53 protein-coding genes (1 of these 53 cut by a window edge) are annotated in these 56,376 nt (G+C 60.4%); 26 read left to right on the top strand and 27 right to left on the bottom strand.

Going from position 1 to position 56,376, the window contains the following annotated elements; genetic code table 11:
* A protein-coding gene (locus BBG20_RS25380) for a cysteine hydrolase (RefSeq protein ID WP_065908327.1) crosses the window boundary here: on the top strand, positions 1-554 show its 3' portion. Its footprint begins 52 nt before the window's first position; the window shows 554 of its 606 coding nt (coding positions 53-606); its start codon lies beyond the left edge, outside the window; the stop codon is at positions 552-554.
* A 39-nt stretch (positions 555-593) separates the two neighbouring features.
* Here BBG20_RS25380 and BBG20_RS25375 read toward each other — a convergent pair whose 3' ends face one another.
* The gene (locus BBG20_RS25375; protein ID WP_065908326.1) at positions 594-986 is read right to left on the bottom strand and encodes a tautomerase family protein; all 393 of its coding nucleotides are present in this window, start codon (positions 984-986) and stop codon (positions 594-596) included.
* A gap of 216 nt (positions 987-1,202) precedes the next feature.
* On the opposite strand from BBG20_RS25375, the gene BBG20_RS25370 reads away from it, so the two are divergent.
* A complete protein-coding gene (locus BBG20_RS25370) occupies positions 1,203-1,481 on the top strand; it encodes a hypothetical protein (protein ID WP_065908324.1) in 279 nt (92 codons plus the stop codon).
* A gap of 9 nt (positions 1,482-1,490) precedes the next feature.
* On the opposite strand, the gene BBG20_RS25365 is transcribed toward BBG20_RS25370, so the two are convergent.
* From BBG20_RS25365 to BBG20_RS25335, 7 genes are all read right to left on the bottom strand, one after another.
* Complete coding sequence (locus tag BBG20_RS25365) at positions 1,491-1,892, bottom strand: hypothetical protein (RefSeq protein ID WP_065908323.1); 402 nt, start codon at positions 1,890-1,892, stop codon at positions 1,491-1,493.
* Positions 1,893-1,954: 62 nt separating this feature from the next.
* The gene (locus BBG20_RS25360) at positions 1,955-2,890 is read right to left on the bottom strand and encodes a FecR family protein (protein WP_065908322.1); all 936 of its coding nucleotides are present in this window, start codon (positions 2,888-2,890) and stop codon (positions 1,955-1,957) included.
* Complete coding sequence (locus BBG20_RS25355) at positions 2,887-3,396, bottom strand: sigma-70 family RNA polymerase sigma factor (protein ID WP_065908321.1); 510 nt, start codon at positions 3,394-3,396, stop codon at positions 2,887-2,889. The genes BBG20_RS25360 and BBG20_RS25355 overlap by 4 nt, the downstream gene beginning before the upstream one ends.
* Before the next feature lie 228 nt (positions 3,397-3,624).
* Positions 3,625-5,172, bottom strand: coding sequence for an MFS transporter (locus BBG20_RS25350; protein ID WP_065908320.1), 1,548 nt, complete (start codon positions 5,170-5,172; stop codon positions 3,625-3,627).
* Between the two features lie 13 nt (positions 5,173-5,185).
* The gene (locus BBG20_RS25345; protein ID WP_107338963.1) at positions 5,186-6,403 is read right to left on the bottom strand and encodes a cytochrome P450; all 1,218 of its coding nucleotides are present in this window, start codon (positions 6,401-6,403) and stop codon (positions 5,186-5,188) included.
* Positions 6,403-7,080 (bottom strand): HAD family hydrolase, encoded by a 678-nt coding sequence (locus BBG20_RS25340; protein ID WP_065908319.1) that lies wholly within the window; start codon positions 7,078-7,080, stop codon positions 6,403-6,405. The genes BBG20_RS25345 and BBG20_RS25340 overlap by 1 nt, the downstream gene beginning before the upstream one ends.
* A complete protein-coding gene (locus BBG20_RS25335) occupies positions 7,077-8,114 on the bottom strand; it encodes a ScbA/BarX family gamma-butyrolactone biosynthesis protein (RefSeq protein WP_158267384.1) in 1,038 nt (345 codons plus the stop codon). Before BBG20_RS25335 ends, BBG20_RS25340 begins: the two co-directional genes overlap by 4 nt.
* A gap of 285 nt (positions 8,115-8,399) precedes the next feature.
* Between BBG20_RS25335 and BBG20_RS25330 the strand changes: the two genes are divergently transcribed.
* Genes BBG20_RS25330 through BBG20_RS25290 form a run of 9 tightly spaced genes read left to right on the top strand, consistent with a single transcriptional unit; the run spans position 8,400 to position 19,752 of the window.
* Positions 8,400-11,093 carry a TonB-dependent receptor gene (locus BBG20_RS25330; protein ID WP_083221483.1) on the top strand — a complete coding sequence of 898 codons (2,694 nt, stop codon included), beginning with the start codon at positions 8,400-8,402 and terminating at the stop codon, positions 11,091-11,093.
* A gap of 19 nt (positions 11,094-11,112) precedes the next feature.
* A complete protein-coding gene (locus BBG20_RS25325) occupies positions 11,113-11,772 on the top strand; it encodes a class II aldolase/adducin family protein (protein ID WP_065908315.1) in 660 nt (219 codons plus the stop codon).
* Positions 11,769-12,587 carry a transporter substrate-binding domain-containing protein gene (locus BBG20_RS25320; RefSeq protein ID WP_065908313.1) on the top strand — a complete coding sequence of 273 codons (819 nt, stop codon included), beginning with the start codon at positions 11,769-11,771 and terminating at the stop codon, positions 12,585-12,587. Before BBG20_RS25325 ends, BBG20_RS25320 begins: the two co-directional genes overlap by 4 nt.
* Positions 12,580-13,323, top strand: coding sequence for an amino acid ABC transporter permease (locus BBG20_RS25315; protein WP_065908311.1), 744 nt, complete (start codon positions 12,580-12,582; stop codon positions 13,321-13,323). The genes BBG20_RS25320 and BBG20_RS25315 overlap by 8 nt, the downstream gene beginning before the upstream one ends.
* The gene (locus BBG20_RS25310) at positions 13,313-13,990 is read left to right on the top strand and encodes an amino acid ABC transporter permease (RefSeq protein ID WP_065908310.1); all 678 of its coding nucleotides are present in this window, start codon (positions 13,313-13,315) and stop codon (positions 13,988-13,990) included. The genes BBG20_RS25315 and BBG20_RS25310 overlap by 11 nt, the downstream gene beginning before the upstream one ends.
* A complete protein-coding gene (gene metC, locus BBG20_RS25305; protein ID WP_177343963.1) occupies positions 13,987-15,201 on the top strand; it encodes a cystathionine beta-lyase in 1,215 nt (404 codons plus the stop codon). Before BBG20_RS25310 ends, metC begins: the two co-directional genes overlap by 4 nt.
* Positions 15,198-16,232 carry an ABC transporter substrate-binding protein gene (locus BBG20_RS25300; RefSeq protein ID WP_065908308.1) on the top strand — a complete coding sequence of 345 codons (1,035 nt, stop codon included), beginning with the start codon at positions 15,198-15,200 and terminating at the stop codon, positions 16,230-16,232. Before metC ends, BBG20_RS25300 begins: the two co-directional genes overlap by 4 nt.
* A 26-nt stretch (positions 16,233-16,258) precedes the next feature.
* A complete protein-coding gene (locus tag BBG20_RS25295; protein ID WP_065908307.1) occupies positions 16,259-18,547 on the top strand; it encodes a TonB-dependent receptor in 2,289 nt (762 codons plus the stop codon).
* 2 nt (positions 18,548-18,549) lie between these two features.
* Entirely contained in the window at positions 18,550-19,752 is a 1,203-nt protein-coding gene (locus BBG20_RS25290) for a dipeptidase (RefSeq protein ID WP_065908302.1), read from the top strand.
* 55 nt (positions 19,753-19,807) lie between these two features.
* Here the strand turns inward: BBG20_RS25290 and BBG20_RS25285 are convergent, their stop codons facing one another.
* Positions 19,808-20,485 (bottom strand): nitroreductase, encoded by a 678-nt coding sequence (locus BBG20_RS25285; protein ID WP_065908300.1) that lies wholly within the window; start codon positions 20,483-20,485, stop codon positions 19,808-19,810.
* Positions 20,486-20,580: 95 nt separating this feature from the next.
* Here BBG20_RS25285 and BBG20_RS25280 point away from each other — a divergent pair, with 95 nt between their 5' ends.
* Complete coding sequence (locus BBG20_RS25280; RefSeq protein ID WP_065908380.1) at positions 20,581-21,480, top strand: LysR family transcriptional regulator; 900 nt, start codon at positions 20,581-20,583, stop codon at positions 21,478-21,480.
* Here the strand turns inward: BBG20_RS25280 and treS are convergent.
* Both treS and BBG20_RS25270 read right to left on the bottom strand, forming a co-directional pair.
* A complete protein-coding gene (gene treS / locus BBG20_RS25275) occupies positions 21,477-23,543 on the bottom strand; it encodes a maltose alpha-D-glucosyltransferase (RefSeq protein WP_065908298.1) in 2,067 nt (688 codons plus the stop codon). The two genes, BBG20_RS25280 and treS, sit on opposite strands and share 4 nt — an antisense overlap.
* Before the next feature lie 85 nt (positions 23,544-23,628).
* Positions 23,629-24,408: an AraC family transcriptional regulator gene (locus tag BBG20_RS25270; RefSeq protein ID WP_065908295.1), complete on the bottom strand. Its 780-nt coding sequence runs from the start codon at positions 24,406-24,408 to the stop codon at positions 23,629-23,631.
* A 187-nt stretch (positions 24,409-24,595) separates the two neighbouring features.
* Between BBG20_RS25270 and BBG20_RS25265 the strand changes: the two genes are divergently transcribed.
* The 5 genes from BBG20_RS25265 (at position 24,596) to BBG20_RS25245 (ending at position 31,029) form a co-directional block, all read left to right on the top strand.
* Positions 24,596-26,221 (top strand): APC family permease, encoded by a 1,626-nt coding sequence (locus tag BBG20_RS25265; protein ID WP_065908293.1) that lies wholly within the window; start codon positions 24,596-24,598, stop codon positions 26,219-26,221.
* A 12-nt stretch (positions 26,222-26,233) separates the two neighbouring features.
* The gene (locus BBG20_RS25260) at positions 26,234-27,160 is read left to right on the top strand and encodes a 4-hydroxyproline epimerase (RefSeq protein ID WP_065908290.1); all 927 of its coding nucleotides are present in this window, start codon (positions 26,234-26,236) and stop codon (positions 27,158-27,160) included.
* A gap of 40 nt (positions 27,161-27,200) precedes the next feature.
* Entirely contained in the window at positions 27,201-28,148 is a 948-nt protein-coding gene (locus tag BBG20_RS25255; protein WP_065908289.1) for a dihydrodipicolinate synthase family protein, read from the top strand.
* A gap of 61 nt (positions 28,149-28,209) precedes the next feature.
* On the top strand, positions 28,210-29,781 hold the full coding sequence (locus BBG20_RS25250) for an aldehyde dehydrogenase (NADP(+)) (protein WP_065908288.1): 1,572 nt from the start codon (positions 28,210-28,212) through the stop codon (positions 29,779-29,781).
* A 3-nt stretch (positions 29,782-29,784) separates the two neighbouring features.
* Positions 29,785-31,029, top strand: coding sequence for an NAD(P)/FAD-dependent oxidoreductase (locus BBG20_RS25245; RefSeq protein WP_065908286.1), 1,245 nt, complete (start codon positions 29,785-29,787; stop codon positions 31,027-31,029).
* On the opposite strand, the gene BBG20_RS25240 is transcribed toward BBG20_RS25245, so the two are convergent.
* From BBG20_RS25240 to BBG20_RS25220, 6 genes are all read right to left on the bottom strand, one after another.
* Complete coding sequence (locus BBG20_RS25240) at positions 31,026-31,946, bottom strand: ADP-ribosylglycohydrolase family protein (RefSeq protein ID WP_065908284.1); 921 nt, start codon at positions 31,944-31,946, stop codon at positions 31,026-31,028. The two genes, BBG20_RS25245 and BBG20_RS25240, sit on opposite strands and share 4 nt — an antisense overlap.
* A 51-nt stretch (positions 31,947-31,997) precedes the next feature.
* On the bottom strand, positions 31,998-32,981 hold the full coding sequence (locus BBG20_RS25235; RefSeq protein WP_065908278.1) for a GlxA family transcriptional regulator: 984 nt from the start codon (positions 32,979-32,981) through the stop codon (positions 31,998-32,000).
* A gap of 366 nt (positions 32,982-33,347) precedes the next feature.
* Positions 33,348-33,956: a LysE family translocator gene (locus BBG20_RS25230; protein WP_065908275.1), complete on the bottom strand. Its 609-nt coding sequence runs from the start codon at positions 33,954-33,956 to the stop codon at positions 33,348-33,350.
* A 70-nt stretch (positions 33,957-34,026) separates the two neighbouring features.
* Entirely contained in the window at positions 34,027-34,971 is a 945-nt protein-coding gene (locus BBG20_RS25225) for an alpha/beta fold hydrolase (protein WP_065908273.1), read from the bottom strand.
* Positions 34,972-35,240: 269 nt separating this feature from the next.
* Complete coding sequence (locus tag BBG20_RS32985; RefSeq protein WP_168167073.1) at positions 35,241-35,405, bottom strand: hypothetical protein; 165 nt, start codon at positions 35,403-35,405, stop codon at positions 35,241-35,243.
* Between the two features lie 278 nt (positions 35,406-35,683).
* Positions 35,684-36,394 carry a CerR family C-terminal domain-containing protein gene (locus BBG20_RS25220; protein ID WP_065908270.1) on the bottom strand — a complete coding sequence of 237 codons (711 nt, stop codon included), beginning with the start codon at positions 36,392-36,394 and terminating at the stop codon, positions 35,684-35,686.
* Positions 36,395-36,494: 100 nt separating this feature from the next.
* Between BBG20_RS25220 and BBG20_RS25215 the strand changes: the two genes are divergently transcribed.
* The 5 genes from BBG20_RS25215 (at position 36,495) to BBG20_RS25195 (ending at position 41,458) form a co-directional block, all read left to right on the top strand.
* Positions 36,495-37,604, top strand: a complete 1,110-nt coding sequence (locus BBG20_RS25215) for an HlyD family secretion protein (RefSeq protein WP_065908268.1) — start codon at positions 36,495-36,497, stop codon at positions 37,602-37,604.
* Entirely contained in the window at positions 37,597-39,165 is a 1,569-nt protein-coding gene (locus BBG20_RS25210; RefSeq protein ID WP_083221481.1) for a DHA2 family efflux MFS transporter permease subunit, read from the top strand. The genes BBG20_RS25215 and BBG20_RS25210 overlap by 8 nt, the downstream gene beginning before the upstream one ends.
* Positions 39,162-40,580 (top strand): efflux transporter outer membrane subunit, encoded by a 1,419-nt coding sequence (locus BBG20_RS25205; protein WP_065908266.1) that lies wholly within the window; start codon positions 39,162-39,164, stop codon positions 40,578-40,580. The genes BBG20_RS25210 and BBG20_RS25205 overlap by 4 nt, the downstream gene beginning before the upstream one ends.
* 89 nt (positions 40,581-40,669) lie before the next feature.
* Positions 40,670-41,200, top strand: a complete 531-nt coding sequence (locus tag BBG20_RS25200; protein ID WP_065908263.1) for a GNAT family N-acetyltransferase — start codon at positions 40,670-40,672, stop codon at positions 41,198-41,200.
* The gene (locus BBG20_RS25195) at positions 41,201-41,458 is read left to right on the top strand and encodes a hypothetical protein (RefSeq protein ID WP_065908261.1); all 258 of its coding nucleotides are present in this window, start codon (positions 41,201-41,203) and stop codon (positions 41,456-41,458) included.
* 80 nt (positions 41,459-41,538) lie between these two features.
* Here BBG20_RS25195 and BBG20_RS25190 read toward each other — a convergent pair whose 3' ends face one another.
* From BBG20_RS25190 to BBG20_RS33575, 3 genes are all read right to left on the bottom strand, one after another.
* A complete protein-coding gene (locus tag BBG20_RS25190) occupies positions 41,539-42,321 on the bottom strand; it encodes a DUF4253 domain-containing protein (RefSeq protein ID WP_065908260.1) in 783 nt (260 codons plus the stop codon).
* Between the two features lie 137 nt (positions 42,322-42,458).
* Positions 42,459-42,758: a hypothetical protein gene (locus BBG20_RS25185; protein ID WP_065908259.1), complete on the bottom strand. Its 300-nt coding sequence runs from the start codon at positions 42,756-42,758 to the stop codon at positions 42,459-42,461.
* 312 nt (positions 42,759-43,070) lie between these two features.
* Positions 43,071-43,472 carry a hypothetical protein gene (locus BBG20_RS33575; RefSeq protein WP_404940352.1) on the bottom strand — a complete coding sequence of 134 codons (402 nt, stop codon included), beginning with the start codon at positions 43,470-43,472 and terminating at the stop codon, positions 43,071-43,073.
* 223 nt (positions 43,473-43,695) lie between these two features.
* Between BBG20_RS33575 and BBG20_RS25175 the strand changes: the two genes are divergently transcribed.
* Positions 43,696-44,985 carry a DUF6119 family protein gene (locus tag BBG20_RS25175; protein WP_226939959.1) on the top strand — a complete coding sequence of 430 codons (1,290 nt, stop codon included), beginning with the start codon at positions 43,696-43,698 and terminating at the stop codon, positions 44,983-44,985.
* An 868-nt stretch (positions 44,986-45,853) separates the two neighbouring features.
* Here the strand turns inward: BBG20_RS25175 and BBG20_RS25170 are convergent.
* Positions 45,854-47,170 (bottom strand): hypothetical protein, encoded by a 1,317-nt coding sequence (locus tag BBG20_RS25170; RefSeq protein WP_065908254.1) that lies wholly within the window; start codon positions 47,168-47,170, stop codon positions 45,854-45,856.
* Between the two features lie 475 nt (positions 47,171-47,645).
* Positions 47,646-48,332, bottom strand: a complete 687-nt coding sequence (locus tag BBG20_RS25165; RefSeq protein WP_065908252.1) for a hypothetical protein — start codon at positions 48,330-48,332, stop codon at positions 47,646-47,648.
* A 904-nt stretch (positions 48,333-49,236) separates the two neighbouring features.
* Here BBG20_RS25165 and BBG20_RS32075 point away from each other — a divergent pair.
* Positions 49,237-50,613: an AlbA family DNA-binding domain-containing protein gene (locus BBG20_RS32075; RefSeq protein ID WP_083221480.1), complete on the top strand. Its 1,377-nt coding sequence runs from the start codon at positions 49,237-49,239 to the stop codon at positions 50,611-50,613.
* Between the two features lie 168 nt (positions 50,614-50,781).
* Positions 50,782-51,534 (top strand): hypothetical protein, encoded by a 753-nt coding sequence (locus tag BBG20_RS25160; RefSeq protein ID WP_065908250.1) that lies wholly within the window; start codon positions 50,782-50,784, stop codon positions 51,532-51,534.
* A 56-nt stretch (positions 51,535-51,590) separates the two neighbouring features.
* On the opposite strand, the gene umuC is transcribed toward BBG20_RS25160, so the two are convergent.
* A complete protein-coding gene (gene umuC / locus BBG20_RS25155; protein WP_065908248.1) occupies positions 51,591-52,868 on the bottom strand; it encodes a translesion error-prone DNA polymerase V subunit UmuC in 1,278 nt (425 codons plus the stop codon).
* Positions 52,861-53,286: a LexA family protein gene (locus tag BBG20_RS25150; RefSeq protein ID WP_065908246.1), complete on the bottom strand. Its 426-nt coding sequence runs from the start codon at positions 53,284-53,286 to the stop codon at positions 52,861-52,863. The genes umuC and BBG20_RS25150 overlap by 8 nt, the downstream gene beginning before the upstream one ends.
* Positions 53,287-53,387: 101 nt before the next feature.
* Between BBG20_RS25150 and BBG20_RS25145 the strand changes: the two genes are divergently transcribed.
* A complete protein-coding gene (locus BBG20_RS25145) occupies positions 53,388-54,137 on the top strand; it encodes an SOS response-associated peptidase family protein (protein WP_065908244.1) in 750 nt (249 codons plus the stop codon).
* A gap of 123 nt (positions 54,138-54,260) precedes the next feature.
* Here the strand turns inward: BBG20_RS25145 and BBG20_RS25140 are convergent, their stop codons facing one another.
* The 3 genes from BBG20_RS25140 to BBG20_RS25130 form a co-directional block, all read right to left on the bottom strand.
* Positions 54,261-55,055: a DNA adenine methylase gene (locus BBG20_RS25140; protein ID WP_065908242.1), complete on the bottom strand. Its 795-nt coding sequence runs from the start codon at positions 55,053-55,055 to the stop codon at positions 54,261-54,263.
* A 148-nt stretch (positions 55,056-55,203) separates the two neighbouring features.
* Positions 55,204-55,728: a lysis system i-spanin subunit Rz gene (locus BBG20_RS25135; RefSeq protein WP_065908240.1), complete on the bottom strand. Its 525-nt coding sequence runs from the start codon at positions 55,726-55,728 to the stop codon at positions 55,204-55,206.
* Positions 55,725-56,372, bottom strand: a complete 648-nt coding sequence (locus tag BBG20_RS25130) for a glycoside hydrolase family 19 protein (RefSeq protein ID WP_065908237.1) — start codon at positions 56,370-56,372, stop codon at positions 55,725-55,727. Before BBG20_RS25130 ends, BBG20_RS25135 begins: the two co-directional genes overlap by 4 nt.
* Positions 56,373-56,376: the final 4 nt, after the last annotated feature.

Here is a 56,376-nt window from a genome sequence, read left to right as displayed (position 1 = left end):
CTACCCAGGGTGGCGTGTTCCATGACGCTGTCAAAGACGTCATGCACGCCACCGACATGCTCGCCAATACCGCCACCACGGTGCAGCAAGCCCGCAAGCTCGGGGTGAAGATCGTGCATTTGCCGATCAGCTTCGCCGCGGGGTACCCCGAACTGACCACGCGCGACTATGGGATTCTCAAGGGCGTGGCCGACGGCAACGCCTTCAGTGCGGGCACCTGGGGCGCCGAGATCACTGCGACGCTGTCCCAGGGCAGCAGCGATATCGTCGTCGAAGGCAAGCGCGGGCTGGATGGCTTTGCCACCACGGGCCTGGACCTGGTGTTGCGCAACAATGGCATCCAGACGCTGGTGGTGGCGGGTTTCCTCACCAACTGCTGCGTCGAGGGCACGGTGCGCTCGGGGTATGAGAAAGGCTACAACGTTGTCACCCTGACCGACTGCACGGCGACGTTTACCGAGGAACAACAGCAGGCGGCGGAAAACTTCACACTGCCGATGTTTTCGCAGACGCTGAAACACACGCAGTTTCTGCAGGCGCTGACGGCCCCATGAAAAAAACCGGCGACTCTTGGATGAGTCGCCGGTTTTTGCTTATTCGGTCGGCGCGTACTGCATTTCACCGTTGCCGAACGACCAGTCCTCGCGCTTCACGTCCACCAGGCTGATCCACACATCCTCCTTGCGCAGCCCGGTCTTGGCGTGAATGCCTTCTGCGATGAATTGATAGAAGGCCTTTTTCACCGCCACGCTGCGCCCGGCATTCCAGGTGACCTGGATAAACACGATGCTGGGGGTGTAAGTCACGCCCAAGTAGCCAGCGGCGGGATACACCAGTTCATCGCGGGCATGCCGATTGATGATCTGGAATTTGTCGTGCTCGGGCACATTCGCAACGCTGGTCATCGCCGCGTACACCACGTCGCCAATGGCGGCAGCGGTTGCTTCGGTAGTGTCGGCGGCGAGGTCGATTCGAACTAAAGGCATGGCAGAATCCTTGGCAGGTCGGTGGCCATTCCACAGCGGCGGCCCGTGATCACTACCCTAGGCCTGTGCGAACAATTCATCAATCGCATATTCAGCAATAATAAATATGATTATTATGCATATTGAAGCCGCATGACCTGTGACGCTTGCATGAACCGAACGCGAAAAAGCCGTAACATGCGGCCTTCGTTCAACACCTCATGGAAGACATCACGCATGAACAACCTGTCTGGCGCGCTGCGCCTGGTAGTCTCCCTGCCGATTTACGCCGCGTCCATCCTCGCATCCCTGCTCACTCTCAAGCCGCTGTTCGATGCGGGGATGATCTTGCTGGCGGGCTTCCTGACCCCTTATCAAATTGGCCGCGTGCTCGGCTATTTACTTGCCAGTGCGATATTGACCACGATTGCCGCCGGTCTGTGGATGCTGGCTCGGTACGTGCGCACGTCGCGTTTTCGCAAACAGCCGGCGCCGGTGGCCAACCCGTTGCCGTGAAGCAGGTGCTTAGTTCGATGGGGCTTTGACTGTCGCGCTCTGCCCCGTCTCGACATCACGAATGTCATAGCTCCAGCGGCCCTTCGACGCCTCGCCATACAGCCCATAGGTTCGGCCACCGACCAGGCTCACCGTGGTTGCGAGGGGCGCGGTTCGGCCCTCCCCAATCGACCAGGTAGCTTGCAGGGTGTGGGTGCCGGCGCCGAGGCGGTATTCGTTCTGACGACCCAGCCAGAACAGCGTCCCGTTGTTATCAATACGGGTGATCGTCAGGTGTTTGTCGAACTGCTGGATGACCGCAACCTGGTCCGCAGGTTTTCCTTCTGCGCTCTGGTGCTCGTAATGAATACAGCCGGCCAGCGCCAGGCTGAAGCCCAGCATCGAGAACGCGCGAATGTGTTTGGCAAGCATGCTTTCAATCCCTTGAAAAGGGCGTGATCGTAAAGACATTCAGCACGAGCATCAACCGCCAATCAGGCCCGCGCGCCAATCAACACAACCACCCCACCCCATTGCCGCACCTTGATCGGCAAGCTCTGCTCGAGGGCCTCGAGGGTCTGCCGCGCATCGTCCAGGGGAAAGCGTCCGGTCACGCGCAGACCGGCTACAGCGGCGTCCAGGCGCACGATGCCGTTGCGATACGGGCGAATTGCGTCGACCACGCTGGCCAGGGTCTGGTTGCGCACCACCAGCCAGCCGTCAAGCCAGGCGGTATCGGTGGCGGCCATGGGCACCTGGGTGAGGATGCGCTGGTGATCGAACAGCGTGCTCTGGTGCATCGCCACGCGCTGCTGCGTGCCGCCTTCGAAGTGCAACACCGCGTCGGCATCCAGGGTCACCAGGCGTATCGCAGCGCCCTGCTCGCTCAGCATCAGGCGGCCAGTGCTGGCGCTGATGCGGCCGGCGCGGGTGTCGACCTGCAGCGGGCGCAGCACATTCACCAGCATTTCCCCGGCGCGCAGCTCGAGGCTGCGCGGCTCCCCCTTCAGCGTGGCGAGCACCTGGCTGCGCGCATTCAACTTGAGTGTGCTGCCATCCGCCAGTTGCCAGGTGCGACGCTCGGCGGTACCCGTGGCATAGGACTGCCCCGCGTCGTCGAAACGCGAGACCCAGCCCGCGCCCGCCGCCAGGCCCACCGCACACAGGCTGGTACGCAGGAACGAACGCCGGCTGCTCGGCTGCTCCAGGCTGCGCAACAGCTGCGCGCTGGAGCGTCCACGCCACGGCGAGGCCTTGAGTTGGTCGAGGCCGGCGATCAGTTGCGCGTACACCTGGCGATGGTGGGCCGAGGTACTGCGCCATTCATCCAGCGCTTGTTGCTGCGCAGGGCTGAAGTCGCCGGACTGGATTTGCACCAGCCAGCCGATGGCCTCTTCGGCCACCGGGTCGTTCAACGGGTGTTTGCTCACTCACTCAACCCCAGATAACAGGCTCGCAGGGCCTGGGTCATCAATTGGTGGATGCGGCCCAGGGACAGGCCCAGCCGTTCACTGATCTGTGTGTAGGTCATGCCGTCCAGCTGGCTGTGTACGAACACCGCCTTGGCCTGCCCCGAGAGGCCATCGAGCAGCCGGTCGATGGCCAGCAGGCTCTCGATCAGGATCAACTGCTCCTGCGGCGACGGGTGCACGTGTTCGGGCACCTCGGCGAGGATCTGCAGGTACGCCCTCTCCAGGTCGCGACGGCGCCAGCTCTCGTACATCAGGCGCTGGGCGATGGTGGTCAGCAGCGCGCGCGGTTCGCGGATCGCAGTGGGATCGGGCAGCATCCACACCTTGAGAAACGTCTCGGCGGCGATATCCTCAGCGCTATGGTTGCAGCCGGTGCGGTAGGACAACCGCGCGCACAACCAGCTGTAGTGCTGCTGGAAAATCTGGCCGATGAGGCGGGTCTTGAGCAAAGCATTCGGGTCCATAGGTCCATAATCTTCATGGACTGCACACGCCAGCGGACAAGTGGTGGTGGGCCTGTCGGTTTGAGGTAGACCTGCATCCGGGCAGGTGAATCCAGTTTGCCCCAGTGGGCATCACCAGATAAAAGAATAAAAAAAGCCATCAAACTGCATTTTTTGCATAACCCTGGATAACCTTCCAGGCACGCAAAGTCACCGCCCGCGACCATCGCGGGCAGTGTGAAACCGCACTTACTGGGCGGCCAGTTGCGCCTCGCTGCGTTCCTGTTCACGCAGTGGCCGTACCAGCCAGGTCACCACCACCGTCAACACCAGCAGGATCAGCGCCAACACCCACAGCACGCCGTGGAAGGCACTGTCATAGCCGCCGATAAACAGACTGTGCACGGTGCCGGCCTGCTCGGTGCCCAGCGCCTGCAGCGAACCGGTCAGGTTGCCGGCGGCAACCTCGTCGATCCAGCGTTGCAGGGTGCCGGGGTCCGGTGCCAGGCGGCTCAAGGTGGCGCGCAATTGGCTGTCGAGCAAGGTCGCCAGGAGCGAGCCGTACAACGCCACGGCAATCGCCTCACTGCCCAGGCGGAACGTGTTGAGCAACCCGGCGGCCATCCCGGCCTTTTGCTCCGGGACGGTCTTCAGTGCCAGCCCATCCACCAGCCCCGCCGACAGGCCCATGCCGATGCCTACCAGCAGCAAGGGCAGCGCCAATTGCCACAGCGCCACACCCACCTGGCTTACCAACGCCAGCGCGACCACGCCGACCAGCAAGGCAATCAGGCTGGCCTTGAGGATGCCAATCGCCGACACCCCGCGCGCCGCCCACTTGCCGGCCAGGATCGGGCAAAACAGCATCGGTACCGTGAGCAGCAACATCGCCAGGCCCGCGTGGGTCGCGCTCAGTTGCAGTACGCCGAACAGGTAGCTCGGCAGGTAGGTCAGCAACGTCACGAAGCCGAATGACGCGGCGACCGTCACCAGCGCCAGGCCGACAAAGGGCCCGCGCGCCAGCAGCGACAGATCGAGCATCGGCTGGCGATGACGCCTCTCCTGCCAGGTGAATACCGCCAGCAACACCGCCGCCACGGCCACCAGGCCGAGTACGCCCTGGCTGCTCCAGCCCCATTGCGAGCCCTGCACGATGGCAACCATCAGCGCCAGCAACGCCAGCACGAACAGCGTCGCCCCCGGCACATCGAAGCGCGCGGTGCGCTCCGCCAATGCCCCGTCGCGGGTAATCAGCGGGCTCCCCAACAGCACAATCACCAAGGTCACCGCATGCGCCCAGAAAATCGCGCGCCAGCCGACACTGTCCAGCAACAGGCCGGACAAGGTCGGCCCCAGGCTGACGCCCAGCCCCGCCACCGTGCCGAACAAGGCAAATGCGCGCAGCCGCGCCGGGCCGCTGAAGTGGGTGGACAAAATAGCGATGCCGCAGGAAAAAATCGCCGCCGCGCCGATGCCCGCCAGCCCCCGTGCCGCGTCCAGCAGCCAGGCACTCTCGGCCACCGCAGACAGCACCGAAGCGACCACGTACAGGGAAGCACCGGCGACGAAGCAGCGCTTGCGCCCGAGCCGATCCGCCAGCGCGCCCCAGGCCAGGGTAAAGCAGGCGAACGCCAGGTTGAAGGCATTGACCACCCATTGCAGGCTGGTCAGCGGCGCCTGGATATCCGCGCCGATGGCCGGCAGCGCGAGGGCCGTGCCGGAAATGGAACTGGGCACGACAAATATCGCCAGCAGGATGATGCTCAGTAGCGCCGTATCGGCAAAGGTCGTTTTCATGGGTCCTTCCAGGTCAGGTTGAAGTAAAGCCGAGCACCGGTAAACGGGCCGGACGGCGCAGAATGATGCCGTCGATCCAGGGCACCTGGTCCGCCGGCACCGCCAGGCGCAGGTTGGGAAAGCGTTGCACGAGGATCTGCAACACCGTGGTGATTTCCAGCCGGGCGAGCGCTGCGCCCATGCAGTTGTGCATGCCATAGCCGAACTGCAAATGCCGCGCGCCCTTGCGGTCCAGGCGAATCGCCAGCGGCTCGGGGAATGCCGCCGGATCGCGGTTGGCGGCAAACGCATCGGCGTAGATGATGCTGCCCTCGGGGATCAGCCCCCACGGCCCTTCCAGGTCGACACTGGCCAGGCGCGGAAAGGTCGAGATGGTGCCCAGCGGGATCAGCCGCAGCAGTTCTTCGACGGCCTCCGGAATCAGCCTCGGGTCCTCCACCAATTGCTGCCACAGCTGGGGCGCCGCCAGCAAGGTGTACACCGACTTGGTCAGCACGGTGAGGATGTTCTGGTCGCCGCCGATCAACACGCCGAGAAGGATGCCCACCAGTTCCTTGTCGTTGAGCGGCGGTTCGCTGTCGGCACGGCTGGCGACGAAACGCTGGATCAACCCATCGGGATAGGTTGGCCGCGCGCCGGTGACCAGGTCCGTCAGGTAGTTGTAGACGCCCCAGAACTGGTTCAACAGCTCCGGCACATCCGCGTCCGACGCCACCTGCACGGTATGGCTGAGGGGTCGGTAGTACTCGCGATCGCTCAAGGGAATACCGAGCAACTGGCAATCCACCGTCGCGGGAATGTGGTCGAGCACCTGGGCAAACAGGTCGGCACCGGGCGCCTGGCGCTGCAGCACATCCAGGCGTTCGTGGGTGGTTTGCTCGACCTTCTCACGCAGCACCGCCACGCCGCTCGGGCTGAAGTCGCGCGCGACCACTTTGCGCAGGCGGCCATGGTCGGGAATATCATTGTTGAGCAGCAGTTCGGGCGGCGTGATGGTCGGCAAAAAGCTCGCGCCGTCTTCTTCGTTGCACGGTGCACGAATCGCGCGGTTATCCAGCAGCAGCGCCTGCACGTGTTCATATCGAGTCAAGTGAAAGGCCAGGTGGCCGCTGGGCAGCAGGATCCTCGCCAAACCATTGGCCGGGCTGGCAGGTTGATAAGCCGGCGGCGCATCCAGGTGCGGGATGCGCGCCACGGTCACTTCAGGTGTGGTGGTCACGGCGATATTCATCAGGCAGGCTCCACGGCAGGTTGCAACAGGCTCACACCGGTGACGCGCTGCAGTTGCGCGAGGGCCTGGTGGTTGTCGGTGAAGTGCAGCACTTGCCAGCCCAACGCTGCAGCGGCGTGAATATTTTCCGCCACGTCATCGATCAACAGGCTGTGCTGCGGCGCCACGCCCGAACGTGCGGTGGCCACCTCAAAAAACGCCGTGTCCGGCTTGCGGGTGCGCTCCTGGCTGGAGTCGACGATCAGGTCCACGACCTCATCCAGGCCGACCATCGCGCGCCAATGCAGCGACCACTCGACCACGTTGTTGGTGAGAATACCGACGCGAAAACCGTTACGTTTCAACGCGCGCACGGCGGCCACCAGTGGCGCATTCGCGGGCACCCCGGCGAACCATTGCTCGCCGAAGCCTTGCAGGCGTGCACGCGACAGGTCGATCTGTGGATCGCGGCGACGCAGCGCCTGCTCCAGCCGTGCGCCCCACTCGCGCTCGGTCAGCAAGGCGTTCTCGACCGGTGCGAGCATTGGCACGCCCAACTCGTCCGCCACGTCGCTCATGGCCTGCTGCAACACGCGCGGGGCCAGGCCGGTCTTGAGCTGGTACTGCTCGAACAATGCCGGGATCGGCGGCGACAGCACGCCGCCGAAATCGAACCAGATAAACTCCGGCGCGCTCATCGCACACCCCCTGCCACCAGGGCCAAGGGCTGGCTGGCCGCCACCGGCAGCAACTCCAGTTCGGCGGTGGCAATCACCACGCCGTCCTGCTCGACATCCAGCGCGAGGGTGATCTGGCCGTGTTCATCACGGGACAAGGAGGCGAGATCTGCACGCACCCGCGTCGGCAGACCGAACTCGCCGAACCGCGTGAACACCACATGGCAGCGCGACAGCAACAGTTGCTCGGGGGCGACCTGCAGTTGCCGGTCAGCCGCCACCAGCGCGACCTGGCGAAAGCCTTCGAGCAACAGCATGCCGGGGATATGGTCCAGCGGATGGTCGAAGATCGCCGGATTGTTGAGGTCGACAATCAGCGGCGCGACCAGGCTCTCGGCGCCCTGCTCCAGGTCCCGGCCGAGCACCACGTTATTCAGCCAGTGACGCCCCACCGCCGAAGGGCTCAAGGGCGGCGGCAGTTGTGCCAATGGGTCGGCGTCCAACGGAATGGCCGCCAGTCCACGGGCACGCATCTTGTTCCAGGCCGCGCCGCTCATCCAGCGAATGCTCATGCGTTCGTGGCGCGCGGCGACTTCGCCATTGATGCTCAGCGACATGTTGAGGGTGACGCCGCTGCGCTCGCCATGGCGCAGGTATTCATCCACGACATACACATCGATCGACGCTGACGCCGGGCGATCGCCAACCACCAGCAAATGCCGCTCGGTCACCCGAGTGACACTGTCCAGGTAAATAAACTTGTCCTGGGCATTCACTTGCAGAAACGCGTGGGAGATATAAATCGACGCCTGCCGGAACACTTCAAGCAATAACAACATGTCGTAGTGCGCGGCACGGTGCGTATGTTCACTGAAGTAACTGTGGGTGCGCGGTAATTGCGCACTGCAGCGAAAGTGTCCGTCCTTGATGCGTTCGGCGCCGGTCAGGAATACTTCGCTGACGGCGGCACGGTGCACCATGCTGCGCGGAACGGTGTTTTCGCAATGCAGGCTCGGCAACGAGCCAAGCGGGTTCAAAACTGATACGTCAGACATGGGCATCTGTCTCCTGATGAGCTTTTCCGTAAGCGTGCAGACCGCCGTACATGTTCACATCGGTGAACTTTGTATGCTGTGCGCGGACAACCCGATCTGGCTGTCAGTACCCTTGTGCGAATACTCCCTTATATTTTCAGTGCGCACTTAGATCAGTTTGATCGAAGCTTATGCGCACAACAAAATCATCTAGACACCCAACTAATCGTTCTAACTTAGTGGTGAAAATCCGCCCGCGAAGTTGCTCAAGGTCGTAAAGAACATCACGACCCGGAGCAGATTTGCATGTTGAAAACAGGATTCACCCTGGCGCCGCTGGCCTGCGCATTGGCCCTCGGCGGGCTGACGCTGCCGACCCTGGCGTTGGCTCAAAACGAGGCGACGTCGGTACAGACGGTGATTGATTTCAATATCCCCGCAGGGCCACTGGATGAGGTGCTGCTGAGCATCTCCCAGCAAAGCGGCCATCCGATTGCGTTTGACCCGCCGCTGGTAGAAGGCCGCGCAAGCCGCTCGATCCAGGGCCGCTTGAGCCAGGAACAGGCGCTGGGCATTGCCTTGAGCGGCTCCCGGTTGGGCTTCAGCCAGACCGCCAGCGGTGCGGTGTTGATCCACCGACTGGCCAGCACCGCCGCCCCCGCTGCCGCCATCAACAGCGAGCCGCAGGCACCGCGATTGAAATCGGTCGAAGTGATCGGCACCCGCCGCAGCGACGTCACCGCCCTGCAAAGCGCGGCGCCGGTGGATGTGATCAACAGCGAACAGCTGGAACGCGCCGGCACCGATAACCTCGCCAAGGCCCTGGAAACCCTGGTGCCGTCGGTGAACTACCCGCAAGTCAACGGCACCGACGGCGTGTCGTCACAGCGGCCGGTGTCGTTGCGCGGGCTGGCGGCCGACCAGGTGCTGGTGCTGGTCAATGGCAAGCGTCGGCATGCCTCGGCCTTCGTCAACACCAAGGCCACCCTGGGCCGTGGCTCCCAGGCGGTGGATCTGTCGACGATTCCGGTCAGCGCGGTCGACCATATCGAAGTGCTGCGCGACGGCGCCTCGGCGCAGTACGGCTCGGACGCGATTGCCGGGGTGATCAACATCGTGCTCAAGGAGCAGGACCACGGCGGCGCGGTGCAGAGCACTTTTGGCCAGTACACCAAGGGCGATGGCTTTCGCCGCTCGGTAGGCGGCTGGACCGGCTTCACCTTGCCCGGCGACGGTTTCCTGACCCTCAGCGGCGAAGGCCTGCGCAGCGAGCGCACCTCCACCGGCGGCACCGATGGTCGGCAGTTCTACCCGACCGGCGATGCCCGCGAAGCGGATGCCGACCGTCACTGGCGCTACGGTTCCCCGGGCCTTGAGGACTGGAACCTGGCGCTGAACAGCGGCCTGTCACTCAACGACGCGGTCGACCTGTACGGCTTTGCCACCTACCAGGACCGCACCGGTGAATCCCAGGCGACTTTTCGCCGCCCCATCGACCCCAACAACCTGGTGGCCGTGTACCCGAATGGTTTCCTGCCACTGCTGGATGTGCGCTCGCGGGATGCCTCGGTCACCGGCGGCGTGAAGATCCGCGATGAACAGCTCGGCAGCTTCGACCTCAGCGCCAACTACGGGCGCAACCGCATCGACTATCACCTCAGCGATTCGCTGAATGCCAGCCTCGGCCCCGCCAGCCCGACGAGCTTCAACGCCGGGGCGCTGGTGAATGAGCAGACCAACGTCGGCCTTGATCACGTCAAGGAATTCAAGGTCGGCTGGGGCGCCGGCCCCCTGGTGTTTTCCAGTGGCCTGGCCTGGCGCAACGAGTCCTATGAAGTGATCGCCGGCGACCTCGCCTCCTGGACCCACGGCACGGCCCTGCCCGCCCGCGCGGGTGGCGCCCAAGGCTTCCCTGGCACCCAGGACAGCGACGAAGGCCGCTATGCCCGCCACGTGTTCGGCGGCTACCTGGGCCTGGAGCAGCAGGTCACCGAAAAGCTGCAACTGGGCCTGGCCGGACGCAGCGAGCACTACGACGATTTCGGCACCACCACGACCGGCAAGTTTTCCGCGCGTTATGACTTCACCCCGCAGTGGGGCCTGCGCTCGACCCTGAGCAGCGGCTACCGTGCGCCGACCCTCGGGCAGATCGGCACCTCGGCGACCCAGACCGAATTCAAGGCCGGCGACCCGACCGCCTACCAGGTCGGCACCGTCAGCGTGAACACGCCCGTGGCGCGGGCCTTGGGCGCAACTGACCTGAAGCCGGAAAAATCCACCAGCCTGTCCCTCGGCGTGGTCTGGCAACCGATTGAGCGCGCCAGCGTCAGCGTCGATGCGTACCACATCCGCATCAAGGACCGCATCGCCCTGTCGGAAACCCTCAGCGGCACCCAGGTCAGCCAGATTCTCGCCAACCAAGGCTATGGCAATTACTCCGGGGTGAGCTTTTTCACCAATGCGCTGGACACCAAGACCAGCGGCGTCGACGTCGCCGCCCACTATCGCCTGGACCTGGCCGATGCCAGCCAGTTGACCCTCAACGGCGCCTTCAACTACAGCAAGACCCAGGTCACCGACATCAAGGACAACCCCGGCCCCCTGGCCGGCACCGGCATCACCCTGATCAATCGTGAAGCGTTGAGCTACGTGGAAAGCGCCTCGCCCAACAGCAAGCTGATCCTCGGTGCCGACTGGCGCAAGGGAGCCTGGCAGGCAAGCTGGAACACCATTCGCTACGGCACCTACACCCTCGATTCCAACCTCGGCGAAGCCCGCGACCAGACTTTTTCGGCGCAATGGGTGAGCAACGCCAGCGTGTCCTACGACATCAGCCAGGCACTCACCCTGACCCTGGGCGGCAACAATATTTTCGACAGCTACCCGGACAAGATCGACGTCGCCAACCGCTTTGTCGGCGGGCGCGTGGCCTACCAGAGCATCTCGCCGGCTGGTGCCGAAGGCGCCTTCTACTACGTGAAAGCCGACTACCGCTTCTGACCCTCACAAGGAGTTCCCGATGAGCTTTGATCCTGTGCGTTTTACCCAAGTGTTCGAACACGAATTTGCCCTGGCCAAGCAGTTGCTGATCAAGCACCAGGCGCTGTCGAGCAACGAGGCGGGCAACATCAGCCTGCGCATTCCTGGCGAGGAGCGGCTGGTGATCGCCTCGCTCAGCGGCGCCGACAGTGGCGTGGCGGCCATCGTCGATTTCGACCTGCGCCACAGCCAGGGCAGCCTCACCGACAACCTCCAGGAAGTTGCCGCGCTGCATGTGGCGATCTACCGCGAGCGCCCGCAAGTCAATGCGGTGATCCACACCCACTCGCCGTACCTCACCGCCTTCGCCATCGCCGGGCGCCCGCTGCGTGCCCACGCCGCACAGCTGCTGGGGATCCTGGCGGAAGATGAGGAAATCCCGCTGACCGCCTGGGGCCCGCGTTACGCGCCGGAGCCGGTGGTCGCGGCGCTGCGTGAGCATCCCCACGCGCCGGCGGCGTTGCTGGCCAATCATGGGCCGTTTGCCTGGTCGGAGCGTGATGTGCTCGCGGCGACGCGCTTGCTGGTGAACCTTGAAGAAGCCGCCTACCTGACCTTCCTGGCCCAGCAACTCGGCACGCCACAGCCCTTCCCCAGCGGCGCGGCGCAGCGTTCGCGGCTGGGCTGGAGTGCGACATGAGCCGGACGGTCGCCGCCCTCGCGCTCCTGGCAGCGTTCGCCGTGCCCACCCACGCCGAGCCTCTGCTGGAACGTGCGCAATCGCGCGGCACGCTGAACGTCTGCACCAGTGACGAATTCCCGCCGTTCAAGACCCTGGACGCCCAAGGCAAACCCGCCGGCTTGATCATGGACCTGATCGTAGACCTGCAACAGCAGCTGTCCGCCGAGGTCGGCCAGCCGCTGAAGCTGCAACTGGTGCAGGTCAACCCGTTGAACCGTTTGCTGTTCCTCGACCAGGGGCGTTGCGAAGTGCTGGTCACTTCGTTGCTCGACACCCCGGCGCGGCGACGTGAAGTGGACTTTGCCAGCCCGGGCTTCTACAGCTCGGCCGCCACGGTATTCGCGCCGAAAAGCACCGCCGTGCCGGACTGGCAAAGCCTGCGCGGCAAAACCCTGTGCGCACCCGCCACCAGTGTGTGGGTGCGCCCTTTTGAAAGTCGCTATGGCGTGCAATTCGCCTCGTTCAACGGCACCGCCGAAGTGCGCAAGGCCGTTGCCGACAGCCGTTGCCTCGGGGCGATGGGTGACGATGCGTTGTACAACGCCCTGGCGCGCCAGCCGGAATGGGCCGATTACGAAGTCAAGTTGCCAGGCCAGGACCCGGCGCCCTGGGGCATCGCCCTGCGCAAGGGCCAGCCGGCGCTGCTGGCCGCCGTGTCGGGCATCGTCGAAGGCTGGCATGCCCACGGCGTGATCATCGACCTGGAACAGCGTTACGGCCTAACCCCCAATGCCTGGGTAGCGCAGCAGCATGCACGGGCCAGCCATGAGTGAAATCAATCTGCGCCTGTGGCTGGAACAGCATGGGCTGTCGCTGAGCATCCTGTGGGACCCGATGGACCGCCAGCGCTTCCTGCTCGGCCTGGGGCTGACCCTGTTGTTGTCGGTGGCAAGTATCGCGCTGTCGCTGGTCATGGGAATCCTCGGCGCCGCCGGCCTGGGTTCGCGCCGCCCGTTGTGGCGTCACCTGAGTGCGGCGTACATCGCGTTGTTTCGCAATACGCCGCTGTTGGTGCAGCTGTTCTTTTTCTACTTTGGCGTCGGCGCATTGTTGCCGCTGGTGGACGGCGCCAGTGTGCGCCTGCTCAATGGCACGCAGTGGGCAATCATCGTGATTGCCCTGCACAGCGGCGCATTCCAGGCCGAAAACCTGCGCGCCGGCATCGACGCGGTGCCGCGCGCCACCCTCGACGCGGCCGCCGCCCTGGGCCTGCACGGGCGCACGGTGTTGCGCCATATCGTGCTGCCGCTGGCCCTGCGCAACAGCCTGCCGGCGATGGGCAATACGGTGGTGCAAACCATCAAGTCGACCTCGATCGCCTACGCGATTGCGGTGCCGGAGCTGCTCTATGCGAGCAACCGGATCTGGTCGGACAACTTCAACGTCGCGGAAATGATGCAGGTATTGCTGCTGGTCTGGCTGCTGTTGATCGGCCTCAGCAGTTGGCTGCTGCGTCGCCTCGAAGACCATCTGCGCCTGCCTGGCCAGGAGCTGCCCGATGCCGCCTGAGTCGAGCCTTTTCCAACTGCTGTGGCAGTGGGCACCGGCCCTGCTGCAAGGCTTCGGCCTGAACATCCTGATGGGCATCACCGCGATGCTGGTGGCTACTCTCGGCGGTGTGGCGCTCGGCAGCCTGCAGGTCAGCGCCCACCCCGGCCTGCGGCGTGGCGCCGGGCATCTGAGCCGCTTGCTGCGCAACCTGCCGTGGCTGGTGGTGATGTTCTATGTGGCCTACCTGCTGCCCTATGAAGTGCAGTGGGCCGGGCGTTGGTGGCAACTGCCGGACTGGCTCAAGGTCGCGTTGGGCCTGGCCATGCCTGCCATCGGCTACGTCTCGGAGATCGTGCGCGGCGCCGTGCGTGCAGTGCCGACCGGCCAATGGGAAGCCGCCCAGGCCCTGGGCATGCGCCACGGCCAGGCGCTGCGTCACGTGATCATCCCGCAGACACTGCCGAGCCTGGTGGCGCCGTGGATGAACCTGTATTGCGCGGTGACCATGTCCACCTCCCTCGCCAACCTGCTGGGGGTGGAAGAGTTGATGACCACCGTGCAGTCGCACCTCTCGACCCAGCTGCGCAACGACCTGCTGCTGCCCGCCTACGGCTTGGTGTTCATCGCGTTCTTTATCTACATCTACCCCCTTTCACGCTGGGCCAAGCGGCTGGAACGCGCATGAGCCCCTCCTGGAGTACGCCCCCCTTGCGCGACGATACCCGCCTGACTCACCTGGGCCGCGATCCTGCCAACCACGCCGGCACCGTCAACACCCCGGTGTACCGCAGCTCGACCTTTATCTGGCCCGACACCGGCACTCTCGAAAACCACCTGCAACAGGCCGACGACCCGCACTATCGCGGGCACATCTACGGCCGTAACGGCAACCCCACCACCGCCGCCTTCGAAGACGCCGTGGCACAGCTGGAAGGCGGCTTTCGCGGGCTGATCATGCCCAGCGGGCTGGCGGCGATTGTCGGCGCGGTGCTGGCTGTGGCGCGGGCCGGCGACCATATCCTGGTGACCGACAACTGCTACTGGCATGCCCGCCAGGTGTTTGACCAGGTACTGCCGCGCTACGGCATCCAGGCCACCTATTTCGCGCCGATGCTCGGTGCCGACATCGCCGGTTTGCTGCGCCCCAACACCCGCCTGGTCTACGCCGAAGCACCCGGTTCGAGCACCTTTGAAGTACAGGACATTCCCGCCCTCGCAGAGGCCGCGCATGCCCACGGCGCGCTGCTGATGCTCGACAATACCTGGGCCACGCCGCTGTTCTTCAAGGCGTTCGAGCACGGCGTGGACATCTCGATCCATGCCGCCACCAAGTACCTGGTAGGTCACAGCGACGCCATGCTCGGCGTGATCGTCACCACCGAAGCGCTGTACGCGTCAGTGCGCGAAACCGTGCGCCAGCTCGGCTATATCGCCAGCGCCGACGATGCCTACCTCGGCCTGCGCGGCCTGCGCACCCTGGGTGTACGCCTGCGTCAGCACCAGCGTTCGGCACTGGCAGTCGCGCAGTGGTTGCAGCAGCGCCCCGAAGTCGCCCAGGTGCTGCACCCGGCCTTGCCCGAGGCCACCGGGCACGCGTTATTCAAGCGCGACTTTCTCGGCTCCACCGGACTCTTCGGCGTGGTGCTCAAGCCCGTCTACGCGCCCCAGGCCAAGGCCTTTCTGGAAAGCCTGCAGCTGTTTGCCATGGGTGCCAGCTGGGGCGGTTTCGAAAGCCTGATCCGCCCGCAACAACGCCACCCTTCCGCGCACATCGAACCCGGCGTGTTGCTGCGCCTGCATGTGGGCCTTGAAGCGGTCGAGGACTTGATCGCCGACCTGCAACAAGGCCTGGAACGCCTGAGTGTCACCCCACTTGCCTTGAGGAATCTGTCATGAGCCAAACATTGCCCACCCACTACAGCATTTGCCCGTTGTTGGTCGCGTCGAACATCGCCGTGGAATTCGGCTGGCTGGATGAGGAATACCAACGCGTCGGCGCCGAAGCCATCTATCTGCGTTCACTGCCGGAAAACCTTGGCTGGTTGCCGCACTTCACCCATGGCGAATCGCGGTTGATTCGCGACGGCGGTGCCGTGCCGGCCTTGTGGGCGCGCGCCGACCAGGCCGACACGCTCCTGGTCGCCACCACTGCCACGCAGCGCGCCGGGCAGATCCTGGTGCGCGCCGAGGGCCGCATCCGCCAGGTCGCCGACCTGTTCGGCAAGCGCATCGGGGTGCCGGTCAGCCGCAATAAAGCGCGGGTCGATGTGCTCAAGGCCCTGGCCGAACATGGCTTGTTCAATGCCCTGCAACTGGCGGGGCTGGAACCGTCGCAGGTGCGGCTGATCGAGCTTGAGGACGAAGGTGATCCCCAGACGTTGCAGCCGGCGATCCGGCCTTCGGCGTTCTGGTCGCAACTGCATGGGTTGCATGGCAAGCCTGGGCATGAAGTCCAGGCGTTGGCCGAAGGGCGTGTGGATGCGGTGCACGTGGCTGCCGGGCACGTGCCGGCGCTGTTGGCCAGCGGCGAATTCACGGTGATCGAGGACCTGGAACGCTACCCGGACTGGACCTTGAAAAACCACAACGGCCCCTACGCCACCACCGTCAACCGCGCGTTTGCCGAAGAACACCCCGAGGTGGTCGTGGCATTCCTGCGCGCTGCAATCCGCGCCGGCCACTGGATCAACCAGCACCGCGATGCCGCCGCCGAGCTGTTCACGCGGGTGACCTTCCTGCCGGATGCCGGGTTTATCCGCCGCGCCATCGCCGAGCTGGATTTCGTGCCGCAACTGGCCGCGCAGAACCTCGCCGCCCTGGAGTTGAAAAAGGACTTCCTGGTGCAACGCGGCTTCCTGCAGAACGACTTCAGCGTGCACGAGTGGGCCCAGCCCGAGTTTCTCGCCAAGGCCCACGCCGATTTTTGACGCCACCTCTTTGCCAAGGACAGACAATGATTGCTCAGTACCGTAAAACCCTGCTCGCCAGCCTGTTGCTGGCCGATTCCAGTTGGGCGGCGCAGGCCGCCAGTTCCACCGAACCGCAACTGAGCAAAGTCGAGGTGGTCGGCGCGCGCGTGACCGAGGCCAGCGCCGCCATCGGCGAAGACAAGATCAGCAATACCCTGACCATTTCACACCAGGCGTTGCTGTCGGCACCGGCCGGTACCTCGGGCCTGAAAATGCTCGAGGCGCTGCCCGGTTTCAATGTGCAGGTCAACGATGCGCTGGGCTTGTATGAGTTCGGCAACTCGGTGTTCGTGCGCGCGTTCAACCTGCAGCAGATCGGTTTTTCCATCGACGGTGTGCCGTTGGGGCGCACCGACCAGTTTGGCGGCAGCCCGATCTATCGCTATGTCGACAACGAAAACACCGAGCGGGTCACCGCCTCCACCGGCGCCGGCGATGTCTCGCAATCGGGCTACGCGTCCCTGGGCCCGTATGTGGATTACCAGACCAGCAACCCCACGGTCGAGCCCGGCGCGAGCCTCTCCTACACCCTAGGCAGCGACAGCCTGCGGCGCAGTTTCGTCAAGCTGCAAAGCGGTGAGTACCAGGGCCTGTCGGCGTATTTCAGCCGTTCGAAAATCGACGGCGACCTGTGGCGCGGTCCCGGCACCATTGACCGCGAGCACCTGGAAGCCAAGGTGCGCTACCGCTTCGGTGATCGTGATGAGGTATGGCTGCGCGCGGTGCACAACGCGTTCTACGACTATGACTCGCCGTACGTGAGCATCGCCCAGTACGACGGCAGCGCCAACGACCCGTTCGGCCGCTCGGGCCGTTACTTCGCCTATCTCGGCAGCCTGCCCGACTTGCCCGAGACCGTGCCCGGCGTGCGCTACAGCAACACCAACTACAACCAGTTCTACAAGCAGGCGGTCAACCAGCGGCGCGACACCTTGTACAGCCTCGGCGGCCAGTTCGAGATTCGCCCCGACCTGCTCAACTACACCACGCTGTACTACGAGGCCAAGAAAGGCTTTGGCGTATCCCCCGAGGCCTACGCCACTTCCCTGGCGCTGCACAACGCCGAAGGTAACGTCGATGGCCTGTTCGCACCTCGCGGCGTGCAATACGGGTTGTCGTCCCTCAGCGGCCATCGATTTGGCGGCCGCACCGGCCTGCAATGGGAGGTCGGCCAGCACCAGATCGACACCGGCCTGTGGGCCGAGACCGATGTGTTCAACCGTCAGCAGGCGCGCTACAACCTCACCGACGGCAGCCCGGCCGGTGAGCCGTTGTTCAATGAGCCGGTGCACCTGCAAGGCGATTTCAGCTCCACTCGCGACTCGCTGCAGTACCACCTCAAGGACACCTGGACACTGCTCGATGATCGCCTGCGCCTGCAGTACGGGTTCAAGAGCCTGCACCTGAAATACCGCATCGAGGGCTACCGCAATGCCGGCGACTACATCAACAACCGCCAGCCGCGTATCGCGACCCAGTGGAACGACGCGTTCCTGCCCCAGGCCGGGTTGGTCTACAACCTGACCGACGACACCCAGGTGTTCGCCTCCTACTCGGAAAACATGGCGCTGCCGCGTGGTGCCGACGATATCTTCCGCGCCGCCAGCCCCAGCGCACCACCGCCGGAAGCCGAGCGCGCGAAGAACTATGAAGTCGGCTACCGCATCAATCGCCCAAGCTTCAACGCTGCGTGGGCGCTGTACCGCACCGACTTCGACAACCGCCTGCAAGCCTTCGCCTCGCCGGTCCCCGGCAGCAGCCAGGTCGAAACCTACTACCAGAACGTCGGCAAGGTGCAGGCCTACGGCAGTGAACTGAGCGGACAATGGAAGCTGCCGTACCTGGCTGACAAAGTCGTGCTCAACGGCAACCTGACCTACAACACCTCGACGTTCCAGAACGATGCCGGCGGCCTTTCGATCAAGCACAACGAGGTACCCGACAGCCCGCGCTGGCTGGCCCAGGCCGGCGTGACCTATGAGTTGGCGCCATGGGCAGTGCTGAATTTCTCGGCGCGTTATATCGGCGAGCGCTACAGCAACTTCACCAACAGCGAATCGGTGCCCGGCTACACCCTCTACAACGCCTACCTGGACCTGGGTGGCGAGCGCCTGCATTACGGGCCGCTGAAAAATGTGAAGGTGCGCTTCAACGTCGACAACCTGTTCGACAAGGACTACCTGGGCTACATCCTCACCAGCACCAGCGGCCCCGCGGTCTTCCGCCCCGGCTCGCCGCGCACCTTCCAAAGCACCCTGAGCATGGAGTTCTGAACATGAACAAGCGCCTGCTGCTGCTCGCCTTGCTGCCGTTGTTGGCCAATGCCGACACCGTGGTCAGCCCCGCGACCCTGGCCCTGCACCAACGCCTGCTGGTACTCGACAGCCACCTGGATACCCCCCTGACCCTGACCCGCCCCGGCTGGAACATTCTCGAACGCCATGACTACCGCCAGGATGGCAGCCAGGTCGACTTGCCGCGCATGCGCGAAGGTGGCCTGGACGGTGGTTTCTTCGCGGTGTACACGCCCCAGGGCCCGCGCACCGAGGAAGGCCGTGCGTATGCCAGCGCCTATGGGCTGGCGACCCTGACCCGCATCCGCGATGTGATCGACCGCAATCCCGACAGCTTCGCCCTGGCCCTCACCGCCGACGACGCCCGCCGTATCGCCGCCGAGGGCAAGCGCGTGGTCTTCATCAGCATGGAGAACGCCGACCCGCTCAGCTCCGACCCCGCGTTGCTCAACACCTACTATCGCCAGGGGTTGCGCATGCTCGGCCTGGTGCATTTCATGAACAACGACCTGGCCGACTCCGCTACCGCACTGCCCGAATGGAAAGGCCTGAGCCCCAAGGGCCGCGACCTGGTGCAACGGGCCAACCGCCTGGGCATCCTGCTGGATGTGTCGCATGCCAGTGATGCGGTGTTCGACCAGATGCTCGCGTTGTCCAGCGCGCCGATCATCGCCTCGCACTCCAGCAGCCGCGCGGTCAACCCGCACCCGCGCAACCTCGACGACGCCCGCGTGCGCCAACTGGCGGCAAAAGGTGGCGTGATTCAGGTCAACGCCTACAGCGACTACCTGATCCCGCTGACGCCCAAACCGGAGCGCAACAAAGCCATGGCCGCGCTCGGCGCACGCTTTCACAACCTCGCCGCCCTCAGTCCGGAGCAAATCAAGGACCTTTACCAGGAACGCGACACGATCAACCAGCGCTTTGCCCAGCCCAAGGCCGACCTCGATGTCTTCATGCAGCACCTGCTGCACCTGCTGGAAGTGGCCGGCCCGGATCATGTCGGTATCGGTGCGGACTGGGATGGCGGCGGTGGCGTGAGCGGATTGGAAGACGTCAGCCAATTGCCGGTGGTAACCCAGCGCTTGCTGGATGCCGGTTACAACGAGCAGCAGGTGGCGAATATCTGGAGCGGGAATCTGCTGCGGGTGTTGCAGGAGGCGCAGGCGCGCGCGCAACCCTGAAGGCGCGACGTGCTGGAGCGCTGGCGAGCGCGCTCCAGCCGTTCACGGGCGGGGCTCAGTAATGCCTCACCACGCTGTCCTCCAACGCGGCGCGCCCCACCTCGACAAAATTGGAGGCAGAATGCGCATCGGCATAGCCGAATGAAATGCCGAACATCAGCTTCAAGTCCTCACTCACCCCCAACACCTCCCTCACCGTATCGGCATACATCCCTAACAAGGTCTGCGGAATTCCGCCTAGCCCGCGCGCCTGCAACGACAGCAGGAAGGTCTGCGCATACATGCCGATATCGCCGGCCGAACGCACGTGATCGCCGATGTGCGGCATGAACAAGAAGGCCACGTGGGGAGCATCAAAGAACGTCAAGTTGTGGCGCAGGCAGGCCAGGCGCGCGGCGTGGTCATCACGGCCGATATCAATCGCCTCATAGCGGGCGCGACCACTGTCTTGCGCACGTTGGGCGAACACGCCGGTATAGGCGTCGATGTCGAACTCGAAATCGGCGGTGAAGTGCTGGCGGTTGTCGGCGTCGAGCAATGCGGCCGAGAGACGGTCACGGGTATGGCCACTGACGATGTGCACGTGCCACGGCTGCGTGTTGCAGTTGGACGGGCTGTGCTGGGCGTCGAGCAGCACGCGATTGATCTGTTGCTCGGTCAACGGCGTCGATAAAAACTGCCGCGTTACACGACGACTGCGGGCAATGTGCTGGAAGATTTCTGGCGGGTTCATCGGAGGTCTCCTGGAAAAGGTGCTAGCCTATTCGCCACCCTGATCAAGATAAACAGACCACTAATTGACACATTAACAACTGAAAGTGATGAATGATGGATAAATTTCGCGCCATGCACGTCTTCGTCACGGCTACCGATGCCGGCTCCTTCGCGGGCGCCGCCAGCACGCTGGGGTTGTCACCCCAGATGATCGCGCGCTACATCGATCACTTGGAACAGCACCTGCAAGTGCGCTTGTTGAACCGCACGACTCGGCGCCAGCAACTCACCGAGTTCGGTCGCGCCTACTACACGCGCTGCGTGCGCGTGCTGGCGGATGTCGAAGCCGCGGATGCGCTGGCGCTGGAGTCGCATGCCCAACCGATGGGCGCGCTGAAGATCAGCGCGCCGCAGAACTTTGGCGCGCAGAGCCTGATGCCGGTGATCAACCACTTCCTGGCGCAGCATCCGCGCGTCGAGATCGACCTCGACCTGACCGACCGCTACGTCGACCTGATTGCCGAGGGCATAGAGGCGGCATTTCGCATCGGCGATCCCGGCGTAGCCGACAGCACCAGCCTGGTGGTACGGCCATTGCGCCCCTACCAACTGCTGGTATGCGCGTCACCGGCCTACCTGCAGGCACATGGCACCCCCACACAGCCGAGCGAATTGGCCGACCATGCCTGCCTGGGGTATGTGTTCACCGACCGCGTGATGGATAAGGAATGGACGTTCACCCGCCACGGCAAAGCTTACCCCGTGCAGGTCGGCAGCCGGTTGCGGGTCAACAGTGCCGACGCGCAGCTCAAGGCGGCGATTGCCGGCTTTGGCGTGGTGATGGCAGCACTCGACCTGTTGGCCCCGGCACTCGCCAGCGGCCAACTGGTGCGGGTGCTGCCCACCTTTGAAGGGCCTTCCAAGCCCATGAGCCTGATTTACCCCGCCGACCGCCAGCGCACCGCCAAGCTGCGGCATTTCATTGATGAAGCGATGGCGGCGTTCGGGCCCTAGAGCATCGGCGAACTGCTGACCACCCGCAGCGCCAGCCCCTCATACGCATCCAGGGTGATGGTGAACTCGCCTTCGGCAGTGAGATCGCCCTCCACCCGCTCGTTGATGATGTCCACCACCATCCCCGCCGCGATGTCGGGCAGGTGCAGCGTTTCGGTGATCGGCGTGGCGCCGAAGTTCAGCGCGGTAATCTGCGTGCCTTTACCCGCCGGCAAGTCGTGGACCATCACCAGCAGGCCGGGATGCTGAACGTCCGGTACCAGGATCTGGCGGCTCGCCGCGATGTCGTAGGCGCGGCGTACGGCGAGGATTTTCTGCAGTTGCGAGGCGAATGACTCAGGGTCCTGCAACTGGCTGTTCAGGCTGCCGTAGAGGCTTTTCGCGCGCGGCATCTGCCCGGCGGACAGTTCGGCCTCAGGGTTCAGTTCTACCAGGTCATAGGCGCCGCGATGAATCCAGCGCGTGTCGCCGTCCTGCATCAGGTGTGCCACCTCATCGGCAGCCAAGGGCAGCGCGCCCACCAGGTCCCAGCCCGACAAGGCAAATACCCCCGGCTGCATGGCGTTGTACATCACCAACAGCAAATGGATCTGGCGAATCTGCTGGATATCCGCCGGGGTAATCGCCTCCAGGTCACGAATGCCCAACGCCGCCGTGATGATGCTGGCGGTGGTACAGGACACCCCATTGGTGACGAACTTGAGGTTGTAGGGCGCATGCTCGCCGGCCAGGCGCTCGTACATCTGCTCGCGGATGTGCTCGCGCAAGATGTTGCCGGGGAAGGTCTGGCCCTGGTAGAGAAAGGTGTCGTGGGCGTGCAGGGTCCAGAAGTGCACCAGCTCGAGAGTCAGTTCATCGTGGTTCTGCAGCGCGTGGATCAGCGAGCCTGGGTCGATGCCCTGGCGATGCATTTCGCGCAGCATCAGGCGCAGGAATTCGGCATCGCCCATCAGCAGCGCATGCTGGTACGCGGGACGGGTGATGAAGTCATAGGACAGGTCGGCGCCGCCATGGGACATCGATGCGATGTCATCTACGGTGAGGTTCAATTCCTGGAAACTGAAGCCGCCCGCCTTGCGAATCGCGCCGCCAAGCAGCTGGTTGCCGGTGATCGACAGCGGATGGCTTTCCGACCAGGCCGTGCCGTCGAGCTTGCGCTCCACCCCGAGGAAGCCGTTGGCATCCAGGCGCAGGATTTTCGCGCCCATCACGTCGATGGCATGCAAGGCATCGCCAATGATCATCTGCTGGGCGGCGAAGGTCGGGTCGAGCCAGTTCAGCGATGGCTGGCCTTCCTTGAAGTAATGCAGGTACACCCAGCGACGCGGCTTGCCATCCACGCCGATCACCACCTGGGTGGCGCTCCAGTCGGTCTCTTTCACGCCCGGCTCGAAGAAGATCACCCGCTGCAGCTGGCCGACGATGTAGTGCTTGTCGCGCAGCGCATCCACCTGCGCAGGGCTGAGGTTCTGCGCATCGCGCCCTTCGGCCACGTCGGGCAGCAACGGCCAGTCTTCCTCGCGGATCTCGACCATGTGGTACAGGCCGGGATAATCCTCGTAGGCCATCTCGGCCAGGCGAAAGTCCGCGCCCTTGCCGGTGTGGGACGGAATCACATCGTCGATGATCACCGCATTGTGCGCCGCGGCCATGCGCGTCAATGCCTGCAACTGCGCCTCGGTGCCCAGCTGCGGGTCGATCTCGAAGCTGATGCGGTCGAAATTGCCGTCGATGGTCGGCGTGTGCGTGCTGCCAGTCAGGCCGCCGGATTTCTTCAGCGGGCCGTTATGGATGCCCTGTATGCCGATTTTCGACAGCGCATGCCACAGGCTCTCGTCCCCCAGCGCCTCCAGCACCGTACCGCCCTCGCGGGTCACTATCGACGCCGGGTAGGCGGTAAACCACACCGACGACAACGCCGACGCATCGCGCGGCCGGGTCTGCGCGTACGGCTGCTGCCACAACCGGCCCTGCCCCGAATAGAGCTTGGCGCGCTGGCGAGCCGCATGCAGCATCGATTGTTCTACCAGCCAGTTCACATGGTTGTTTTCAGCCGCCGTCATAAGTTTGGTACCTGTCGTCGTGAAACATTACTCGTAGACATATGAGGCGTACGCGGGCCATTCGTTGCATTGCGATGTTCGGGGGCTAATCCGGTCCGCCGGTCGCCTGCCGATACTGCCTCGGCGTAAACCCCGTCGACGCCTTGAACTGGCGGGTAAACGCGCTGTGGTCGGTGTAGCCACATTGCAGCGCCACCTCGGTAATCGGCATGTCCGAGTGCAACAGCCGGTGGGCGTGTTCCAGGCGCACTTTCTGGATCATCTGCCGGGGGGTGAGGTGGAACACGCGCTTGCAGTAACGCTCCAGCTGGGCCACGGAAATACCGGCGATCCGCGTCAGTTCACCGAGGGTCACGCGGCGGTTGAAGTGCGCGCGGATGTGCTCGTCCACCGCTGCCAGGCGCTGGTAGGCCGGGTGGGTTTCGCTGGCCGATTGCAGGTCGACCGAGAGGCCGGCCAGGCCGATGATTTGGCCCGTGTGGTTGTACAGCGGCCATTTGTGGGTCAGGCACCAGCCCGGTTCGCGGGTGCCGTATAGGTGCAGTTCAAGTTGGTCTTCGAGCACAAAGCCTTCTTGCAGCACGCGCCGATCCTGCTCGGTGTAGCCCGGCCCCAACTGCGCGGGGAACACCTCGGCGCTAGTCTTGCCCAGCAGCGGCTGCAGCTGCTTGAGGCCGCAGCGTTGCACCAGGGTGCGGTTGGCGAGGAGGTAACGGGCGTCCATGTCCTTGATGAAGATCGCGGCGTTGGGGATCACATCCAGCATCGGCAGCAACTGGGCGACGCCGGCCAATAGCTGCTCGATGCTGTGCGGGCGGCTGGCCTCGCTCCCTTGGCAAAGGGTCGCAAATGCGCTGTGCAGCATGGTCTCTCTCCCCACTTTCTGACGCGGACGCCGAGCAGATTGCCGCATGCCCGGGGCGCTGTCGAGCGCGGAAAACTGTGCTGAATTCGTCATTCGCGCTTGCGCAAAACATCAATCGGCGCCCTGCCGATGCGTTCACGATAGCGCCACTGCATGCCTATCCAATAACTCACAAGAAGGCGACGCTATGTCAGGTCAAGGCAAGTTCAAGAAGCAACTTTCGTTGATGGACCTCACCTTTATCGGGTTGGGTGCGATCTTTGGTTCCGGCTGGTTGTTCGCGGCCAGCCACGTCTCGGCAATCGCCGGTCCAGCCGGGATTTTCTCCTGGTTGATCGGTGGTTTCGCGGTGCTGCTGCTGGGCATCGTCTACTGCGAACTGGGCGCGGCATTGCCCCGCGCCGGCGGCGTGGTGCGTTACCCGGTGTACTCCCACGGCCCGTTGCTGGGCTACCTGATGGGCTTTATCACGTTGATCGCGTTTTCCAGCCTGGTCGCCATTGAAGTGGTCGCCTCGCGCCAATACGCCGCCGCGTGGTTTCCCGAGCTGACCAAGACCGGCTCCAGTGACCCGACCACCCTCGGCTGGCTGGTGCAATTCGCCCTGCTGTGCCTGTTCTTCGTGCTCAACTACCGCAGCGTGAAGACCTTCGCCATCGCCAACAACCTGGTGAGCGTGTTCAAGTTCATCGTGCCGTTGCTGGTGATCGGCGTGTTGTTCACCTTCTTCAAGCCGGCGAATTTCCAGGTGCACGGCTTTGCACCGTTCGGCCTCTCGGGCATCGAGATGGCGGTGTCGGCCGGCGGGGTGATTTTTGCCTACCTGGGGCTGACGCCGATCATTTCGGTGGCCAGTGAAGTGAAGAACCCGCAACGCACGATTCCGATTGCGCTGATCCTCTCGGTGCTGTTGTCGACCGCCATCTATGTGCTGCTGCAGACCGCGTTTCTCGGCGGCGTACCCACCGAAATGCTCGCCAATGGCTGGGCCGGGATCAGCAAGGAACTGGCGCTGCCATATCGCGATATCGCCCTCGCGCTGGGTGTGGGTTGGCTGGCCTACCTGGTGGTCGCCGACGCGGTGATTTCGCCCAGCGGCTGCGGCAACATCTACATGAACGCCACGCCGCGCGTGGTGTACGGCTGGGCGCAGACCGGCACGTTCTTCAAGATTTTCACGCGCATCGATGAGAAGTCCGGCATCCCGCGCCCGGCGCTGTGGCTGACCTTTGCCCTGTCAGTGTTCTGGACCCTGCCGTTCCCGTCCTGGGAAGCGCTGATCAACGTGGTGTCCGCCGCGCTGATCCTCAGCTATGCCGTGGCCCCGGTGACCGTCGCCGCGCTGCGTCGCAATGCACCGGGCATGGCGCGGCCATTCCGGGTCAAGGGCATGGCGGTGCTCGGCCCGCTGTCGTTCATCATCGCCGCACTGATCGTGTACTGGTCGGGCTGGAGCACCGTGTCGTGGCTGCTGGGCCTGCAGATCCTGATGTTCGTGGTGTACCTGCTGTGCGCCCGCTGGGTGCCGACCGCGCACCTGAACCTCAAGCAACAAGTGCGCTCGTCGGCGTGGCTGATCGGTTTCTACGCAGTGACCATCCTGCTGTCCAAGCTCGGCAGTTTCGGCGGCATCGGCGTGCTCAGTCATCCGTTCGACACCGTCGTCGTCGCGGTCTGCGCCCTCGGCATCTACTACTGGGGCGCCGCCACCGGCGTGCCGGCCCACCTGGTGCGCCTGGAACACGAAGCGGATGAAAGCGAAGCCGTCGACGAGTCCCCGTCCCACGCACCGCTGGCCCCGGCTACCCACTGATTGGAGCGTTTTATGAAGCGACTGCATGTGATCGACTCCCACACCGGCGGCGAACCAACGCGCCTGGTGATGAGCGGTTTCCCCGCCCTGAGTGGCGCCACCATTGCTGACCAACTGGAGCACCTGCGCAGCGAGCATGACCAATGGCGCCGCGCCTGCATCCTGGAGCCGCGTGGCAACGACGTGCTGGTCGGTGCGCTGTATTGCGCGCCCGTCACACCGGGTGCCACCTGCGGAGTGATCTTCTTCAATAACGCCGGCTACCTGGGCATGTGCGGTCACGGCACGATTGGCCTGATCGCGTCCCTGCACCATCTGGGCAGGATCACGCCGGGCGTGCACACCGTGGACACTCCCGTCGGCCCCGTGGCCGCGACGCTGCACGCCGACGGCGCGGTGACCCTGCGCAATGTGCCCGCCTACCGCCATCGCCGCCAGGTCGCCGTGGACGTGCCGGGCCATGGTGTGGTGCTGGGCGATATCGCCTGGGGCGGCAACTGGTTTTTCCTGGTGTACGAGCATGGCCAACGCCTGCAGATGGACAACGTCGACGCCCTCACCGATTACACCTGGGCGATGCTCAAGGCCCTGGAAACCCAGGGCATCCAGGGTGCGGATGGCGCGCCGATCGACCATATCGAACTGTTCGCCGACGACGCCGAGGCCGACAGCCGCAATTTCGTGATGTGCCCCGGTAAAGCCTACGACCGCTCCCCGTGCGGCACTGGCACCAGCGCCAAGCTGGCGTGCCTGGCCGCAGACGCCAAGCTCGCACCCGGCGAAACCTGGGTACAAGCCAGCATCACCGGCAGCCAATTCGAAGGCCGCTATGAATGGGACGGCGAGCGTGTGCGCCCGTTCATTACCGGCCGCGCCTACATCACCGCCGACAGCACCTTGCTGATCGACGCGCAAGACCCTTTTGCCTGGGGCATTTGAGCCCATCCCTTTTGATTGAACGTGGTTAGGAGTTAACCCAATGAGCGACAACATCTTCACCGGCTGCATCCCTGCCCTGATGACCCCGTGCACCGCCGCGCGCACGCCTGACTTCGACGCCCTGGTTGCCAAGGGCCGCGAGTTGATCGATATCGGCATGAGCGCCGTGGTCTATTGCGGCTCCATGGGTGACTGGCCGCTGCTGACCGAAGCCGAGCGCCAGGAAGGCGTCGCGCGCCTGGTCGCCGCCGGGGTGCCGACCATCGTCGGCACCGGTGCGGTCAACAGCCGTGAGGCCGTGGCCCATGCTGCCCATGCGGCGAAGGTCGGTGCCCATGGCTTGATGGTGATCCCGCGCGTGCTTTCGCGTGGTGCCTCCGCCACCGCACAGAAGGCGCACTTCTCGGCGATCCTCAAGGCCGCGCCCAACCTGCCGGCGGTGATCTACAACAGTCCTTACTACGGCTTCGCCACCCGCGCCGAGCTGTTCTTCGAACTGCGCCGTGAACACCCGAACCTGATCGGCTTCAAGGAGTTCGGCGGCGGCGCCGACTTGCGCTACGCGGCAGAACACATCACCTCCCAGGACGACAGCGTGACCCTGATGGTCGGCGTCGATACCCAGGTGGTGCACGGCTTCGTCAACTGCAACGCCACCGGCGCGATCACCGGCATCGGCAACGCCCTGCCGCGCGAAGTGCTGCACCTGGTGGCGCTGAGCAAGCAAGCGGCCAAGGGCGATGCCAAGGCCCGCCGCCTGGCGCGCGAGCTGGAAGCTGCGCTGGCGGTGCTGTCGTCCTTCGACGAAGGCTGCGACCTGGTGCTGTATTACAAGCACCTGATGGTGCTCAACGGTGACCAGGGCTACGCCTTGCATTTCAACCCGAGCGACGTGCTCAGCGAAGCCCAGCGGCGCTATGCCGAGGCCCAGTACGCGCTGTTCCGCCAGTGGTACGCCGATTGGTCGGCCGAGCAGAACCGCGACTGATTCGCGACGCGCCGCCGTGGTGCTCACGGCGGCCATCCTCTCTTTTTTCCAGGAAAACCCCATGACTCTGACGGGCAAAATGCTGATCGGCCAGCAACTCCTTGGCGGCACGCGCGATGTGATCCGGGCCATCAATCCCGCCACCGACGCGCCCTTGGAGCCGGCCTACGCCGGTGGCAGCGGCGAGCATGTCGAGCAGGCGTGCGCACTGGCGTGGGCCGCCTTTGATCGCTACCGAGAGACATCATTGGCGCAGCGCGCGCAGTTTCTCGAAACCATTGCCGAGAACATCGAAGCCTTGGGCGATACGTTGATTGAGCGCGCGGCGGCCGAAACCGGCTTGCCGGTACCACGGATCCAGGGTGAGCGCGGCCGCACCTGCGCGCAGCTGCGCACCTTTGCACGGACCGTGCGCGCCGGTGAATGGCTGGACGTGCGCGTCGACACCGCGCAGCCGCAACGCCAGCCACTGCCGCGTGCGGATTTGCGCCAACGCCACGTGGCGCTGGGCCCGGTGGCAGTGTTTGGCGCGAGCAATTTCCCCCTGGCCTTTTCCGTCGCTGGCGGTGATACCGCATCGGCATTGGCGGCCGGTTGCCCGGTGATCGTCAAGGCCCACGCGGCGCATCCCGGCACCAGCGAGCTGGTCGGCCGCGCCGTGGCCAAGGCGGTCAGCGATTGTGGCTTGCCCGAGGGCGTGTTTTCCCTGCTTTACGGTTCGGGCCGCGAAGTGGGCATCGCACTGGTGACCGATCCGCGCATCAAGGCCGTCGGTTTTACCGGTTCGCGCAGCGGCGGCATCGCGCTGACCCAGGCGGCACAGGCGCGGCCGGAGCCGATTCCGGTGTATGCGGAAATGAGTTCGATCAACCCGGTGTACCTGTTTGCAGCGGCGCTTGAAGCACGCAGCGCCGCCCTGGCCCAGGGGTTCGTGGCGTCGCTGACCCAGGGTGCCGGACAGTTCTGCACCAACCCTGGATTGGTGATTGCGGTTCGGGGCCCGGCCCTGGATCGGTTCATCCAACAGGCGGCAGACCTGCTGTCGCGCAGCGCGGCACAGACCATGCTCACACCGGGTATTTTCAGTGCCTTCCAAGCCGGGGTCGGTGCCTTGAGCCAGCACGCCAAGGTGGTGGCCCGCGGCGTGCCGGCGCAAGGTCCCAACCAGGGCCAGGCGCACCTGTTTGTGACCGAAGCCAGCGCCTTCCTGACCAATGAACACTTGCAGGCCGAAGTGTTCGGCGCAGCGTCGCTGATCGTGGCGTGCGCCGACAGTGAAGAAGTGCGCCAGGTGTCCGAACAGCTCGAAGGCCAGCTCACCGCCACGCTTCAGATGGATGAAGCCGACCTGGCAAACGCCAAGGCGCTGCTGCCGGTGCTGGAGCGCAAGGCCGGACGACTGCTGGTCAACGGCTGGCCGACCGGCGTGGAAGTGTCTGATGCCATGGTGCATGGCGGGCCATTCCCGGCCACCTCGGATGCCCGCAGCACGTCCGTGGGCACGGCGGCGATCCTGCGTTTCCTGCGGCCGGTGTGCTATCAGGACTTCCCAGACGCCTTGCTGCCGACGGCGCTGCAACAGGACAACCCGTTGCTGCTGCGCCGCCTGCTCGATGGCCAACGGGAGGCCTGAACAATGCCAGAGCGTACAGAGATCGCCGTGGTCGGCGCCGGCATTATCGGGGTCGCCTGCGCTTTGCAGCTGGCGCGCCAAGGGCGCCAGATGGTGGTGATCGACTTGCAGGCACCCGGCATGGGCGCCTCTTATGGCAACGCCGGCCACTTGGCCACCGAGCAGGTGTTTCCGATTGCAGACGCGTCGATCCTCAAGCGCTTGCCCGGCATGCTGATGGACCCGATGGGCCCGCTGCGCCTGGACTGGCAATACCTGCCACGCGCCCTGCCCTGGTTTATCCGCCTGCTGCTGAACCTGCGCCCGGCCCGCTACCGGCGTACGGTGGCGGGTATCCGCGCGTTGAACGAAGCCAGCCTGGCGGCGTGGCAACGCTTGCTGCACAGCATCGACCGCGCGCAACTGCTGCGCGAAGACGGCTCGCTGCTGGTATTTGAACGTCCGGAGTCGCGCGCGGCGCTGGAGGCGGTGCAGGAGCGCATGCGCCAGCAGCAGGTGCCGGTGACCTTCTGGACCGGCGATGCAATCCGCCAGGCGGCGCCGCAATTGAGCGATGCCATCCTGGGCGGGCTGTTTTTTCCGAGTACCGGGCACTTTCTCGATCCCTATCAGGTGGTCTGCGAGCTGGTCGAGGCGGCGAAAGCTGCGGGTGTGCAGTTTCTCCAGCGCCAGGTGCTGGACGGCCGCACAGATGATCAAGGCGTTACGCTGAGCACCGATCAAGGGCCATTGGCCGCGCGTCAGGTGCTGATCGCCTGTGGCGCCCACTCGGCCAGGCTCACTGCGGCACTGACGGGCAAAACCGTGCCGCTGGACACCGAGCGCGGCTATCACCTGATGCTGCCGCATGAGCATCAGCGGCTGCCTTTCGCGGTGACCTCCGTGGAGCGCAAATTCATCATGACGCCCATGACGGGCGGCCTGCGCCTGGCCGGCACGGTGGAATTCGCCGGACTGGAGCGCCCGGCCAACATGCAGCGCGCCTGGCAGTTGCATCGACTGAGCAAAGGCCTGTTTCGTCAGGACCTGAGCCAGGAAGGTGCAACGCCCTGGATGGGTTTTCGACCGTCGCTGCCGGATTCGCTGCCGGTGATTGATCGAGTGTGTGACGGCAAGGTGCTGCTGGCGTTTGGTCACCAGCACCTGGGATTGACGCAGGCGGCGGTGACGGCGGAGATGGTTGGCCGGCTGGCAAGCGGCGATCAGTTGCAGTCGGGCTTCGCGCCCTATCGACTGGACAGGTTTTAAGCCGCCGGGTTGTCGGTGGAGGCCTTCAACAGTGCCTCCGCCATTTCCTCGATGTCGTCACGCATGCACAATTTTTCCAGCCAGCCAGCCGGAATACCTTGCACGCCATAGTGGGCGCCGGCCAACTGGCCGACGATGGCCGCCGTGGTGTCGGCGTCATCCCCCAGGTTGGCGGCCGTCAACACCGCCTCGGCGAAGCTGTCCGTGTTGAGGACGCACCAGAGCGCGGCCTCCAGCGACGCCACTGCGTAGCCGGAGCCGGTGATTTGCTCGCGGGTCTTTTCGCGGTAGCCGCCTTGGGCAATCGCCAGCACTTTGGGCGCCTGCAGCCCGGTACTTGGGATGGTCAGCCATTGCTCTTTGGCGGCGCCGCCTAACGCCCCGGCGATGGCCCGCGCGAGCACCACGCAACACTCGATCGCCTCTTGGGCGCCGTGTGTGGTCCGCGAGCTTTGGCGGGAAAAGTCCTCGATACGCTGAAGGTCTGGAAAGTAAAACAGCACCACTGGCGCCAGGCGCATCATCGAACCATTGCCGGCCGAAAACGGCGCGGTCGAACCGGCAAACGGGTCGCCGTGCTGTTGGAACGCCGACAGTGCCTCACGCACGGTCATGCCGATATCGAAACAATCACCCGTCGAACTCAAGTAGCCCCACGTCCACCAGTTCAGGTACCGGGCCATCTGGTCCGCCGCGTCAAAGCCGTTCTTGCGCAGGAGGCTCTCGGCCAGGCAGAGCGCCATGGAGGTGTCGTCGGTCCACTGTCCCGGCTTGAGCTGGAAAGGCCCGCCGCCGACCATATCGGTGACCGGCGCAAACGTACCGCGCGGCATGAATTCGACTGTCGTGCCCACGGCGTCACCACACGCCAGCCCCAGCAAGCTGCCGCGATATCGATCGATAAGCGTGATGGTCATTAGCTCTCCTTGACTGAGCATTCGTGCGGATTTTTGTCTACCGCGCCCATGCTACTTGACCAACCGCTTCTCCTTCGAGGGGCGATATCCGAAATACGCGCTGTAGCACTTGCTGAAATGGCTCGGCGAGACAAAGCCGCAGGCCACCAGCACTTCCACCTGTGACAACTCGGTGTGCTGCAGCAAGCGCCGCGCTTCGGTCACGCGCAGTTCCATGTAGTAGCGCTGCGGCGTGGTGCCCAGTTGCTCCTTGAACAGGCGCTCGAGCTGGCGTCGCGAGCGCCCGGCGTAGACCGCGAGCTGGTCGAGTTCCAGCGGTTCCTCGAGGTTGGCGTCCATCAGTTTCACCACCTCACGCAGGGGGGCGCTGACGCTGACATTTTCGGTCGGTTTGATGCGCCGGTAGCGCGACTCTTCGAAGGCCAGGATGTCTTCGATGCCTTCGACCAGGGCCTTGCCGTGCAAGGCCTTGATCCAGTCCAGGGCCATGTGGAAGGCGCCGGAGGGGCTGGAGGCGGTCAGGCGGTCGCGGTCGATCACGTAGGGTTCGCTGGTGACGTGGGTGGCCTTGGACACTTCGGCGAGGGCCGGCCGATGTTCGGGGTGGATGGCGCAGCGATAGCCTTGCAACAGGCCCGCACGCCCGAGGAACCACGCGCCGTTCCACAGCCCGGCGAGTTTCACGCCCTGCTCGGCAGCGCTGCGCAGCAGGTGGATGAAGTCTTCGCCGGCCTTGAGTTCGGTGCGAAAACCGCCGCAGATCACCAGCAGCTCCAGATCCTGCAGCGCCGACGAACACAAGCGTGCATCAGGACGAATGACCAGCCCGAGGTCGCTGATCACTTCGTCATCCGCGCAAGCAAAGGTGCGCGTGGCGAACAGTTCAGGCCGCAGCAGGTTGGCGGTGACGAAGGTGTCGAGGGTCTGGGTGAAGGCCGGCAGCGAAAAGTGTTCGAGCAGCAAAAAGCCGACGCGGGTGAGCGGCACCGGCTGCTGCGAGGTTTCGTTGAGGTAGCGCAGGTTCTTGCCTTGCATGCCACCGCTGAATTGGCGTCTTTCCATCGAGGGTTGGCCCACGTTTATTGTTGATGCAGTGGGCGCCATCTTAGGGGCAAATGCGGTGGCTGTCTCACGCGCTGATCTTGAGAAAAGCGAGCTCGATCAAAGCCCGTGGCAGAACGGCGGCACACGCATCTGATACGGTTTTTTCTTTGTTATCTGCATCTGTATCGAAAAGCCGCCTGGGCGGACAATAGCGCCATCCCCACTCCCTTCCCTTCGGAGGCCTTATGACCAAGATGGCACTTTTCCTGTTCGGCTTTTTGGTATTGACCATCGGCATCGGCCTGCTGGCAACCATCTCGCCGGTCTGATCCAGCCTCAATCGCGGCAGCGGCTATCTCAACCGGCAAACAGCATCGGGTACAACGACAGCACCAGCAGCCCCGCCATCACGCCGTTGAACAGCCGCACCCAGCGCGGCTCACGCAGCACATTGCGCAAGCCCGTGCCACACCCGACCCACACGCATACGCTGGGCAGGTTGACGATGGCGAACACCAGGGCAATCACCAGCACGTTGGTGACATAGCCCTCGGCCGGCGTATAGGTGGTGATGGCGCCGAGCGCCATGATCCAGGCCTTGGGGTTGACCCACTGGAACGCAGCCGCGCCGAGGAAGGTCATGGGCTTGCCGCGTTCATCGTTGCTGTCGGACATGCCGCCTGCCGTGGCGATTTTCCACGCCAAGTACAGCAGGTACGTCGCGCCCACGTAGCGCAACACCGTGTAGGCCCACGGAAAGACCTTGAACACCTCACCCAGGCCCAGGCCCACCGCAATCACCAGCAGCATGAAGCCGATGCTGATGCCCAGCGCATGGGGAATCGAGCGGCGAAACCCGAAGTTCACCCCGGAGGCAAGCAACATGGTGTTGTTCGGACCGGGGGTGATCGAGGATACGAAGGCAAACAACACAAAAGCTGACAGCAGGCTGGTAGACATGACCATGACGCGGCATCCAAACGGGGGTGGCAGGCCTGCGACAGTAAAGCCATCCGCGCGCCTCCGCCCCGTACAGCTAGGAGCGGATCGAGCTGTACACTTTGGCGCCGCCGAGAAAGTCCCGGCAATACTGCGCGGCCAGCTCGGGACATTCGACCATCGGCAAGTGCCCCACGCCGTCGATGATCTGCAGTTGCGCCTGCGCAAGGCCGGCGAGCCAGGTCTGCGCACTGGCGACAGGCACCATGCGGTCTTCGCGGCCCCACAGAATCAAGCTGGGCACGCGCACCTCGGGTAGCCACGGCTCCATGCGGGGGCTGCCTTCGAAGTCTGCGAAAATTTCTGCAAGCTCAGCACGGCGCTTGATATACACCGCCGCCTCGGCCGCCAGCAGCACCTCGGGAATCCACGGCGGCGACGCCATGGTCATGGCGAAGAACCGATCAAACTGCGCCCGCGTGTGAATCAGGAAAGGGTTGTCGCCGGCATTGACCAGCTCTTCCACTTCATTGGGCTGCGGCAATTGCACGCCGGCTGCGCCGATCAGCACCATGGACAGCACCCGTTCCGGATACTGCGCAGCCAGCCAACTGGCGATGTAGGCGCCCATCGAACTGCCGATCACGTGCACCTGCGCGACCTGGCACGCGTCGAGCAATGCCACCATCCGCCGCGCCTGGGCCGCGATGCTGTAGTCGCCGCCTGGCACAAAGGCGTTGCTGCCGTGGCCAGCGAGGTCCGGAATGATCAAGCGGTAGTCGTCGGTAAAATACCGCGCGAAATCCAGCCACACGCCCTTGTCCGCGCTGAAGCCGTGGATCAGCAGCAGCGCCGGCGACTGGCGCTCACCGCCCTGCCAGGTCGCCAGCGTCATGCCCTTGATAGGCACCACCACGCCCTTCAAGCGCGCGCGCCGCGCCTGCACCTGTGCAATCAGCACAAACAGCAGATTGCCCACCCGTGGGTAGGTCAACCACACCCCGAGCCCCACGAGGGCCAGCAAGGCAACGATCACTAGCATCTACGCGTCTCCACCAGCAGAAATGGCTCAACGCTATAGTTGCCCAGCGTGCTTGAATCCGCGCTGAACGGATGATGAACGCCCACAGTGAAATACTTGTTGTCTTTCACGAACCTTTCACAGACGAGCGTCTATGGTCAATCCAGCTCCTAATGAACATCCCTTTAGCCCGTGCCCCCATCACGGGCTTTTCTTTGCCTGTGATTTATCGCGGGCAAAAAAAACAGGCAAGTCATGGTGCATGACTTGCCTGCCTTAGTGCCTATCGGTCAGCGCGGAGCGCCACCTGGCCCACCCGGGCCGCCGCCTTGACCATGGCCACCGCCATGACCGCCACCACCGCCGCCTCCCGGTGGCATGAACATCCAGCAGCCCGACAGGGTCGACAACAGCGCGACAACAACTGCCGCCTTGGTTACGTAACTCAACTTCATTCTGCACTCTCTTGCTTGACGAGATTAACTTCTCGCAGGCTATGACCGTGCAAAATGAAGTGCGTCATGACTATCGTGTAACACGTGGGTAAGGTTTGTATGCATGGCGATACAACCCATTGTTTTTCAATAGCTTGGGCTCTGTGACCGTGACAGCAAACATCCGTCGAGGCTAGCCCTTGCGCAGAAAGGCAAACATAGGCGGCACGTAATCCGCCTTGCCCAACGCCGTCATCAGGTGAACGTAGAACGGCGGCGTTGCCCAGTCGACCGCGTACTCATTCAGCGCGCAGGTCCCGGTGCCGAACCAACCCCTCGAGCGTAAACCGTGCCTGCATCAGCACTACGTCCCTGACCAGTTCCATCTCCTTGACGCTGACCTCGGTCCACTTCAATGCCTCAAGCAGCTTGGGCTTCTGCACCCGGAAGGCCAGGCCCTGGGTAAACAGCGCCATCGAATGAATGACCGTGCGTTCATCCTCCAGCGCAAACCCGGCCAGGCGCGCGATAAGCAGCCGGATCACCCGGGCGATGCGTGCCTTGAAGCGCTCGTCGAACGCCGTGGTTGCACTTGCCGGGCATAACCCGGCCTGGTGGCGGTCGAGGAACGCCCGCCATGCGCTGGTCTGGGGGCTGTCCTGAATGGTCGAGACCACCGCGCCGAGGATGCCCAGTGACACCTCGATCAAGGCCGCATCAGCGGTATTTTCATCCGCAAGCGCCTGTTCAGCGGCCTCGACGGTTTCGCTCATCTTGCGCCAGAGCAAGGTGATCAAGTGCTCGACGCACGCCAGGTACACGCCTTCCTTGCCGTCGAAGTAATACTGGATCGCCGGCGCGTTGACGCCGGCCGCGGTGGCGATGTCGCGGGTAGACGCACCGTCGTAGCCACGCTCGCCAAACACCACGACCGCCGCCTCGACGATGCGCGCGCGGGTTTCTTCACCGCGCTGATAGCCACCCTCGGCGGCCGGTTTATGTCGTGCCATGTGCTGCTCCCTTCGAATACCCGAAGCAAAATATACCAGTTGACAAAAATTCGCGAAAAAAGGAATTTATTCCACCTGATATAAATTCTGGAGTGACCCGATGTCCGCCGCACCTCCCTCCCCTCAGGTCATGCCTGAAGACAGCGTCACCACCCAACGCGGCAAGGCCCGGCGGATCCTGCTGACACTGGCGACCGTGGCCGTGTTGGTCGGTGTGTCATGGGCCGCCTGGTGGCGGATCTCCGGGCGCTTCATCGAGACCACCGACGACGCCTACCTGCAGGCCGACAGCATCAGCGTGGCGCCGAAGATCAACGGCTACGTCGCCGAGGTGCTGGTCAGCGATAACCAGGACGTCAAGCGCGGCGACATTCTCGTGCGCCTGGATGCACGTAAATACCAGGCCGTCAGCGACGAGGCCTCGGCAACGATTGCCGCGCGCGAAGCCGATTTCGCCAAGGCCCAGGCCGACCTGGTGCAGCAGGATTCAACCATCGCCGAAGCCCGCGCGCAGTTGCAGGGCGCGCAGGCCGATGCCCAGCATGCGCAGACCGAAGTCGCCCGCTATGCACCGCTGGCCCGCTCGGGTGCCGAACCGGAAGAACGCCTGGCGCAACTCAACAACCAATTGGCGCAGGCGCGCAGCACGGTGGCGGCCAAGCAGGCCGCCCTGCGTTCCAGCCAGACCCGCTATGGCACGCTGCAGGCCCAGCTCAAGCAGGCCCAGGCGCAACTCGGCGTGGCCAAGGCCAGCGAGGCGCAGAGCCAGCTGGATGTGGATGACGCGGTGATTCGCAGCCCGCTGGATGGCCGCATCGCCGATCGCGGCGTGCGTGTCGGCCAATACGTGCAGCCCGGCACGCGCCTGTTGACGGTGGTACCGGTCAGCGCGATCTACCTGACGGCCAACTACAAGGAAACCCAGATCGGCGCGATGCACCCCGGCCAGCGCGTGAACGTGCACGTGGACGCCCTGCCCGGCCATGACCTGCAGGGCCATATCGACAGCCTCTCCCCCGGCACTGGCGCGCAGTTCGCGTTGCTGCCGCCGTCGAATGCCACCGGCAACTTCACCAAGATCGTCCAGCGTGTGCCGGTGAGGATTTCCCTCGATGTGCCTGAGGACATTCGCGCCGCCTTGATGCCCGGCCTGTCGGCCACCGTGGACGTGGACACCCGCACCCACGGCGCGGACGCCAACCATGGCTGAGGCACTCATGGCCGGGGTGGCCGCCGAGACACCGCGCAACGCCTCGCTGACCGACTGGATCGCCGTCGCCGCCGGGGCGCTTGGCGCGCTGCTCGCCACCCTGGACGTCTCGATCACCAACTCGGCGTTGCCGCAGATCCAGGGCCAGATCGGCGCCACCGGCACCGAAGGCACGTGGATTGCCACCGGCTACCTGATGTCGGAAATCGTCATGATTCCCCTCGCCGCCTGGCTGACCCGGGTCTTCGGCCTGCGCCGGTTCCTGATCGGCACGGCGCTGATGTTCACGCTGTTTTCGATGTTCTGCGGCCTGTCTTCCAGCCTCGGCGCGATGATCGCCGGGCGCATCGGCCAGGGGTTCGCCGGTGGTGCGATGATCCCCACCGCCCAGACCATCGTGCGCACCCGCCTGCCTCCGCATCAATTGGCGATCGGCACCACGATGTTCGGCATGACGGTGATCCTCGGGCCCCTGCTCGGCCCGGTGATTGGCGGCTGGCTGACCGAAAACATCAACTGGCGCTGGTGCTTCTTTCTCAACCTGCCCATCAGCATCGCGCTGATCACCTTGTTGATCACCGGCCTGCCCACCGAGCGCATGAACCTGCAACGTTTCATCAGCGCCGACTGGCTGGGCATTCTCGGCCTGGCCATGGGCCTGAGTTCGCTCACGGTGGTGCTGGAAGAAGGCCAGCGCGAGCACTGGTTCGACTCGCTGCTGATCAGCTGGTTGAGCATCGCCACGCTGGTCGGTTTTTTCCTGATCGCCGTCGGGCAATTTCGTTCGAGTACGCCGATCCTGCGCCTGCAACTGGTGCTCAACAAAAGCTTCGGCAGCGTGCTGCTGATCGGCACGGCAGTTGGCGCCGGCCTGTATGGCACGGCGTATCTGGTCCCGCAGTTCCTCGGCATTCTCTCCGGCTATAACGCCCAGCAATCCGGCGCGATCATGCTGCTGTCCGGTATCCCGGCGTTCCTGCTGATGCCGATCCTGCCGAGGATGCTCGGCCGCTATGATCTGCGCTGGATGGTCGGTATCGGCCTGTTGCTGTATTGGGCCAGCTGTTTTGTCGATACCCAACTCACCGCCGACAGCGTCGGGCATGACTTTGTCTGGTCACAGCTGCTGCGCGGTTTCGGGCAGATCCTGGTGATGATGCCGCTCAGTCAGCTGTCGATGCGTTCGGTCGAGACCCAGGATGCCGGCGACGCGGCCGGGCTCTACAACATGTCGCGCAACCTTGGCGGCACCATCGGCCTGGCGCTGCTGGGCGTGCTGATGGACCGGCGCAGCCACTTCCACGACGACCGGCTGCGCGAAGGCATTCTCGCCAACAGCCAATTGGCCCAGGATCACATGGCGAGCAACGCCGCCAGCTACCTGGCGCAAACCGGCGACCCGTCCACCGCACATTTGCAGGCGTTGACCCAACTGGCCAGCGACATCGCACGGCAAGCCTCGGTGATGGCCTACAACGACGCGTTTTACCTACTGGGCCTGGCGATGCTGGCGTGCCTGCCCCTGATCTTCATTCTGAAAAAGCGCACGGTACAACGATGATTGCTCGCTCGTTTCCCCTCCTCCTGACCGTCGGGCTGCTGTCCGCCTGCACCGTGGGCCCGGACTACCACGGCGCCCCCGACGTTGCGCCGAAAACCCTCGCCGCCGCACGCTTGCCGCATGCCGACAGCGACGTGCCACACGCACCTGCCGTCGCGCAGTGGTGGCAGGCCCTGGGCGATCCGCAGCTCAACGCGCTGATCAGCCAGGCCCTGCAAAACAGCCCGGACATCGCCACCGCCCGGGCCCGACTGCGCCAATCGCGCGCCAGCCTCAGCGGTGCGCGTGCGCAGGCGATGCCCAAGGTCACGGGCGATGCGGCGATGCTCAAACTGCGCTCGCCTGATACCTCGGCGCTGGGCGGTGGTGGCGGTGGGCGCGGCCCGCTGAGCCTGTACCTCGCCGGCTTCGATGCCAGTTGGGAAGCCGACCTGTTCGGCGGCACGCGCCGCGCCGTCGAGGCCGCACAGGCCGAAGCCGACGCCGCACAGGCACAACTGGCGGATGCCCAGGTGCAACTGGCCGCCGAAATCGTGCAGGCCTACACCGACCTGCGTGATCAACAGGCGCGCCTGGCGCTGGTAGAGGCGAGTGTCGACATCGAAAACCAGGCCCTGGACCTCACTCAACAACGCCGCAACCGAGGCGTGGCCTCCCAGCTGCAACTCGAACAAGTGCTCACCCAGGCCGAAAATACCCAGGCCCAGCGCTTGCCCTTGCAAGCCGCCATCGTCGAATCCCAGGACCAGCTGAGCCTGCTGTGCGGCCTGGAGCCAGGCGAACTGGATGAGCGCCTCGCCACACCGCAGGCACTGCCTTCCATTCCCGCCCAAGTACCCGTGGCCGATCCCGCCGCTCTCTTGAAAGCCCGCCCGGACATCCGCGTCGCCGAACGCAAACTGGCCTCCAGCAACGCGCAGATCGGCGAGAAAACCGCCGACTGGTTTCCCAAGCTCAGCCTGATGGGCGACCTGTCCTTCTCGGCCGGCGACCCCGGCCACCTCGCCCGCAAGGACAACGGCACCTGGCTGATCCTGCCGCGCCTGACCTGGAATGTGCTGGATTTCGGCCGCGTCGCCGCCAGCGTCAAAGGCGCCGAAGCCGGTCGCGATGAGGCGCTCGCGCAGTACAAGAGCGTGGTCTTGAGTGCACTGCGCGATGCCGACGTCGCCCTGGCGCGCTACGGGCATCAACGCCAGAACGTGGTGCTGTTGCGCAACGTCGAATCTTCAGCAGTGCGCGCGGCGGACCTGACGCGCCAACGTTATCGTGCGGGCACGGCGAGCACCCTGGATTGGCTGGATGCGGAGCGCACGCGCTACCAGGCGCAGGAGAGCCGGATTTCCGGCGATGCCGAATTACTCAAGGACTTTGCCTCGCTGCACAAGGCCCTGGGACTGGGATGGAGCCTGTGACGACGGCGTTTACACGCCCTTGCTGCCTGAGACACACTGGCGACTCGGCAGCGCAATAAAGCGCGCCGACGCGCCACGCAGGGAAGAACATGCTCACCATTCGGCAAGCGACCCAGGCAGACCTCGACGCCTTGCGCGAAGTCGGCTGCGAAACCTACCGGCAACACTTCTCGGCCATCTGGTCGCCCGCCGGCTTGCAGGCTTTTCTCGACCAGGACTTCTCAACCAGCGCCCTCAGCCGCTCACTCGCCCAGCCCGACCAGCACGCCTGGTTTATCGCCGCCGATGACAGCGGCCACCTCGTAGGCTTTGCCAAGGTCAACCGGTCCACCCCTGCCCCCGTGACCGGTGGACCCGGCGCCGAACTGCAAAAGATCTACTTCCTCACCAGTGCCGCAGGGCGCGGGTATGGCAAGCAACTCCTGCAGTTCATTCGCCAATGGGCATTGCAACGTGGAGAACGCTTGCTCTGGCTGGATGTCCTCAAGAGCAATGCCAATGCCCGTCGCTTTTACGCCGCGTCGGGTTTCCAGGAGGTTGCAGAAATCCCCTTCAGCACCGACCTGGCAGAAATCGGCATGGTGGTCATGGCGCTTGAACTCACGTCATCGGAGTCATAGATGAAAGACTTGATACAAGGCCTCGATGGCCCCAGGACGGCACAGCAGGAACTGTTCTACGACCTGGAAGATGCGGCAGCGGTCATAGGCTGGTCCGTGGTCGAATTGACGGCCATGGCGGCCAACGCGAAAACCCCACACGAAGCCGTGGCGCTGATGAAGATCAGCGCGTTACTCGCGGCTCAGCAGGCGAAAATTGGCGGGTACGCCGGGGAGGTGAAGGAGCAGCGTATTCTCAGGAGCGAGGGGCCGGCTTGATGGATTGGGCATTGGTGCTGGGCGATCTACTCATGGCGTCTATGAAATCAGCGGCGATGCACTTTTACTGCGCACGGAGTTCATTCCACGTAGCGGAGCCACAAATGCGTCCGACCGGAGATCGCCTGTTCAACTGCGCAAACGCGTACTTGTAGGTCTTCCTCGCTAGTGTTGTAGAGCGCACAGAAGTCTCTGGCTACGACGTTAGCTAAGGATGTATCAAGCGGCTCAGCACGAATGAAGCCGATGTAAGAAGCACCTACGCCCATCAACTCAAAGCCATGCGTTTCCGAAAAATGGCGCGCAACCGCAAAGTTCTTCGCTGGATCCAGGTCGGAAGTGAAATAGCCATTCGGAAAAGCCGCGAGTGCCTGGCAAGACTGCTGAACAGGCACCACGACAGCTGAAAGGGGCTGTTCCAGAAGAGAGACAGGGTTGTTCTGATAACCGATCCACTCCTGCAGGGCCTGCTCATCCAGCGTCAAACCATGAGCGCAAGCGTCTTCGAAAGACGTGGCTGCAACCAGGTTCATGAAATTGCGAAGACAGATTGCGAACTCCGCCTTCGTAGTCGGATAGCCTATGTATTCACCATTCTCGAAGCACTCTGGCGGTAAACCCTCTATGTCCTGCTCCGATGCATCGTCCATCCCTGAATTGTTGCGTGCATGTCCCGAGGTGTAGCGGGCCTGGTGCAGATCATCGAGCGAGAACAGAGGTGTAAATCCAGGGTGCGACTCAGCAATCTTACGACGAGCTTGGGCGAGATCGTCAAAGCTGGTAATCCCGCTCACACCGTACTCATCGCATGTACCTACAGACGGGTTGTCATGCATGCCATTACCGCGAAATTCAATCTCCATAACCTGTTGACTGCTCCATGGTGTTACTGAATTGAGTGAGTAATCCTAAGCGTTCCAGGCTCATCAGCGGAAGATACGCTTGCAAGGGACAACAGGCCTTGGGTTACCTCCCCCATGAATGGCCGATACTCCTTTTCTTATTGATGAGTATCAGCCTCCTCTGCGGGATAAAACTCGCCCTCCTTCCCGATTTTTTCCAGCCGTTCGCGCACAATTACCTCAACGCTGGCCACGGCGGCTTGATCGTCAGAGTTGACCAACTGCACGCACAGGCGTCGGACATTCTGATCGTGGGTGCCCTCGCTCATCATCTCGTGAGTGAAGACCTGTTCGCCACGCCATAGGCATAACTGGGTATGCGTCCCGACGAGCCATATTTCGTTGATTGATCTAAGGTCGGTGGTAGCTAGTTGATCGACGGTGATTGTCTTATCCATTGCGCTGTACCTTACCCATGAGTAGATACAGGTAGACTTACAGGCATAGCGGGTCGTTCCACGCGCTGGCAGTCCAACCGGGCTAATGGTGGTTAAGCACGTTCCGGTTATAGCCAGGACAATTGACGATTGGAAGCGGACAGTACGAGCCGACAAGGGCAATCACGTGACTGATTCTGCTGTTTCACATGCAAATGGCCGTGCCTGAATCAGTCTTGATCTCCTCTCCTCGGGCCGTTGATGGCAGCTATACAGGTGGCGTGCAGACTACGGAACGGCCGACAGCTATTCTTCCTGCTCGTCGTCCAGGAGTCAGACTCGATCGCGCTGCGCTAAAGGTTGCACGCAAGGCTCCACGGGCTGAATTGTTCCGCAGCACTGGTGGTCACTATGACGTTTACGAAGGCGGGGCAGGTTTCGCCGACGTGTTACGCGCGCAGGTCGAGTTTCTCCATCGACACTTCGGGACAGCAGCCGAAAAAAAACATGTTTGAAGCACGTTCCGGACAGGCATTCGGTGCTGTCGAAAGCGAACCCGTTGAACTTATGCTGCTGGCCGAAAGCAGCAGATCGCGACTGACCGCTAACGGCCAATACCGGACGTTCAACCTGGTTGTGCGGTCGGTTCACCAATCCGACCAATTGGCGTGAGTAGCGTTCGAACGTCGTGATGTGATAGGGATCGATGATGTATTTGACGTGGCAGGTGATCATGGGATCAATCCTTTGATTTGGGGAGCCTCATTTTCCAGTCGTTCTGCTACGAAACACCCAACAGCGTCATTGCCATAGGCAGTGATAGCATTTAGCCTCACACGTAACGATAGTTCGGCTGCCCATCTGCCTTAACCACGATGGCATCCGAAGGGACAAAAATGCTCCAGCTGAGGACGAATCTCAGAATTCCATCACGCTGTTACGTACAAAGGGAATTGTTATGGCTAACACTTATAATATCTACAAAGTCAAACCTGCCAAACTTAACCAACTAAAAGAGAAGTTAAAATCAGTTGGATTGGTAGAGCAAAAAACCCTAGAAAAGGACGGATACTTAAAAACCTTTTATTTTTCTGAAAAAGTAGAAGGCAACGAAGTTTGGTGGTGGAAGACATACCGTAACTTCTTCAATGAAGACATTGAAGAGCCAAAAAATATTTTCAACTTTGCTGTATTGGTTTGCCAAAATATTGCAGAACCTGAAAAGATATTTGCTGTCAGCTTGGGCAAATCACATTTTTATCTTTCGAAATTCATACAGCTGGATTTTGGTATTGACCTCGCTCTGCATATGGCCGATGAGAGTTCAATACTTCTCAAAAAAAGCCGATATTTTACTGGCACGAAAAGGCAAGACGTTTCCTCTTATCAGCAGTTCCAGGTGAACAACTACGAAGCTGGTGAGTCCGTGGATCATATAAAACTAAAGGCAGCAAACAAAACTGTCTGGGGTAACCGCAACATCATTTTTGCTGACTCTATCCAGATGGATATGGACAAGCAGCCCATGCATTTCCCTGAAATATTCAAAATTATTGAAGCCAGCTTTAATGATGATCAGATAATCCACCTCCCCAAACTCGAATCAGCCAATGCAGATATTGCAAATGACCTGGATATTCAGGCTCTCACTCATTTGAGAGATGGCGAAGGGAACGTGGGGATTGATCAGTTTCATGTAAGCGGTGTGTCGATATGTTTCAGCTTCCATGACTATGACTATGTCATCAAAGCGAAGAACAGCGAAGGAAAACTCCTGAGCAAGCAGCTCGGCAATACTATGGACATTGAAGCAATTTCAGAGTTCCTCGTTGACAATCCAGATATTGACGATATAAACAATGTGACGGTGCAGTTTAAAAATGAGGATATCGGACGCTTCACGAGAAACCTCAAAGAGCTGCTGGATATGCCTATCGTGTGGGGCGACCAGCAATATTTTTTGAAAAATGGCGAATGGTTCTTTTTTAATCAGGTTTTCATGGACTACCTAAAACGATCTCTCAGCGCTGTTGAGGTTATTCTCGAAGAACAACTGATTGAAACAGAGTTTGTTGCTTGGCAAACAAACAAACGAGCCAATCGAAAAGCCGGAGATGACAAGGTTGATTATCGCGAAGCCTATTTCAATCAGAAAATATGCAACGAGCGCGGATACACGCTCTTAGACCGAGAACTCACCGCGATTCGCTCGTTAGAAAAAAAAGAAGGGATTATCAAGTTGAAGTAGCCGACCTTTACTATAAAGGCGAGATAATATCCGTAAAAATTTCAAAAAAGAAGCCGGAACTAATTTACAATATTGAACAATCGAAAGACTCCATAACCCTTATTAAAAACAACAAAATCAAATTTAGTAAGAAACTCACTTCGGCGGCGCTTTGGTTCGTCTTCGAAGAAGACATTAAAACCATCACGGACGTAAACTCCATCCAGTTTCTACTAGCAGTCGAAGCTTGGAAGAAACTAGTGACAGGATATTCGCTCAATCCGAAAATTTACATATCGCGCCACATAAAATAAAAAGTGAGTTCTCGAGCAATAATGGTGATCTCATCGAACATGGAACATGGAACATGGAAGGTGAAAGGTGAAAGGTGAAAGGTGAAAGGTGAAATCACCATGAGCCATACACACCGTTGCGAGCCAATGATTGCCTGAGGTTGGACATAGTAGGCAGCGTGGTATCGTCATACCGCTCTGTTGGGAGCCCAGCCAGCAAACAATTATCCATCGTTCCTTTAAGCTCACCACGGATTGACCGTTTCCGTGTGCGACACCAAGTCTGGAACCCACCAAGCAGCATTGAGCGGCTGTTGTTTTCGGGCGCTGCCGGTACCGAACGGCAGCTATGGGTCCAGGCTGTGTGAAAACGCATGCACCGTTTTGAAGTCTGCATTGCTACGTAAAATCTGCCAGCGTTTGGTTAGTCAGCAGACCTGAAATTTGCATAGGAACACGACTTTCGTTCCGATTCTGACTGTCAAACGAGCTCTAAAACGTTTTTACACAGCCTCGGTCGATAGCGGTCACCAGCTATCAACCCATACCAGTCACCTGTCTCTGCCGCCTGTCGATCTCTAAGCTTAAAAACCCACTTAGTATTTGGCAAAATCTGGATAAGAGAAAAGTTCGCCACTCCTAGATCTCTCAAGCCATTTGAGTGATGAATCAACTTGATATCTATCAACAATGGCCTCAGCCAAATCACTATGACCTAAGGCAAAAAGCGACGTTACGATGTTAGACAAGGCATTCGTTTTATCAAAAATGTGCATAAAGCTTTCTCTAACATTTTGAATGCCAACTCTAAAATAACTGTTGATTTCCGAGACAGTGCTTTTATATAGCTCGATGTAAAATTCTGTATACAACTTGTCGCGCGCAAAATAGAATAAAGTATGCAATCCTGCGAGATATTCAGGAGTCAGCTTTTCTTCAAATTCACTCCAAACCGACTGTCTAGTACTTGCTCTTTCTTTTATGCTGTCAAGTATCGACTCACTTCGATCCCAGTAATCAAGGCCAAGGCTTGGTGTTTCTGGAAGTAAGCTCTTGGTATTCTGAGGCGCCCACTGATCGAAGAAGAAAAATAGCTGATCTGGGATTATACCTTTAAGTGGTAAAGGCTCACCTATTACAGAAGAAAGAACATAGTGCGTTTTTATTTTTTCAATAGCTTTCGATAAATCTCTGCTGCCAATGTCGTACTTACACATGAGCTGTTGTTTGATATCTTTAAATTCTGGTGTTGCCCAATCAGATTTCGGGGGTAGATCTCTGGCCAGCCTATAAATCATTGGGCGTGAAAGCTTTGATGTAAAAGTCCCTTGAGCATATTCGTCTTTAAGCCACAGATTCAAATCATGGAGCTTGTCTAAGTCATGTTCTAGCTGCCCAAATTTCCCTTTTAAACGAAAGAAATTAATAGATGCGACGTCAGTTAGATGTTTTTTGCTTTCATTGCTTAAAGGGTAGCGAAACGTCTGCCCGGTGGCGTCTACCTCTGCAATGTCTGAAATGGTTTCGGCAATTAGGCTGTTAACACCCTTATAACGGTTGTCCAGAAGCTCGGAGTTACACTTAAAGAAGTTCCAAATATTTCCAATATCATGTGACCCGGACAAATCAAACAAAAGTTCGTAATTTTTCGCTTTAGCTACGAATGACAGCTCCTGAATTGCTCCTTTCAGTCTTAATTCAACAGAATGGCGCATATTAAAACAAACGGGATACACTAAGTCGTCAATTTCCATATCCATTTTTTTGGAAAGAACCTGATCAATTAGTAAGTTGGCAGCGGTGGAGAAACCTTTGGAGTACTCAAAATATCCAGGGCTGCCGTTGTTTCCTACGCAGGCATTTGCCCATGTAGGCTCTGAACCAGAGAAAGTTGAATTTTTATTTCCGGCCATGATTAAATCCTATTTGTACTTAGGCGCGCATGTACAGTGCTTAGCTAATGATTTTGCCTAAAACAGCTAGCCGTGACTATGATTCAGTTCGGTGCGTGCGATGGTCAGCAGCATAGCTGACTCTGGCCGGTAGTTGTTGCCCGAAAGAGGCAGCTATCGGCCGATTCTGTTGAAAAAGTCGGTTCGCCCAAATGGCCCGAATATTGACCGGTGAAAACGCCTTTTTTACACGCTACTGCGTGAAATCTGAGTCCAGAAGCCTCTGCCAAAAGTAAAGATTTCAATCTCAGGCGTGTACTGTTCTACCGTGGAAACGATGGCCGACTTTTTCAACAGAATCGGCCATAAGCAGACTTTCAAAACGTCTACTAAAGTAGAGGCTATTCAGCATCACAATCCAGTTGCAGAACCCATTTTACACCCCCTCTCTAGCCTCTAAACGCATCGCCTTTCTAGCTGAAGCTAGCGTTATAAATTATTTCTTGATCGGGGCCTGTTCAATGTAATGCGCAATATCCGGTAAAAACGTTTCTGTCAATCGCTTTTGCGCCGCGAATACCGCCCACCCCCAAATTGCAATAAGAAGCCCAGCTACTAACAAAAATGCCATCCCGCCACCAGAAGATTTATCTTCAGGCTCCGATAACATGGTTCGGCCAATGTCTTTGAAAACTGCTGAGCCGCACACCGTTAAATAAACCAACATTGAAGTATAAAAAACGTTGTTGTGCGCAGCATGAAACAACTGCTCACTCACGGCCCGCGGTGGTGCGAGAAACACAAAAAAAATCGTTAAGAAATTAGTAAACGAAGCAATCAAAATGGAAAGCACTATGGACGCGTTCTCATACTTTTTTGCAATCAGCCTCACTATTCCCGCGCCAAGGAATGAAGAAAACAGGAAAAAAGAGATCACCATCAAAATATTCTTAACCTCAATTACCCCAACACCGTTAGCAGATCCGTTTAAAATCGGCGAAGTTATCTTGGATTCCGAATGAGGTTGAGTCCCTGCAAATATAAACATGAGGACGCTACCTATGGCACCCACCAGTATCGCTGTAGTGGCGATTGGTGCTCTCTTAAATTCATCGACAGAATATATTTTCCACTGCTGGAGTAATCCCGCGTGCTGCGTTTTCGATTTTTCTGCATCACTCATCGCCCTAACCCTTTTCCAATCCTAATGACATTCATCTCCAGTAACCTTTAACGAATAGCACATCGCCACGACATATCCAATTAGCGTCACTCGTGATGAAGGGTGCCCGGACATGACGCTGCGGTCATGCAATCTCTCATGTGATGAGCTGCTTTCCACTCAATTTAGCCTCTCTGAGTGACTGCTTCTGGCCGTTAGTGGACGCTCAGACTCCTTAGTCTGAGAGTACAACTCCACGTCCAATCAGGAAGAGGCATACCAATAGCGGCGTCTTAAATCTCCCGAAAAAAGCTAGGGATGCGGCAGCGATCCCAAAAATTGCGGAAGTGATTGCCCAAATCCCAGGCAATAAAAAACCCCGTAGACGTTAATCTACGGGGTTTCTAAGAGTGGAGGCCGAGGTCGGAATCGAACCGGCGTAGGCGGATTTGCAATCCACGACTATCTCTTTATTTATCAGTATCTTACATCATAATTAATTCCGCATCGCCAATATTCACACAGCGCTGGAGCCTTCTAAAATCGGGCGGCTCTATTTCAGTTGCGGAATGGATTTTCTGTGCTTTGTCGCCTAAAGTCCGGTAGTCCTCCGGCTTGCCCTGTCACGCCTTGCGTGCAAAGGTCGTAAAGAGGGGTTAGAAATCAGCTCGCCTTGGAGGCATCGACAACAGAGCTCAAGCTAATGGTGGAATAGCGTACTTCACCAAAGCGTGGCGACAATTTTCGCGGAGCGCTGAGAGCCATGGCGAAAAACGCTGGGAATATCAGGCAAGGGTTGATCACCTAGAAAGGTTAGAAGCCGGCAAGAAAGCAACAAAGCAACAAAGCAACAAAGCAACAAAGCAACAAAGCAACAAAGCATAACCTGCTGATTAATATAAAATTAAGCGAGGAAGGTAACTAGATGAATTTAGATGAATTTCTGACGGCCCCCCGCGAGAGTCTGAATATCGAACTTAAGTCTTGGATTGACCCCACCACAGCAGAGGGAAAAGCCAAGATCGTGAAGGCGGCGATTGCGCTTAGAAACGTTAACGGAGGGTACTTAGGTATCGGGATTTCTGATGAAGGCAATCCGCTATCCGAACTAGCTCCAGAGAATATTGATGATCGATTCCATCAAGATACGATTCAAGCCCTCATCGCCCGCCACTCCTCAGAGTCTTTTGAGGTATCTGTAGAATTTGGAACATTTAACGGGATTAAATTCCCTTTCATAACTATTCCCTCAGGAGTTCGCACTCCTGTCGCGGCTAAGCTTGGTATCAACGACCCAAACAATCAGGCTAAAGAGCTAGTCAAAAAAGACACAGTTTACGTACGAACATTAGCAGCTAATCACACTCCTAGTTCGGCTGCCGCGCAATTTAGCGACTGGCCGCAGATCATGAACATTTGCTTTGACAACAGGGAGGCGGACATAGGAAATTTTGTTAGGCGCCATCTTTCCGGCCTGGACATTCCTCGCTTACTATCTCAAATTAATGGCGACTCTGTAGAGCCCGAGACAGCAGTAGTCGACGTATTTCTAAATGAATGCCATCAACGATTTTTAGAGATAAAAAAAGCCGACGACGCCATTGACTTAGGCAAAGGTCTTTTCGAAGTTGCCGTCATTATAAAGTGCGCCGCAGAGCGCGAAGCGGTTAGAGCTGACGATAACTTTTTATCCTCTTTTATCTATGCTAATCCCGGACTCAACGGTTGGCCTTTATGGCTAGACAGTCGCGCTTTTCTAGACCCTAAATCTAGACCAAGAACCCGTGCCGGCGGTTACGAGGCGCTCATCGAAGATTATGAAGGATCTTTCATATTACCTCACTTAGATTTCTGGAGAGCGGAACCATCTGGACGTTTTTATCATTGTCGAGTCCTGTGGGATGACTTGGTCGCTATAAAAAAAGGTAATAACCCCAACGAATTTTTAGCGGTAGATATCGCAATCAGAACCGTAACGGAAGCGATTTCTGTAGCTATATCTTTCGCCAAATCAATGGCATTCCCAGAAAAAGAAACCACTCTGAAGTTTGCCTTTCGCTGGAGCGGCCTCGAAGGCAGAGAGCTCAGCTCATACAACTCTTTACGCTATATCTCTCCAGGCAGAGTAAGCGGGGACGATCAGATAACAACTCACGCAAACATTTCTCTTGACATCTCTCCCTCATCGATACCCTCAATAATCCCTGAAATTGTATCTGAACTTTTTAGCTCTTTTAATGGAATGACATTTTCGAAAAATGTAATAGAGGAAATAGCTCTAGAGCTATTACAGAAAAAATAGTTATTTTCCTTAACTCAGTTGCCGACCGTCAAAGGCACACCCTCGCTATCTTTACCAAAGTTTATATCGAGGGCACGGCTCCCCTCACACACCCGACTACTTCGAGGGCCTCCACCCTTACTAGAGTACGCGGCCCCGTGATTACACTTCCTTCATGAGGAGCACAACTTGGACGCGAAGCCTTACAACAAGCGCAAGCATTTAGCAAGCGCAAAACTATTACTAAAAAACAATGACCTGAGCTCTCTGAGACACGCCAGCCTTGAAATGAGATATTTTTTAGAAGCCCATGTATACGAAAGGCTACTTAAGGATGCCGATCAGCTCCCAAAATCTATTATCCAAAAATGGGAGCCGAATAAAGCAATGAAAATGCTATCCATGTTCGACAAGCTTGCCGATATGGACCTAACATTGACAATATCGGAACACGATGGAAGCTCGCCCATAAAAATCCATTACAACAACATCAAAAATTCTGAACTTACTAAAATCTATAACAATCTTGGTAGCTACTTACACCTGCCTCAACCCTCGAAAGCAAAAGACTTTTCCATCAACAAGGAGAAACTATTAAAAATATTCGAAACAATAAAGGTGCTAATTAGAGGAAACTTGATAATCATAAAAACAGATTACAGCACCTTTGAGTGTGAATCATGCCAGCAGGCGATATTGTTCACAAGCTGGTATATAGAAAATAACGAATCAATCTTGTGCCAGAACGACTCATGCAAAGTTGAACACTTCATCGAACGCTACGACGGCGGTTGCAGATTCGGATCAAAGATACAATGCACATGTAAATGTGGCGCAGAGCTCGAAATCTTCCACTCAAAACTCAAAATCGGAGAAGTTATAAAATGCACAAGCTGCCTAGTAAAATACCGGGTCGATCCCAATCTAACGCCAATAAAATGATGTGCATTGTCCGCATAACTTCGATTAACGTTCTGACATTACACTTCATACGCGCTCTAGTTACACATAACCGTCCAAAGCTGATCAAGCTTGGTCGTGTAGCTCCGGCTCATCATCTCCCGGCGCATAGCCCAAAGTGGGTTGCTGGGCACGCTGGCTGAACGCATCGTCCCCCTACCCCAGCGCTCATTGATCTCGTCCATGACTGTCATCACCCGAGTCGCTTCCATCGGCTGTGATGTAGCAAACAAGTCATCGGTGTATTCGCCTGGCTGGCAGAGGCTGAGCAACATCAACTCAGCCTTGCTGTACTTGAAGCCTGGTCGAAATATCCGATCAAGCGCACCGACCGCTACTTGAGTAAGCAACCGCACGTCGTCGGTGGGATACGGCATATCTACCACCACTCCATTGGCATACCTCGCCTCCTCTGGATTGAACATGCCAGTGCGGATAGACACGCGCACCTTCTTACAAAGAGAGTTCTGGGCTCGAAGCTTCTCCGCGGCTCGCATCATGTAGGTGGCCACGGCCTCCTTAATGGGCGGCAGCTCCGTCAACCGCTCACCAAACATACGACTGCAGCAGATCTCCTGCTTCGGCGGATCCGGCTCTTCCAGCTCCAGACAAGGCGTGCCACCCAACTCCCTGGCCGTCTTCTCGATCACGATGCTGAACTTCTTACGGAGCGTCCACGGATCAGCCTTAGCCAGGTCCATAGCCGACTTGATACCCATGGCATCAAGATGGAGTTTCATCTTTCGACCGACACCCCACACCTCCGCCACGTCCGTATTGCGTAGCACCCAGTCACGCTTAACCGGATCGGTGATATTGACCACACCACCGGTTTGGGACTGCAGGCGTTTCGCGGTGTGGTTTGCCAGCTTCGCCAGGGTCTTTGTGTGAGCGATACCTACACCGACAGGGATACCGGTGCAGCGAAGTACCTGAGCGCGAATCTGCCTGCCTAAGGCATCCAGCTCACCGATTCCAGTCAGGTCGGCGAACGCCTCGTCGATGCTGTACACCTCAACCGCCGGCACCATTGCCTCGATCAGGCTCATGACGCGCTCGCTCATGTCGCCGTACAGCGCATAGTTCGAGGAGAACGGCACAATGCCGTGCTGCTTGAGCTTGTGCTTGATCTGGAAATACGGCTCGCCCATCTTGATGAAAGGCTTCGCGTCGTAACTGCGCGCAATGACACAGCCGTCGTTATTGCTCAGCACCACGATGGGTACCTTCGCCAAGTCCGGCCGGAATACCCGCTCGCAACTGGCATAGAAGCTGTTGCAGTCAACCAGCGCAAAGGTGGGTCGCTGCTTAGACATGACTGCGCACTGTGCTGGTGATCACACCCCAGATTGACAGCTCATCACCTTCAAGAACGTACCGAGCCGGGTATTTGGGGTTTTCGGACAGAAGGACAACCTCCCGGCCGCGCTTACAGAGGCGCTTGCAGACGGGCTCGTTGTTCAACAGAGCCACCACCACATGCCCGTGAGCCGGCTCAATGGCACGATCCACCACTGCGAGATCGCCTTCGAAGATACCAACCCCTTGCATGCTTTCCCCGGTAATGGCTACCAGGTACACATGCGGTGCGCGGATATTCAGGACCTCATCCAATGAGATGTGCTGCTCAATATGATCCGCTGCCGGCGAAGGAAAGCCCGCCGGAACCTGGAACGAACACATAGGCAGCTTCGCGCCTGCCTCGGCGATAGGACCTAGAATGGTGAAGCTCATGATGCGGCCTTTTACAAATACTGTACGAATGTACAGTTAACTTTGTAGGACGCTTGCGGTCAATTTTTCTGTAGGGAATTTCGACAAGCGGAGAGGTGCGTATGTGTGGGCGATTCGTGCAATACGAAGGGATGGCGATCTTCATTGAAGAGCTGAGCCCGCAGATAGAGCTGTTCAGCGGGTATGACGCTCAGCCTATTGATCGCTACAACGTCGCACCTTCAACGCGGGTGCAGGTTCTTCACACATTAGAGGATGGGCTGCATATCGATGCAGTGAAATGGGGATGGGCGCCGTTCTGGGCGAAGGGAAAACGTCCGGATCCGATTAACGCTAGGGTCGAGACGGTCACCACGGGGAAGTTCTTCAAACAGCTTTGGCCGAATCGCCGGGCCATTGTGCCCAGTGAAGGCTGGTATGAATGGGTAAAAGATCCGGACGATCCGAAGAAGAAGCAGCCCTACTTCATCCGCCTGAAGAGCCGGCGTCCGATGTTCTTCGGAGCGCTTGCCCAAGTAAATCCTGGGTTGGAGCCTCATGAAGGCGATGGTTTTGTCATTATCACCGCCGCAAGCGATCAGGGCATGGTCGATATCCACGACCGGCGCCCCTTGGTGTTGACCCGAGAACATGCCAACGAGTGGCTTGATCCCGGCATAACCCAATCGCGAGCGGAGGAGATTGCAAATGAGCTGTGCCAACCCACGGAAGAGTTTGAATGGTTTCCCGTAGGCAAGGCCGTAGGGAATGTTAGAAATCAGGGGCCTGAACTGATTGAGCCAGACAGATCAGCTCAGGTACCACATCACGAAGGCGACTGCTGTGATCCACACCAGGGTAAGCAGAAATGAAAGACCTGCGAGTTGCTTATCCATCCGCTACCCAATGTGAGGTTAAGAGACTGCAATACGAGCTACAGGGGCAATTTTAGTTCAGTGAGGGTAACGCGCCACCGTTCAAAGCGGCGGCGCCTATCAGAACAGCCCACCCAACGCTGCCGGCTCCCAATTCATGATCACCAACTCACCGCTGATCTCGGTTTTGCCCTGGCGCTGGTTAGCTGTGCTGTATCGGATATCCACCGTTTCGAAGTGAAAGCCTTCAAACACCCGTCGGATATCGGGATGGTCATTAATGCTGACCATAACCTTGCCCTTGCAGCGCCGCATGAAATCAGCCATTCGCTCGTAGTTTTCAAAGGGAAAGTCCACGCCATAGCCTGCGGTTTGCCAGTAAGGCGGGTCCATGTAATGGAAAGTGTGCGGTCGGTCATAACGTTCGGCGCAATCAATCCAGGGGAGATTTTCAACATAGGTGCCGGACAGGCGCTGCCAGGCGGCCGAGAGGTTCTCCTCGATCCGCAGCAGGTTAATAGCCGGGCCAGTCGTCGCGGTACCAAACGTCTGCCCGGTCACCTTGCCGGCAAAGGCATGATGCTGCAGGTAGAAGAACCGGGCGGCGCGCTGGATGTCTGTGAGGGTTTCAGGGCGGGTCATCTTCTGCCATTCGAATACCTTGCGAGAGCTCAGCGCCCATTTGAACTGGCGCACGAATTCTTCCAAGTGGTTCTGCACCACGCGGTACAGCGTCACCAGGTCGCCGTTGATGTCGTTGAGAACTTCAACTGGCGCGGCCTGGGGGCGCATGAAGTAGAGCGCGGCTCCACCGGCAAAGACTTCGACGTAGCATTCGTGAGGCGGGAAGAGCGGGATAAGGCGGTCAGCCAGGCGGCGTTTGCCGCCCATCCAAGGGATGATGGGTGTGGACATATAAAAGCAAGACCTTTGCTGTATGAATAAACAGTGCTAGGCTCGCTCCGCTTTGTGCACGAAGCGGGAGCCTTGGCTGGACTTGCAGGGGCAATCTGCGGGGAAGGTGGCCGGGCTGGATGTTGACGCATCCGACCCGGCCGCTCCTTTATTTCGGTGTAGAGACTTCTTTTGCGTAGGCCTGACAGGCCCGCAGGGCGATCAATCCTTGGTCGCCGGCATCGGTGATCCCGATAATTCGTTGAGCATGCGCTGGGTCAAGTTGGGCTCGACGGGTTGCATGAACCACGCCGACGGCGCCGGGGGTTGCGGGCATGTTGCAGCCACTGGCTGAATCCGTGGCGTCGAGAAGGACTGACAGCCGCACATCAGCAGTAGCAAGGCGGTCACGCAGTAAAGCCTGCTTGCGCTGGGCATCGGATAATTCCTTGGTGTGTTGTTGGTCTAAGGCGGCCAGTTGCTGCTCGGTGGCCAACCGCTTGTCTTGCTCGGTACGGGCCTGAGCTGCGGCGGCATTGCCGATCGCGGTCAGGTCCGTCTCGAACTGGGCGCCCTGCTCTGTCACAACCCTGCCGAGGCGCCAGTCCTGCACCTGCCAAGCAGCGCCGAAGCTCGTGGCCATAGCCACCAGGATCAGCACCACCAGGCCGGCCAGCTTCTGCACGGGCGTCATGCCAGCACCCGCAATGCCGTCTGATAGAGCGCCAGTCGATCAGCCGCACCATTCGGGATCTTGCCCTTGCTGCCCGTGTTGATGAGGCTCCCGATGTTCTGGATGTCGCCGGCGTCGGCCAGCGTGTTCAGCCCGTTCACGGACCAGTACCAGGCCGCCGACAGCGCTGCATATTGCGGCTGCTCCAGCAGCTCGGGGTGATTGATCAGGTCGACGCCCAGGGCTTCACCGCACGCACGATGATTGTCCTTGCCAGTAATCTGGATCAGGCCGCGCCCTCGGTAGATATAGCCCTCGCCCGACGCCTCAGGGCCATTGCCCATGCGGCCGCCGTAGACGGCGTTCCCCATACGTGCCGAACTGCCCGCCAGCTCGGCGGCACGCGGCACCAGGGATCGCCACCGGGAACCCGGGCTAGCGGCATTACCCAAGGCTACGATTCGGTCCGCTCTGTAGTTCAGGCTCTCGACCAGGCGCGTCAAATGGCCGGATTCATGCCCGACTTGGGCGATGAAGGCCGCGATTCGCTTGGGCGTGACGATGCCGTACTTGCTCATCGCAGTATTCAAGACACCGACAAAAAGCCCGGCCTGACGGCCAGCGTTCGGGAGGATCAACAGCAACTGCTGCAGGGTGATAGACATGTTT

Origin of the sequence: Pseudomonas aylmerensis, from assembly GCF_001702265.1 — a bacterium.
Lineage (GTDB): Bacteria > Pseudomonadota > Gammaproteobacteria > Pseudomonadales > Pseudomonadaceae > Aquipseudomonas > Aquipseudomonas aylmerensis.
This window is presented reverse-complemented; position numbering and strand designations above follow the sequence as displayed.

Bases quoted from the DNA above. Each gene is read 5' to 3' on its own strand.
- BBG20_RS25300 (WP_065908308.1), top strand. From the start codon at position 15,198: ATGAGCCAAACATTGCCCACCCACTACAGCATTTGCCCGTTGTTGGTC.
- BBG20_RS25295 (WP_065908307.1), top strand. From the start codon at position 16,259: ATGATTGCTCAGTACCGTAAAACCCTGCTCGCCAGCCTGTTGCTGGCC.
- BBG20_RS25210 (WP_083221481.1), top strand. From the start codon at position 37,597: ATGGCTGAGGCACTCATGGCCGGGGTGGCCGCCGAGACACCGCGCAAC.
- BBG20_RS25250 (WP_065908288.1), top strand. From the start codon at position 28,210: ATGACTCTGACGGGCAAAATGCTGATCGGCCAGCAACTCCTTGGCGGC.
- BBG20_RS25260 (WP_065908290.1), top strand. From the start codon at position 26,234: ATGAAGCGACTGCATGTGATCGACTCCCACACCGGCGGCGAACCAACG.
- BBG20_RS25310 (WP_065908310.1), top strand. From the start codon at position 13,313: ATGCCGCCTGAGTCGAGCCTTTTCCAACTGCTGTGGCAGTGGGCACCG.
- BBG20_RS25325 (WP_065908315.1), top strand. From the start codon at position 11,113: ATGAGCTTTGATCCTGTGCGTTTTACCCAAGTGTTCGAACACGAATTT.
- BBG20_RS25345 (WP_107338963.1), bottom strand. From the start codon at position 6,403: ATGAATATCGCCGTGACCACCACACCTGAAGTGACCGTGGCGCGCATC.
- BBG20_RS25315 (WP_065908311.1), top strand. From the start codon at position 12,580: ATGAGTGAAATCAATCTGCGCCTGTGGCTGGAACAGCATGGGCTGTCG.
- BBG20_RS25145 (WP_065908244.1), top strand. From the start codon at position 53,388: ATGTGTGGGCGATTCGTGCAATACGAAGGGATGGCGATCTTCATTGAA.
- BBG20_RS25175 (WP_226939959.1), top strand. From the start codon at position 43,696: ATGGCTAACACTTATAATATCTACAAAGTCAAACCTGCCAAACTTAAC.
- BBG20_RS25220 (WP_065908270.1), bottom strand. From the start codon at position 36,394: ATGGCACGACATAAACCGGCCGCCGAGGGTGGCTATCAGCGCGGTGAA.
- BBG20_RS25185 (WP_065908259.1), bottom strand. From the start codon at position 42,758: ATGGATAAGACAATCACCGTCGATCAACTAGCTACCACCGACCTTAGA.
- BBG20_RS25165 (WP_065908252.1), bottom strand. From the start codon at position 48,332: ATGAGTGATGCAGAAAAATCGAAAACGCAGCACGCGGGATTACTCCAG.
- BBG20_RS25355 (WP_065908321.1), bottom strand. From the start codon at position 3,396: ATGGACCCGAATGCTTTGCTCAAGACCCGCCTCATCGGCCAGATTTTC.
- BBG20_RS25215 (WP_065908268.1), top strand. From the start codon at position 36,495: ATGTCCGCCGCACCTCCCTCCCCTCAGGTCATGCCTGAAGACAGCGTC.
- BBG20_RS25320 (WP_065908313.1), top strand. From the start codon at position 11,769: ATGAGCCGGACGGTCGCCGCCCTCGCGCTCCTGGCAGCGTTCGCCGTG.
- BBG20_RS25270 (WP_065908295.1), bottom strand. From the start codon at position 24,408: ATGCTGCACAGCGCATTTGCGACCCTTTGCCAAGGGAGCGAGGCCAGC.
- BBG20_RS25265 (WP_065908293.1), top strand. From the start codon at position 24,596: ATGTCAGGTCAAGGCAAGTTCAAGAAGCAACTTTCGTTGATGGACCTC.
- BBG20_RS25195 (WP_065908261.1), top strand. From the start codon at position 41,201: ATGAAAGACTTGATACAAGGCCTCGATGGCCCCAGGACGGCACAGCAG.
- BBG20_RS25365 (WP_065908323.1), bottom strand. From the start codon at position 1,892: ATGCTTGCCAAACACATTCGCGCGTTCTCGATGCTGGGCTTCAGCCTG.
- BBG20_RS25240 (WP_065908284.1), bottom strand. From the start codon at position 31,946: ATGACCATCACGCTTATCGATCGATATCGCGGCAGCTTGCTGGGGCTG.
- BBG20_RS25245 (WP_065908286.1), top strand. From the start codon at position 29,785: ATGCCAGAGCGTACAGAGATCGCCGTGGTCGGCGCCGGCATTATCGGG.
- BBG20_RS25255 (WP_065908289.1), top strand. From the start codon at position 27,201: ATGAGCGACAACATCTTCACCGGCTGCATCCCTGCCCTGATGACCCCG.
- BBG20_RS25290 (WP_065908302.1), top strand. From the start codon at position 18,550: ATGAACAAGCGCCTGCTGCTGCTCGCCTTGCTGCCGTTGTTGGCCAAT.
- BBG20_RS25335 (WP_158267384.1), bottom strand. From the start codon at position 8,114: ATGTCTGACGTATCAGTTTTGAACCCGCTTGGCTCGTTGCCGAGCCTG.
- BBG20_RS32075 (WP_083221480.1), top strand. From the start codon at position 49,237: ATGAATTTAGATGAATTTCTGACGGCCCCCCGCGAGAGTCTGAATATC.
- BBG20_RS25230 (WP_065908275.1), bottom strand. From the start codon at position 33,956: ATGGTCATGTCTACCAGCCTGCTGTCAGCTTTTGTGTTGTTTGCCTTC.
- BBG20_RS25170 (WP_065908254.1), bottom strand. From the start codon at position 47,170: ATGGCCGGAAATAAAAATTCAACTTTCTCTGGTTCAGAGCCTACATGG.
- BBG20_RS25280 (WP_065908380.1), top strand. From the start codon at position 20,581: ATGGATAAATTTCGCGCCATGCACGTCTTCGTCACGGCTACCGATGCC.
- BBG20_RS25340 (WP_065908319.1), bottom strand. From the start codon at position 7,080: ATGAGCGCGCCGGAGTTTATCTGGTTCGATTTCGGCGGCGTGCTGTCG.
- BBG20_RS25375 (WP_065908326.1), bottom strand. From the start codon at position 986: ATGCCTTTAGTTCGAATCGACCTCGCCGCCGACACTACCGAAGCAACC.
- BBG20_RS25140 (WP_065908242.1), bottom strand. From the start codon at position 55,055: ATGTCCACACCCATCATCCCTTGGATGGGCGGCAAACGCCGCCTGGCT.
- BBG20_RS25190 (WP_065908260.1), bottom strand. From the start codon at position 42,321: ATGGAGATTGAATTTCGCGGTAATGGCATGCATGACAACCCGTCTGTA.
- BBG20_RS25150 (WP_065908246.1), bottom strand. From the start codon at position 53,286: ATGAGCTTCACCATTCTAGGTCCTATCGCCGAGGCAGGCGCGAAGCTG.
- BBG20_RS25135 (WP_065908240.1), bottom strand. From the start codon at position 55,728: ATGACGCCCGTGCAGAAGCTGGCCGGCCTGGTGGTGCTGATCCTGGTG.
- BBG20_RS25225 (WP_065908273.1), bottom strand. From the start codon at position 34,971: ATGCTAGTGATCGTTGCCTTGCTGGCCCTCGTGGGGCTCGGGGTGTGG.
- BBG20_RS25205 (WP_065908266.1), top strand. From the start codon at position 39,162: ATGATTGCTCGCTCGTTTCCCCTCCTCCTGACCGTCGGGCTGCTGTCC.
- treS (WP_065908298.1), bottom strand. From the start codon at position 23,543: ATGACGGCGGCTGAAAACAACCATGTGAACTGGCTGGTAGAACAATCG.
- umuC (WP_065908248.1), bottom strand. From the start codon at position 52,868: ATGTCTAAGCAGCGACCCACCTTTGCGCTGGTTGACTGCAACAGCTTC.
- metC (WP_177343963.1), top strand. From the start codon at position 13,987: ATGAGCCCCTCCTGGAGTACGCCCCCCTTGCGCGACGATACCCGCCTG.
- BBG20_RS33575 (WP_404940352.1), bottom strand. From the start codon at position 43,472: ATGATCACCTGCCACGTCAAATACATCATCGATCCCTATCACATCACG.
- BBG20_RS25350 (WP_065908320.1), bottom strand. From the start codon at position 5,172: ATGAAAACGACCTTTGCCGATACGGCGCTACTGAGCATCATCCTGCTG.
- BBG20_RS25330 (WP_083221483.1), top strand. From the start codon at position 8,400: ATGTTGAAAACAGGATTCACCCTGGCGCCGCTGGCCTGCGCATTGGCC.
- BBG20_RS25200 (WP_065908263.1), top strand. From the start codon at position 40,670: ATGCTCACCATTCGGCAAGCGACCCAGGCAGACCTCGACGCCTTGCGC.
- BBG20_RS25285 (WP_065908300.1), bottom strand. From the start codon at position 20,485: ATGAACCCGCCAGAAATCTTCCAGCACATTGCCCGCAGTCGTCGTGTA.
- BBG20_RS25370 (WP_065908324.1), top strand. From the start codon at position 1,203: ATGAACAACCTGTCTGGCGCGCTGCGCCTGGTAGTCTCCCTGCCGATT.
- BBG20_RS25235 (WP_065908278.1), bottom strand. From the start codon at position 32,981: ATGCAAGGCAAGAACCTGCGCTACCTCAACGAAACCTCGCAGCAGCCG.
- BBG20_RS32985 (WP_168167073.1), bottom strand. From the start codon at position 35,405: ATGAAGTTGAGTTACGTAACCAAGGCGGCAGTTGTTGTCGCGCTGTTG.
- BBG20_RS25130 (WP_065908237.1), bottom strand. From the start codon at position 56,372: ATGTCTATCACCCTGCAGCAGTTGCTGTTGATCCTCCCGAACGCTGGC.